Genomic DNA, 57,671 nt, shown 5'->3' with positions numbered 1-57,671 from the left:
CAATGCGGCCATACGCCTGCAGCGTAACGACCTGGGGCTGATTGCCGCCGGGCGTCGCGCGGATCTGGTGGTGTTTGACTCGCTGGATAAACTGACGGCGCGCCAGGTCTACGTCGCCGGAAAGCTGATTGCCCGGGACGGGGCAACGCTCGAACCTGTTGCTGATACGCCTCTTACGTTGCCGCGTGATACCGTACGGTTGTCTGCCCTGACCGCTGATGATTTTTGCATGCGCATTGACAACGCGAACCATGGCGTGGCTCGCTTGCGCCACATCCGCGGCGCGCGCTTTACCCGCTGGGGTGAAACAGATGTGCAGGTGCGCAACGGGTGCGTGCAGATCCCGGACGGTTTTAGCCTGATCTGGGTTCAGCATCGCCATGCCCGTCATGCAGCAAAACCGCAAATTGCCCTGCTTGAAGGCTGGGGGGAACTGCGTGGGGCGATTGCCACTAGCTACTCGCACGACTCTCACAACCTGGTGGTTCTGGGCCGCGATCCGAACGATATGGCGCTGGCTGCCAATACGCTTATCAACAGCGGTGGTGGCATGGCGCTGGCGCAACAGGGTGACGTGATTGCCCACGTTGCCATGCCGATTGCGGGCATGCTGTCGGAACTGCCACCTGCCGAGCTGGCGCTGCAGTTCAGGACGCTGCGCGATCGCAGCAGTCTGATTGCCGACTGGGAACCGCCGTATCGGGTCTTTAAGGCCATCGAAGGAACCTGCCTTGCCTGTAATGCCGGGCCACACTTGACCGATCTTGGACTGACCGATGGCAGCACGCGCCAGATTGTCGATCCGCTGATTTCTTACCGGGAAACCCCGGACAACACACAATAATACCGAAGGAGAGCCGGATAATGGCCGACAATACCGTTAATTCGCCAGCACCAGGGCGCTGGCTTGAACGTCGTTTTGCCCTCCGTGCACGCGGGAGCACCGTGCGCACCGAGTGCCTGGCGGGTATCACCGGTTTTCTCGCCGCCGCCTATTTGCTGGTGGTGATCCCGGGGCTGCTGGCCGTGGGAGGAATGGATAAAGGCGCCGCGACCACGGGCACCATTCTGGTCTTCGTTGCCGGGACGCTGCTGATGGCGTTTTACGCCAACCTGCCGTTTATCGTCGGGCCAGGAATTGGTGGCTCGGTGCTGGTCGGGGTGACGCTTGCGGGCAGTGAAGGCATTGGCTGGCAAATTGGTCTGGGTATCGCCTGCTGGTCGGGGATTTTATTCTTCCTGCTGACCCGGTTTGGCCTGCGTGAAGTGGTGACCCGCTCGGTGCCGCAGTCCATCAAGCTGGGGCTGACGGCCTCCATCGGGCTGTTTGTCGCCGTACTCGGTTTCCGCAACGCCGGGCTGGTGCTGGCGAATGCCAAAACGAACGCACTGATGCTGGGAGATTTTTTATCACCCGGTGCGCTGGTGGCGTTGCTCGGCCTGTTCCTGGCTATCGGCCTGCAGGCTCGTCGTATCCCGGGTGCGATCCTGTGGGCTATCCTGCTCGCGACCCTCGTGGGTATTCCGATGGGCGTCACGAAATTACCCGCCAGTTTTATCGATGTGCCCCACTCCATCGCTCCCGTCCTCGGGCATGTCGATATGCTGGGCGCGCTGAATATTGCCTTTCTGCCATTCCTGTTTGTCTTCTTCGCCTCCGAGTTTTTCTCCACCATGGGAACAACGCTGGCGGTGGGCGGGGAAGCAGGGCTGCTGGATGAAGAAGGCAATATGCCGAACATTAACCGCCCGTTTATGGTGGACTCCATTGCCGCCGCGATTGGCCCGTGGGTAGGCATTCCTGCCGCCACGGCGCTGATTGAATCGTCCGCAGCCGCGGAAGCCGGCGGCAAAACCGGCATGACCGCGCTGGCCGCGGCGGTAATGTTCCTGCTGATGCTGCTGTTTACCCCTGTGGCGCTGATGATCCCGAAAGAAGCCACGGCGCCCGCCCTGATCCTCATCGGGCTGAATATGTTTAGCGGTTTACGTAAGGTTGATCTGGCGAACTTCACCGACGGCTTGCCGGTGTTGATGATGGTGATGATTACGCTGATTGCCAACAGTTTCGGGACCGGTATTGCGGGCGGGCTGCTGTTTTATATCGTTATCAAAGCGATAGCCGGGAAATGGCGCGATATCCCCGTCGGTCTTTGGATCCTCGCCATTCCCCTGGTGTATTACTTCGCCACGCTGGTGAAGCACTAACCCTCACGCCGCTTTTCCTTCGGGGTATAGCCGTAATCGAAATGGCTATACCCCGCGCTGTAATACAGCGCCGCAGATTTCACGATATCATTGAGAATGGCACCGTTCACCTGCACCCCCATCTGCTGCAGACGCTTTACACAGTTTTCCGTCTCTTTCACGTTGGTTTTACCAAAGCGGGCAACCAGTAACGTGGTTGCAGCCACTCTGGCAATCAGCACCGCATCGGTCACGGCCAGCACCGGCGGTGTATCAACGATAACAACGTCATAGTGTGCATTCATCCCCGACATCACCTCCTGGAAGCGTTCTCCCATGAGCAGCTCCACGGGACGTAATGGCTGGGGACCGCAGGTCAGAACATCAAATCCCGCCTTATCAACGCGCTGGATCGCCTCCTGCCATGCCACATTTCCCTCAAGGACAGCGGATAATCCGTGATGGTTGTTCAGCTTAAAGAGATTATGCACATAGCCTTTACGCATATCCGCATCGATAAAGAGCACCCGCTTTCCGGCCTGAGCCGCTATTGATGCCAGTGACGTGCTGACCAGCGTTTTGCCGCAATTCTGCGTGGGGCCCGTAATCACCACGATCTGGTTTGAGGCATCCATCATCGTGAAATGCAGGCTGGTACGCAGTCCGCGCATCGCTTCAACAAACATATCCGCTGGCCGGTCTGTGGGCAGGAAGGGGATATCCGAGGTTTTGTGTTTCCCGTGGGGCGCCAAAAAGTGCTTTCGGCGCAAATGCGTTTTTTTCCACAGCCAGACCGAGCGCGGCAGCGTCGCCAGAACCGGCATCCCTTGCTCTTCTATTTGCTCTGACGAGGTGATCCCTCGCCGACAGGCAGTACGAACCAACACCCAGCCCATGGAGACCATCAGCCCTAACAGCACGCCAGGCAGAATAATGAGCGCTTTACGGGGTTTTATTGGCTCAGGTTGCGTAACCGCGGTATCAATGATCCGCACGTTGCCGATGGCGCTGGAGCGTGAAATGTTCAGTTCCTGTTGGCGTGTCAGCAGCTGCAGGTAAATGGTACGCCCGGACTCGACATCACGGCTCAGGCGCAACACTTCCTGCTGGGTAGAAGGCATAGATGAAACCCGGCTGTTCAGGCGCGCGCGTCCCTCTTCGAGCGTTTGTCGCTTCTCCCGTAATGCGCGATAGGTCGGGTGATCCTTTTTGAAAAGCTGAGAAACCTCTGCCTCACGAAAGGTCAGTTCGTTGAGTTGATTTTCCACGTTAACGACCTGATCCAGTACGGACTTCGCCTCAAGGGATAAGTCGACGGAATCGCGCTGCGCCCGATAGGCATTCAGTCGTGCTTCGGCCTCATCCAGTTCGTGACGGACCTTAGGCAACTGCTCCTGTAAAAACGCCAGACTTCGGGCATCCTGTGCCTCCTGGCGCGCAATATTCTGGCTGAGATAATTTTCTGCAATCGTATTGAGCACCACCGCTATCCTGTCCGGGTCTTCACCCGTCAGCGTCAGGGTGATCATACCGCTCTGTTTACCGGATTCCGCGACAAAGAGTCTCTTCTGCAGCGCGTTAATTGCCTCAAGCCTGGTAAAGGCTTGAAGGGTAAATTGGGTCCCTGGCTCCGCGCTGAGCGAGTTCACCAGAAGCGTGATCCCGTCTTTCACCAGCCGTTTGCCAACCCTACCGTCAGCCTTAAGCGTCTCCCCTTCCAGACGATACCGGCCCTGCCCCAGCACGGTCAGGACAACCGCTTGCGGTTTCCCCTCCTGCTGGGGCAGGTTAAGCTCACCTATCGTCATGTTGCCCGGTTTGCTGCCGCGTAGACGTTCCCAGAGGCGCCCCACAACCGGGAGAACGCGCTGTTTTACCTGATATGTCAGCCCCAGATTATCAACGGTTCCCCCCAGGATCATGCGCGATTTAAGCAGCAACAGTTCAGGTTCAGCGTCGGGTGAAAGGTCAGACCCAAACTGGCTTAAGCTTTTAAGCAACGAGTTGTCCTGCTTTGCTTCTATCTGTACCAGGGCATCCGCCTGGTAGACCGGCGTGGCGCTAAACGCGTAGAGCCCCGCGCACACCGTAAACAGGAGCGTGACCAGCCCGATTAGCATGCGGTGATCAATCATCTCAGCAAGTAGCTGCATAAGATCGATTTCATTACTGTGCGGTGCGGCAGCACCGTATTTGTCTGATGTATGAGAAGACATTAACGCTTAATTCCTTTTTGACCCACACGACGAGCCCATTCCTGACTGGCTTTTACCAGTTGCCCGAAAATATATTCAAACGCTTCACGACTTTTGCGGTAAGGATCGGGAATGTCCTTGTTTTCCAGCCATTGGCCAAACAGCAGCGATTTTCCACGACATTCGGGTGACACGGCGGCAATAAAACGCAGGTGCTCCGGCTCCATCACCAGAATCAAATCGGAGGTTTGCAACATGCTGCGCGTCATCTTGCGTGCCACGTGCCCCTCCAGCGAAACGCCATAACACCGGGCCACCTCCCGTGCAGTTGCATCCGCCGGGCGTCCTTCAAATCCGTAAATCCCAGCCGATGTCACGAGTCTGCCGGGCAGCTGTTGTCGCAACAGCCGTTCCCCCATCGGCGAACGGCAAATATTGCCGGTGCAAACCACTAAAATTGAGTTGAACATTATTGCGGCCATGAACGGATGAAGCGGACGGTTTCGGTCAGGTCATGGACACCGCTGATGGTGGGTACCAGCTGTGTGATCACGCGATTCCAGCGTGACAACGGCGCAGTGGTGACGTAGACAATGTCATACGGTTCAAGCTGGAATTCCGTCCCCAGCACCATCGCGGAGGCATCCTTGGCATTGAGCTGATAGATATTGGCAATTTTGTCCGTCGCCCCTTTTTTCGCTACCGAGCGAATAACAAAAATCCCGGTTGCATCGGCCATATTCTGATCCAGCCCGCCTGCATTCCCCAGGGCTTCCGCCAGAGTCATTCCGCTACGATCCATCTTCAACGTGCTCTGCTTCACCACCTCGCCCATCACGAACACTTTTAAGGCATCGTTACGCGGAACAAAGAGGATATCGCCCGGATACAGCAGCTTATTCTGGCTTAAATCACCATGCTGCATCAGCGCATAGAGCGAAAGGCGCGCGTCCTGGCCATTATGCGTGAGGACCACATTACGCCAGTCGGCATCCGCGGAAAGCCCACCTGCGGCGTTGACCGCGTCCATTACCGTCAACGGAATATTGGTTATCGGTTGCTGGCCTGATTTTGCCACCTCTCCCGTCACATAGGCTTTTTGTGAGCGGAAAGACGCCACGCTGACATCCACCTGCGGACTCTCAATGACCTTCTCCAGTTGCGCGGTGATTGCTTCACGCACCTGCGCGACCGTTTTGCCTGCAACATGCAGTTTTCCGACGTAGGGATAGAAGAGCGTTCCATCCGCATTCACCCAGTTACCCGCGTCACTCGCGGTACGATACTGCCCTGCGGGAGTGGTTAATTCCGGATGATCCCAGACGGTGACCGTCAGGATGTCGCCGGTGCCTATGCGGTATTCCCAGTTTTTGACCTGCTCATCCAGAGTAGGATTTGCCTGAGATTTGAGGACAGGCGGTCGCAATCTTTCAACAAGCGCCGGGGTCAGGGGATAAATTTCCACGTGTTGATCGAGCTGATAATTCGCTTCTCCGTCAGTCATGACTTTTTTCCCGGTAATGCTGAGATCCTGACCTGGCGAAAATACGCAACCAGTTAACTGGCCGACTGAAAGAAATAAAAGTGAAAATAGCGTTGTATTTTTCATTTATATAAAAAGTTCTTTTATTGTTGTGTTTGTTGTTAAACAGATAAAAAATAAATTCATTTACATTAAAATTTTCAACGGGTTATTGTTTTAGCGGACGTATTACAAAAAACAGACAACGTTTCCCTTCCTGGCGATAAAAAAAGCAAAATCGTTCCCATTCTTTTGAAAAAAATGGAAAGAGATTGATGTCATACGGAGGCAATATTAAATGTTCTTACGTGGGAAAGCATGCGTTGAACAGTCCATTTGCGAAGTGAGAAGGTATTTTCAGAATTGATTAATGAAATAATAAATATTGGAAATATCAAATTCGGGAGATATTGACTGTAGTGATACTGCGCGCGTCATTACGACTACACAAAACCGTCCACTTTTGTTACATTTTTTTTCAAACACACCATGCTTTGGTACTTAAAATGGACTGTCTGCCTCGCGTTCCATGAACCCGCAGACGAAAAGTATCTGTAACGATATCACTGGAGAAAAAATGGCTAAGCGTAAATTGCTGCTTCTGGGTGTATTACTGTCTCTGGCGGGTTCCGCGTTTTCTGCCCCGCAAACCGCCGCTGCGCCATCAGGCATTAAAGCCTATGAGGAACAAGAGTTCATCGCTGATTTCACCAAATTCAAGATTGGCGACACCGCACCGGCGCAGTATCAAACGCCTGAGTACACCATTAAACAGTACCAGCTGCGTAACCTGCCGGCCCCGGATGCGGGTACCCACTGGACCTATATGGGCGAGAACTACGTCCTGATTGGCGATGCAGATGGCAAAATCTACAAAGCCTACAATGGAGATATCTTCTATCACCGCTAATGACATTTTAATCCGGCCCTGGCAGGAGAGCGATCGCCCCTTTTTGCGAACACTCTATCTCCACGTACGGCGCGAGGCCTGGCCATGGCTGGACGGTTCCGAGTGGCAGCTTGAAGACTTTGACGCGGCAACCCGCGACGAAGTGATTTGGGTGGCCGTTCAGGACGGGCATCGACTGGGTTTTGCGTCGGTGTGGACGAACGACAATTTCCTGCATAATCTGTTTGTCGATCCGCAGTATCAAGGTCTGGGCGTCGGTCATTTGCTCCTTGAACAAGTGCAAAACGCGTTCACCAGTACGGGTTCGCTGAAGTGTTTGGTAAAGAATGACAGGGCTGTTGCCTTTTACCAGCGCCACGGCTGGCATATTGAAGCGAAGGGTGACTCGCCGGAAGGCGAGTACTTTTTAATGCATTACGTACAGCGTTAAACGCGGGTGACGCTTCGCTGAGCCGGCCTACAACACGTTATCTCCGTAGGCCGGGTCAGGCGCAAACGCCGCCCGGCAATTCAGACTAAAGCACTCACACCGCGCGAAACGCAATTTCACTCGGGATGACTTCGCCCTGCCAGTAAAGCTGCGCCGCAACGCGCCCCGCCAGCTGTCGATACATCTCTGCAAATTCACTGTCCGGACGGCTGACGACCGTCGGCTTCCCGCTGTCCAGATCTTCACGCAGCGAGATGTGCAGCGGCATCTGCCCAAGCAGTTGGGTGTGATACTGCGCAGCCAGTTTTTCTGCCCCACCGGTGCCAAAGATAGGCTCATGGTGTCCGCAGTTGCTGCAGATATGCATGCTCATGTTCTCGACAATACCCAGCACCGGCACGTCCACTTTCTCGAACATCACGATGCCTTTTTTGGCGTCGATCAGCGCAATGTCCTGCGGGGTGGTCACCACGACCGCTCCCGTAACCGGAATGTTTTGCGCCAGCGTCAGCTGAATGTCACCGGTGCCCGGCGGCATATCCAGCACCAGATAATCCAGATCGGGCCACATTGTCTCCTGCAGCATCTGCATCAGCGCTTTGCTGGCCATCGGGCCACGCCACACCATGGCGTTATCGTCAGTCACCAGATAACCAATGGAGTTGGTTGCCAGACCGTGGGCCATGATCGGCGCCATGTGCGTGCCATCCGGCGAGGTTGGGCGCTGGTTTTCCGCGCCCAGCATGTTAGGCACAGACGGTCCGTAAATATCGGCGTCCAGAATACCGACTTTCGCCCCTTCGGCTGCCAGCGCGAGCGCCAGGTTTACCGCCGTGGAGGATTTACCCACCCCACCCTTGCCTGAACTGACGGCAATGATGTTTTTCACGCCGTTCACGCCCGGGTGGTTTTTCACACGCTTGAGGGTGGCGATGCTGTGGGTCAGCTTCCAGTCAATGGCTTTCGCGCCGGTAATGCGCAGCAGCTCAGAGCTGGTTTGCTCTTTCAGCGCGTCGAACGCGCTGGTCCAGACGAAGGGCATCTGCAGCTCGATGTGCAGCGTATCGTCCAGCCATGCGACATGGTGTAACGCTTTCAGCGTGGTGAGATTGTGCTTCAGGGTTGGATGCTGAAAGTTAGCCAGCGTCCCGGCGACCATTGCTCTTAAGGCTTCCGGTGATTTGGCCTGGGATTGAGAACTCATCCCGACTCCTTTGTTCTTGTGAATAAGACCTTAGATGAACAAGTTTACCTGAAAGGCCGTGGTTTGTGCTTACTTAATAATGCCCCTTTTGGTAATATCAAAAACCCTTTTCACAGTTAAAAGAAGTAATGCCTACTATGACTCAAGTCGCGAAGAAAATTCTGGTAACGTGCGCACTGCCGTACGCCAACGGCTCAATCCACCTCGGCCACATGCTGGAGCATATCCAGGCTGATGTCTGGGTCCGTTACCAGCGAATGCGCGGCCACGAGGTTAACTTCATCTGCGCGGACGATGCCCACGGCACGCCGATCATGCTGAAAGCGCAGCAGTTGGGGATCTCCCCAGAGCAGATGATTGCCGAAATGAGTCAGGAGCATCAGACCGATTTTGCGGGCTTTGACATCAGCTATGACAACTATCACTCCACGCACGGCGACGAAAACCGTGAGCTGTCGGAGCTGATCTACTCTCGCCTGAAAGAGAACGGTTTTATTAAAAACCGCACCATCTCTCAGCTGTACGATCCGGAAAAAGGCATGTTCCTGCCGGACCGCTTTGTCAAAGGTACCTGCCCAAAATGTAAATCACCGGATCAGTATGGCGATAACTGCGAAGTGTGCGGCGCAACCTACAGCCCGACCGAGCTTATCGATCCGAAATCTGTTGTTTCGGGTGCCACACCGGTAATGCGTGATTCCGAGCACTTCTTCTTCGACCTGCCGTCCTTCAGCGAAATGCTGCAGGCGTGGACCCGCAGCGGTGCGCTACAGGAGCAGGTCGCGAATAAAATGCAGGAGTGGTTCGAATCCGGTCTGCAGCAGTGGGATATCTCCCGCGATGCACCGTACTTCGGTTTCGAAATTCCGAACGCACCGGGTAAATACTTCTACGTCTGGCTGGATGCGCCAATCGGATACATGGGTTCCTTCAAGAACCTGTGCGACAAGCGCGGCGACACCGTCAGCTTTGACGAATACTGGAAGAAAGATTCCGACGCCGAGCTGTATCACTTTATCGGCAAAGACATTGTTTACTTCCACAGCCTGTTCTGGCCGGCGATGCTGGAAGGCAGTAACTTCCGTAAACCAACCAACCTGTTTGTGCACGGCTATGTGACGGTCAACGGCGCGAAGATGTCCAAATCTCGCGGTACGTTCATCAAAGCCAGCACCTGGCTGAACCACTTCGACGCGGACAGCCTGCGTTATTACTACACGGCGAAGCTCTCTTCCCGCATCGACGATATCGACCTGAACCTGGAAGATTTCGTGCAGCGCGTGAACGCCGACATCGTCAACAAAGTCGTCAACCTGGCTTCCCGTAACGCGGGCTTTATCGCCAAGCGTTTCGACGGCGTGCTGTCTGCCGAACTGGCCGATCCTGAGCTGTACAAAACCTTCACCGACGCCGCCGCGGCGGTTGGCGAAGCCTGGGAAAGCCGTGAGTTCGGTAAAGCGATTCGTGAAATCATGGCGCTGGCTGACGTGGCTAACCGCTACGTTGACGAGCAGGCACCGTGGGTTGTCGCGAAACAGGAAGGCCGTGACGCCGACCTGCAGGCGATCTGCACCATGGGCCTGAACATGTTCCGCGTGCTGATGACCTGGCTGAAGCCGGTACTGCCACAGCTGGCCTCCCGCGCTGAAGCGTTCCTCAACACCGAGCTGACCTGGGATGCTATCCAGCAGCCGCTGCTCGGTCACAAGGTGAATACCTTCAAGGCGCTGTACAACCGCATCGAGATGAAGCAGGTAGAATCCCTGGTGGAAGCGTCTAAAGAAGAGGTGAAGGCTGCCGCTGCGCCGGTGACTGGCCCGCTGGCAGACGATCCGATTCAGGAGACCATTACCTTTGATGATTTCGCCAAAGTCGATCTGCGTGTCGCGCTGATTGAAAACGCGGAATTTGTCGAAGGCTCGGACAAACTGCTGCGCCTGACGCTGGATCTGGGCGGTGAGAAGCGTAACGTCTTCTCCGGAATCCGTTCTGCCTATCCTGATCCGCAGGTGCTGATTGGTCGTCAGACCGTGATGGTCGCCAACCTGGCACCGCGCAAAATGCGCTTCGGCATCTCGGAAGGCATGGTGATGGCGGCAGGTCCTGGCGGGAAAGATATCTTCCTGTTAAGCCCTGATGAAGGCGCCAAACCAGGTCAGCAGGTGAAATAATAAAAAAGCCGGAGATAATCTCCGGCTTTTTTTTGCCTCTTCATCCTTCACGCCCTGGTACCACTCACGGCTTAGCGTGATGCACCCGGTGAGTCAGTCCGCGTAAAAAATAACGCAAAAACTGGTCGCCGCACTCGCGGTAGTTCTTATGGTCCGGCGCACGCATCATGGCGGTGATCTCCGGCATCGACACGCGGTGCTTCTGCTCTGTCATAATCGCCAGAATGTCGTCTGTTTTCAGTGAAAACGCGATACGCAGCTTTTTCAGCACCGTGTTGTTATTCACCCGACGCTCAAGCGCCAGTTCTGGTGCTGAGTCATCTTTCCCGCGCTTGTCGTAGATGAGGCCGTTCAGGAAGCCAGACAGGATAATGTCAGGGCAGCGAACAAACCCCTCTTCATCCTCTTTTGTCATCCAGGTGTCGAAACCGGCAGAGGTGGACTCCATGCCAGCAAGCGCAAGAATGCGCACCATATCATTATTGTTTGCTTTCAGGGTGTAGCGCAGGCTACGGAGAATATCATTACTGAGCATGGGTGCCTTTAACTTAACTGTCGATGATGCAATGGGGCGCAGTGTACCAGTTTTACAGGCCGATCGCCTCTTTCAAACTCTTAAGGTAGCGGCGACTGACGGGGACGGTTTGCCCGGCACGCAGCACCAGCTCTGCCTGTCCGTTGTCTTCCAGCCGGATCTCTTTCAGGTGCGCCATGTTCACCAGATACTGGCGATGGCAACGAACGAGCGGCGTTCGGCTCTCCAGCGTCCGCAGCGTCAGCTCGGTAAAGCCTTCGTTCCCCTCCGCGCTGGTAACAAATACGCCGCTCAAACGGCTGCTGACAAACGCCACATCGTCCATCTGCAGAAGGTAAATCCGACTGTGGCCGGTGCAGGGGATAAATTTCAGCGGCTGCTGGTTTTCCGGCAACAGCGTGACATCCTGCACGGTGCGCTCCTGGCGCAAACGGCTGAGGGTCTTTTCAAGACGCTTCTCTTCAATCGGTTTCAGTAAATAATCGAATGCGTGCTCCTCAAAGGCTTTGACGGCGTACTCATCGAAGGCGGTCAAAAACACAATGTAGGGGCGATGCTCCGGGTCGAGCATTCCGACCATCTCCAGTCCGCTAATTCGGGGCATCTGAATGTCGAGGAACAGCACGTCCGGGCGCAGTTTGTGCACGGCGCCAATAGCCTCAATGGCGTTTGCGCACTCCCCCACAATCTCAATGTCAGGCTGCTCCTGCAACAGAACGCGCAGGTTTTCCCGTGCTAACGGCTCATCATCCACAATCAGCACTCTTAGCATGCGTTTTCCTCCAGCGGCAGTCGTAACGTAATACGGGTGAATCGGTCGGGCTCACAGGCAACGGTAATGCCACAGTCATCACCAAAGTGCGCGCGCAGGCGTTTATCCACCAGGCTCATCCCTAATCCGCCTGAGGTGGAAGGCACGTAAAGCCCGGCGTTATCTTCAATATCCAGCACCAGATGATGGTTAAAGCGGCTGGCGGAAATGGTGATCTCCCCAATCCCCAACAGCTGTGACGTACCGTGTTTAATGGCGTTTTCCACAATAGGCTGCAGGGTAAAGGCCGGAAGATGCTGATACGCCAGCTCATCCGGGACGGATAACGACACCTGCAGACGAGTCTGGAAGCGGGCCTGCTCAATCTGCAGGTAGGCATTAACATGTTCTATTTCATCGGCCAGGGTCACAATCTCGGACGGACGTTTAAGGTTTTTGCGGAAAAACGTCGACAGGAACTGAACCAGCTGCGCGGCCTGATCGCTGTCGCGGCGGATCACCGCTTTGAGCGTATTAAGCGCATTGAACAGGAAATGCGGATTCACCTGAGCGTGCAGGAGTTTAATTTCGGATTGCGTCAGCAACGCTTTCTGACGCTCATACTGCCCGGCGAGGATCTGCGCGGAGAGCAGCTGAGCGATGCCCTCTCCCAGCGTACGGTTGATAGAGCTGAACAGACGGTTTTTCGCTTCATAAAGCTTGATGGTGCCCATTACCCGCTGGTTTTCCCCGCGCAGCGGAATGACCAGCGTGGAGCCCAGTTTGCACTGCGGGTGCAGCGAACAGCGGTAAGGAACTTCGTTGCCGTCGGCATACACCACTTCGCCGGTTTCAATGGCGCGCAGCGTATAGGCGGAGGAGATCGGTTTCCCGGGCAGATGGTGGTCGTCGCCCGTGCCGGTAAAAGCCAGCAACCGTTCACGGTCGGTTATCGCCACCGCGCCGATATCCAGCTCCTTATAAAGCACCTGCGCCACCTTCATGCTGTTCTCTTCGTTAAAGCCCTGACGCAGGATCCCCTCCGTCGAAGCGGCGACCTTCAGGGCCGTCGCGGAAAACGCCGAGGTGTACTTCTCAAACATGGCGCGCTTGTCGAGCAGAATACGCATAAACAGCGCAGCACCCACGGTATTCGTCACCATCATCGGGGCAGCGATATTGCTCACCAGATGGAGCGCATCGTCAAACGGTCGGGCAATCAGCAAGATGATGGCCATTTGCGCCATTTCAGCGACAAAGGTGATCGCCCCGGCGGTGAGCGGGCTAAAGACTTTATCCGGACGACCGCGCTTAATCATATAGCTGTGAACCAGGCCGCCGAGCAGCCCTTCGACGATCGTTGAGATCATACAGCTCAGCGCCGTCATGCCGCCCATCGAATACCGATGCAGGCCACCAGTTAACCCGACCAGCCCACCGACCACAGGGCCGCCAAGCAGCCCGCCCATCACGGCACCGATGGCTCGCGTATTGGCAATGGAGTCTTCGATATGGAGACCAAAATAGGTTCCCATAATGCAGAAAATAGAGAAGGTCACGTAGCAGAGCAGCTTGTGCGGCAGGCGTACGGTAACTTGCATCAGCGGAATGAACAGACGCGTTTTACTCATCAACCAGGCGATGACAAGAAACACGCACATCTGCTGAAGCAACAGCAGCACCAGATTAAACTCGTACATACTCAAAACCGCACACCCTCAAAACGCGTAACATACACTGTTGGCGGTAAACTTTCTTTGAAGCGCGGCAAAAAAGCTGCAATTCGTGCCCGGCATCACACCTTTTGCCGAACCTAACGCCTGCTTCGCATTATTCGTGCAAAAAACAACCATTTCTTCCTGGTTCAGTAAACAGGGACTACAGTTAAGCTGGGGACGCGTAAGCCAGGGGGCGAATATGGCGCTTTACACAATCGGTGAAGTGGCACTCCTTTGTGATATCAATCCCGTCACGCTACGGGCATGGCAGCGACGGTATGGATTACTCAAACCGCAGAGAACGGACGGAGGCCATCGTCTCTTCAACGATGCCGATATCGACCGGATCCGCGAGATCAAAAGCTGGATCGATAACGGTGTGCAGGTTGGCAAAGTGAAATCCCTGCTCAGCCATGACGATCCAGACACGCAGCTTCTCTGGCGCGAACAACAGGAAACGTTGCTGCGCCTTCTGCAGGCGGGCAATCTGCAGCGCCTGCGCGCATGGATAAAAGAGCAAGGGCGCGATTATCCTGCGCAAACGCTGATTACGCATCTTTTCATCCCGCTCCGTCGACGCCTGCAGTGTCAGCAGACCACCCTGCAGGCGCTGCTGAGTATGCTCGACGGCGTCCTGATCAACTATATTGCCGTCTGCCTTGCCTCGGCGAAGAACAAGCACGGAAAAGACGCGCTGGTGGTCGGCTGGAACGTGCACGATACTACTCGCCTGTGGCTGGAGGCCTGGATTGCCACCCAGAATGGCTGGCGCGTTGACGTCCTTGTGCACTCGCTGGCGCAATTTCGCCCTGAATTGTTCGACGGCCAGACCCTGCTGGTCTGGTGCGGAGAAGTGCCTTCCGCCTCGCAGCAACAGCTGATGACGGAATGGCGTGAACATGGCTACCCGGTTTACTCGCTTGGCCCGGAAGAGCCGTAACGGCATTTAATGGTTCATTAACAGCTGCGCTTCACCGTATAATTGTTCCGTTAACAACAGGAGCACATGATGAAGGCAACCAAACTGGCCGTAATTACCCTTTTTGTTCTGATGGCCGTAAGCGGTATCGGCGGCGTGATGCTGGCCGGGTATTCGTTTATTGTTCGTGGCGGTGTCGGCTGAGATACTGCGCCAGACGCTCAAAAACGCGATCGACGACGATTGCCGCCAGCGCCACCAGCAACGCCCCCTGCACAATATAGGCCGTATTGAACCCGCTTAAGCCGATGATAATCGGCGTTCCCAGGGTGTTGGCCCCCACCGTCGACGCAATGGTCGCCGTCCCGATATTGATGATCACCGACGTGCGGATCCCCGCAAGGATGACCGGTGCCGCCAGGGGGAGTTCAACTTTGCGCAGCCGCTCTGCGCGACTCATCCCCATCCCTTCAGCAACGCTCAGTACCGACGCAGGTACCGCCGCAATACCGGCCAGCGTACCCTGCAGAATGGGCAACACACCGTATAAAATCAGCGCAATGATGGCAGGTTGCTGACCAAAGCCCATCACCGGCACTGCAATCGCCAGCACCGCCACCGGCGGAAACGTCTGGCCAATCGCCGCAATGGTCTCCACCAGCGGGCGAAACTCCCGTCCCGCGGGGCGCGTGACCGCGATGCCCGCCCCCACGCCCAGTACAATAGCGATGGCACTTGAGAGCACCACCAGCCAGAGATGGGCCAGGGCGAGATTAATAAAACTCTCCTGCTGATACACCGGGCGCGGCAAGTCGGGAAAAAGCGTGCTAAACAGCGCCGCGCTGTGCGGCATCAGAAACAGCAAAGCGACAAAGAGCACGACCAGCCAGAGCAGCGGATCACGAAGTGCCTTCACGTGTCACCTCCCCTGCCAGCAGATCGCGAAAATGCAGGGTGCCACTTGGCGCGCCCCGGGCATCCGCAACGGGCAACACTTCACACTGACGGGCAACAAACGCCGAAAGCGCATCCCGCAAGCTCATCTGTTCCTGCAGAGGCTCGCCACTCACCGTCGCGTCCTGTCGACGCATATAGTCGCTGACCGTACGCAGCGAGAGCAGCCTGACGCCCAGCTCGCTGCGGCCAAAAAACTCACGCACAAAATCGTTTTTCGGCCAGGTCAGCAGCTCAAGCGGCGTCCCCTGCTGCACCACCTCGCCATGGTCCATCAGCACCAGATGGTCTGCCAGACGCAGCGCCTCATCAATATCGTGCGTCACAAGAATGATTGTTCGCCCCAGAATACGATGAATGCGGGTCATTTCCGCCTGCAGTGCGGCGCGCGTGACCGGATCCAGCGCGCCGAAGGGTTCATCCATCAATAACACCTGCGGATTGGCCGCCAGCGCACGCGCTACGCCCACCCGCTGCTGCTGGCCTCCGGAAAGCTGGTGCGGGTAGCGTTCACGCAGCGCAGGTTCTAACCCGAGCAGAGACATCAGTTCATCAACCCGGTCGGCAGTTTTTGCCCGCGACCATTTCTCCAGCTGCAGCACGGTGGCGATGTTCTGCGCGACCGTCCAGTGCGGAAACAGGCCGATGGACTGGATGGCATACCCCATACGACGACGCAGCTCCAGCACAGGCAGGCTGCGGATCTCTTCTCCGGCAAAGCGGATCAGACCGCTGTCATGCTCAACCAGGCGGTTAATCATCTTCAGGGTGGTGGATTTTCCCGACCCCGAAGTGCCAATCAGCACGGAAAATGCGCCCTCGGCAAAATTCAGGTTGAGATGGCTTGCCGCCGGACGACCCGCAAAGGTTTTACTGACATCGTGAAATTCAATCATTGGCTCTTCTCCTGAGCAGCGCGAGCCATAAGGCAAACAGCGCGTCGATGACAACCGCCAGCGCAATCGTGGGCACCACGCCCAATAACACCAGGTCCAGGGCGCTACTCAACAGCCCCTGGAAAACCAGCGCGCCAAATCCGCCCGCGCCAATCAGCGCCGCAATCACCGCCATGCCAACGGTTTGCACCGCCACCACCCGCAGGCTGCGCAGCAGCAGGGGCAAAGCCAGCGGCAGCTGGATCTTCCAGAAACATTGTCTCGCGCTCATCCCCATTGCATGGGCACTTTCCAGCACGTCCGGCGCGACCTGGCTCAGCCCGGCCACCACGCCGCGCACCAGCGGCAGCAGCGCATAGAGCACCAGCGCGATAAGGGCTGGCGTTAAACCGGTTCCGGCGATCCCCATCGTTCCCAGCACCGGGAACGACGTCACCAGCCCGGCCAGCGGAGCAATCAACAGGCCAAACAGAGCGACGGACGGGATGGTCTGAATCACATTCAGTACGGCAAACACCCCACCCTGACGTGAAGGATGGCGATAGCACCACATACCCAGCGGTATGCCGAGCAGTAAGGCCGGGATCAGGGTACCGAAGAGGATCGTGAGGTGTTGCGCCAGCGCGTCATTAAACACCTCCTGACGGTTGGCGTACTCTTTTAACAGCGAGAGATTATTCAGCTCACCGCTAAACAGCAGCAGCAATGGAATACACCATATCTGGGCATTGAGTATCCAGCGCCAGACGGATGTTGAGATAAGACGGCGAATAGCATCGCTGCAGGCCAGCAGACACAGCGCCAGCCAGAGCCACAAACCGCTACCCACAGAGGTTCTTGCCAGCGGACTTTCCGCCGAGGTCATGTGCGTTGCCGCAAGCCCGCCTCCCCAGAATAAGGCGATAAACAGCCCTTCACAAAGCAGCAGCGTCAGCCACTGAGCCGTGCGTCCTTGCCAGAGCGACAACGCAACCCATGCGCCCAGCGCCGCCACCAGCAACCACGGCGTAAATGACCAGACCTGCCAGAGCGAGCGACTCTCCCCCGACATCAGGCGATTCGGGGCCACATTCACAAACGGTAACGCGACCGCCGCTATGGCCACACAGGCCAACAGCAGCAGTACGCGGTTATGACATTTTATTGGCACAGCCCTGTCCTGTTACTTCACAAGCCCTTGTTGTTTCAGGAAATCGGCGGCCACTTTTTTGGCATCCAGTCCCTCAACGGCAATGCTGGCATTCAGCTGTTGCAGCGTTTTTGCATCCAGCTTTTCGAAGACCGGTTTGAGCCATTCAGCAATATCCGGGTACGCTTTAAGTACCGCTTCCCGCACGACAGGTGCCGGGGCGTAAATCGGCTGGACGCCTTTTGGATCGGTTAAGGTTTGCAGGCCAAGCGCCGCGACCGGGCCGTCGGTGCCGTAAGCCATCGCCGCATTAACGCCCGACGTTTGCTGCGCAGCGGCTTTGATGGTCACCGCGGTATCACCGCCCGCCAGAGAGAGCAGCTGGGCCTGATCCAGTTTGAAATCATAGGCTTTTTCAAACGCCGGCAGCGCATCCGGACGCTCAATAAACTCAGCGGAAGCCGCAAGCTTAAAGTCACCCTTCTCTTTCAGGTAGCGACTCAAATCCGCAAGCGAGGTCAGCTTTCCTTTCTCCGCCACGTCCTTGCGCACTGCGATGGTCCAGGTATTGTTGGCCGGCGCCGGCGTCAGCCAGACCAGCTTATTTTGCTCAGCGTCGAGTTTTTTGACTTTTTCATACCCGGCTTTGGCATTTTTCCACGCCGGATCGTTTTCATCTTTGAAGAAGAACGCGCCGTTGCCGGTGTATTCCGGGTAGATATCCAGTTCGCCGGAGGTAATCGCGCCGCGTACCACAGGCGTGGTTCCCAGCTGGACTTTATTGACGGTTTTAACACCGTGGCTTTCCAGTACCTGCAGAATAATGTTACCGAGCAGCGCACCTTCGGTATCTATCTTGGAACCCACTTTTACCGGTTCTGCCGCCTGTAATGGCAGACTCAGCGCCGCCAGTAACACCGCTGAACCCAACATCCCCTTTGCAATCGTCATTCCACTGTCCTCATTTTTTTGCTGCCTTTTTCAGAGGCTTGAGAGAAAAGCGTAGCTTAAAACGGCGGAATTAACCGTCAAAATGCCTTTTTAACATAAGGTAAGACGCATCCCCCGCAAAGCGGGGGATGCAAGGGAGGGAAACGTCAGAGCAGCTCGAACTCGCCTTTATTTACTCGGGCGGAATCGACCCCGATAAAGACGTTAAACTTGCCTGGCTCCGCATCATATTTCATCTGCTGGTTCCAGAACTTCAGCGCATCCACGTCGATGGGGAAGCTGATGGTTTTGGTTTCGCCCGGCTTCAGGTTGACCTTCTCGAAGCCACGCAGCTGTTTCACCGGACGGCTCATGGAGGCGGTCACATCCTGGACGTACATCTGAATGACCGTTGCCCCTTCGCGTTTACCGGTGTTGCTCACCTCGACGCTTGCGGTAACTTTGCCGTCACGCTTCAGGGTCGGCGCAGACATTTTGACGTCAGAAACCTTGAAGGTGGTGTAGCTCAGACCGTAACCAAACGGATACAGCGGGCCGTTCGCTTCATCGAAGTAACGGGAGGTGTACTTATTCGGTTTGTCGGCGTTGTACGGCCGGCCGGTATTCAGGTGGCTGTAGTAAACCGGGATCTGCCCGACCGAGCGCGGGAAGGACATTGGCAGCTTGCCTGACGGGTTGTAATCGCCAAACAGCACGTCGGCAATCGCGTTACCGCCTTCAGTACCGGCGAACCAGGTTTCCAGGATCGCGTCGGCCTGCTGGTCTTCTTTGACCAGCGCCAGCGGACGACCGTTCATCAACACCAGCACCAGCGGCTTGCCGGTCGCCTTCAGGGCGGCAATCAGATCGCGCTGGCTTTGCGGAATGGTGATGTCGGTACGGCTGGAGGCTTCATGCGCCATTCCCTGCGCTTCCCCCACTACCGCAACAACCACGTCAGATTGCTTAGCGGTGTTCACCGCTTCATCAATCATCTCTTTCGGCGAACGCGGATCGACCTTCACCGCCTCTTCGTACTGATTGAGGAAGGTGACAATGTCTTTATCGTTGGTGACGTTCGCCCCTTTGGCGTAAACCACTTTCGCATTCTCACCCACGGCGTTCTTGATACCGGTCAGCACCGTGACGGACTGATCGGCCACCCCTGCTGCAGACCAGCTCCCCATCACGTCGCGCTTGCTGTCAGCCAGCGGGCCCACCACGGCAATGGTACCGGATTTCTTCAGCGGCAGCGTGTCGAGGCGGTTTTTCAGCAGCACCAGGCTTTCGCGTGCCACATCGCGGGCCTCTTTGCGGTGCAGACGGCTTTCCGCGTTGGTGTCTACCGGGTCAGAATCTTTCGGCCCCAGGTGGCTGTACGGGTCGTTAAACAGCCCCATATCATATTTCACGTTCAGCACGTGGCGCGTGGCGTCATCCAGCTCCGCCATGGTCACCTTACCGCTCTTCACCAGCCCCGGCAGGTATTTGCTGTAGTACTCGTCGCTCATGCTCATGTTAATGCCGGACTTGAGCGCCACGCGTACCGCGTCTTCCGGATCGGAGGCGGTACCGTGCTTAATGAGCTCTTTAATGGCGCCGTGGTCAGAGACGGTAATGCCCTTAAAGCCCCACTGGTCACGCAGAACGTCTTTCAGCAGCCACGAATCGGAGGTCGCCGGCGTGCCGTTGAGGGAGTTCAGCGCCACCATCACCGCGCCGCTGCCGGCATCCAGCCCCGCTTTGTACGGTGGCATGTAGTCGTTGAACAGCCGCTGCGGGCTCATATCCACGGTGTTATACTCTTTACCCCCTTCAACGGCGCCATAGGCCGCGAAGTGTTTGACGCTGGTCATCACCGCGTAGCGATCTGCCGGGCTCTTACCCTGCATCGCTTCCACCATGGTTTTCCCCATCGTGGCTGTTAAATAGGTATCTTCACCGAACCCTTCTGAGCCGCGGCCCCAGCGCGGATCGCGGGAGACGTCCACCATCGGTGCCCAGGTCATATTCAGGCCATCATCCGCCGCTTCATAGGCGGAAACGCGCCCCACGGTTTTCACCGCATCAAGGTTAAAGGACGATGCCAGACCAAGGCTAATCGGGAAGACGGTACGCTGACCGTGCACCACGTCATAGGCGAAGAACAGCGGAATTTTCAGACGGCTGAGTTCCATCACCTGATCCTGCATTTTGCGGATATCCGGGCGGGTGACGGTGTTAAAAATAGCCCCGACCTGCCCGTCTTTGATCATCTCGCGGATGGCCTCTTTCGGGTTATCCGGGCCGACGCTGATAAGACGCAACTGGCCAATTTTCTCATCGACCGTCATTTTCTTGAGCAATTCCGTGACAAACGCGTCCCGGGCTTCAGGCGTGAGCGGGTGATTGCCAAACAAATCCTCTGCCAGCGCAGGTTGCAGCGCCAGGCTGACGGCGACACCTACAGAACATAGCCATTTCATGTCGTTTTACTCTCTCATCAATAACCGCCGGAAGAACTCGGCCAGACCGTGCGAAAAGCGCAGTGTGCCACAAACCCTCAGAACGTTGCAGGGTTATTCTCTGATTTTTCTCGTGAATACTCGACCGCTTAACAGTTAATCGCGCTATGCTTTACAGCGAGAAATTTGCCCCACCACAAGGAGTGGAAGATGTCTTCTGTTCGAACTCACGATAACACGACGTTTATTAACGAACTGTCGCGCCTGGTTGGCTCCTCTCACCTGCTTACCGACCCGGCAAAAACCGCCCGCTACCGTAAGGGCTTTCGTTCCGGTCAGGGCGAGGCGCTGGCGGTGGTGTTTCCCGGCACGCTGCTTGAACTCTGGCGCGTCCTGAGCGCCTGCGTGGCCGCCGACAAAATTATTCTCATGCAGGCGGCTAACACCGGCCTGACTGAAGGCTCAACGCCGAACGGCAACGATTACGATCGTGACATTGTGATCATCAGCACCCTGCGTCTCGACAAACTGCATCTGCTGGATAAAGGCGAGCAGGTGCTCGCGTTCCCTGGCACGACGCTCTACTCCCTTGAAAAAGCGCTTAAGCCGCTGGGACGCGAACCGCATTCGGTCATTGGCTCATCCTGTATTGGCGCCTCCGTGATCGGCGGGATATGCAATAACTCCGGCGGTTCGCTGGTGCAGCGCGGCCCGGCTTACACCGAGATGTCACTTTTTGCCCGTATCGACGAAAATGGCAAGCTGACCCTGGTCAACCATCTGGGCATTGATCTTGGCGTTACGCCGGAGCAGATCCTGAGTAAGCTCGACGACGATCGGGTGAAAGATGAAGACGTCCAGCACGATGGTCGTCATGCTCACGACCACGATTACATCACCCGCGTGCGGGATATCGAAGCGGATACCCCGGCACGTTACAACGCCGACCCTGACCGCCTTTTTGAATCTTCGGGCTGTGCGGGCAAGCTGGCTGTTTTTGCCGTGCGCCTCGACACCTTCCCGGCCGAGAAAAAACAGCAGGTGTTCTACATCGGCACCAATCAGCCGGACGTGCTGACCGAGATCCGTCGTCATATTCTGGGCGAGTTCGCTCACCTTCCGGTGGCGGGCGAGTACATGCACCGTGATATTTACGACATCGCGGAACGCTACGGCAAAGATACGTTCCTGATGATCGACAAGCTCGGCACCGATAAAATGCCGTTCTTCTTCACCATGAAGGGCCGTACCGACGCGATGCTGGAAAAAGTGCCGCTGTTTAAACCCCACTTTACCGACCGCTTTATGCAGAAACTGGGCAACGTCTTCCCGTCACATCTGCCGGAGCGGATGAAAACCTGGCGCGATAAGTACGAGCATCACCTGCTGCTGAAAATGGCCGGGGACGGAATTGCCGAAGCGCAAACCTGGCTCAGTGAATTCTTCAAAACTGCCGAAGGCGATTTCTTTGCCTGTACCCCTGAAGAGGGCAGCAAAGCCTTCCTGCACCGTTTCGCCGCTGCGGGTGCCGCCATTCGTTATCAGGCGGTGCATTCAGACGAGGTGGAAGACATTCTGGCGCTGGATATCGCCCTTCGCCGCAACGATACCGAGTGGTTTGAACACCTGCCGCCGGAAATTGACAGCAAGCTGGTCCACAAGCTCTATTACGGCCACTTTATGTGCTACGTCTTCCACCAGGATTACATCGTTAAGAAAGGGGTGGATGCGCACGCGCTGAAAGAGCAGATGCTCGCGCTGCTGCACGCGCGAGGCGCACAATATCCTGCGGAACATAACGTGGGGCATCTTTATAAGGCTCCTGACGCACTTAAGCAGTTTTATCGCGAGAATGACCCCACAAACAGCATGAACCCCGGCATTGGTAAAACAACGCGGAATAAATACTGGAAAGAGAGTCCTGACGCGGAGCAGCCCGTGACGCAAGCGTCTGATTAATTCCCACAGCCAAATTTGAGAGATTGTTAAGCGCGCCTTAATCGTACTAGAGTAGCGTTCTGTCGCCGGAGAAACGTTTCTCCGGCATCTGTTACGAGGAGCAGGCACATCATGTCGGCTGTTGATATTTTATCCGAAACCGAAGTGGAAGTGCGCGATGCCCTTCCCGACGATGTGCATGCTATCGCCGCTATCTACGCCTGGCATGTGCTTCACGGGCGCGCATCCTTTGAAGAAGTTCCCCCCACCATTGATGAAATGCGTCAGCGAATGAAAAGCGTGGCCGAGAATGGCTTACCGTGGCTTGTCGCGCTGTATCGCGGCATCGTCGTAGGCTACTGCTACGCGACGCCTTACCGTCCGCGCCATGCCTATCGCTACACTCTGGAAGAGTCGATTTACGTGGATGCGAGTACTACCGGTCGTGGTTTTGGCTCCGTCCTGATGGATGCGCTGATCGCCCGCTGCGAGCAAGGTCCGTGGCGGCAGATGATTGCCGTTGTGGGGGATGGCAACAACAATGCCGGCTCGTTACGGTTGCATAAGAAATACGGCTTCGAAATCGTCGGTCAGTTACGCAGCGTCGGGTATAAGAAAGGTGACTGGCGGGATACGGTGATCATGCAGCGCTCACTCAATGACGGAGACTGGACGCTGCCGGAGTAAGGCGCAGCGAGGTCTGTTGCCCTCTCCCGCGGGAGAGGGCGAAAACACAGTCATCAGCAATCCGGCTCAGTCGTTCTGGGCGGTTGCCATCTGCTCTGCTTTCTGCTTTTTGTAGGTCAACGCCGCGGCCGGTACCGGCTGCACTTTCCCCGTCTCAATCCAGGTACGAAGTCGGCTTGCATCCGCGAAGTGGGTGTATTTACCAAAGGCATCCATCACCACCAGCGCCACCGGTTTACCGTTGAATACGGTACGCATCACCAGGCAGTGGCCCGCCGCGTTGGTAAACCCGGTTTTCGTTAACTGAATATTCCAGTTATCCCGGTACACCAGATGGTTAGTATTACGGAACGGCAGCGAATAGGCCGGGTTCGCAAAGGTCGCCATCTCTTCACGGGTCGTACTGAGCTGACCAATCAGCGGGTACTGTTTGCTGGCAATCAGCAGTTTTGTCAGGTCGCGGGCCGTGGAGACGTTGTGAATCGACAGGCCAGTCGGCTCGACGTAACGGGTATTGGTCATCCCCAGCGATTTGGCTTTTGCGTTCATCGCACGAATAAATGCGTCGTAGCCACCCGGATAGTGGTGGGCCAGGCTCGCCGCCGCGCGGTTTTCAGAAGACATCAGCGCCAGCAGCAGCATGTTTTTACGGCTGATTTCGCTGTTCAGTCGCACGCGGGAGTAGATCCCTTTCATCTCCGGCGTATGGCTGATATCCACTTTCAGTTTTTCGTCCAGCGGCAGATGTGCATCAAGCACCACCATCGCGGTCATTAATTTGGTAATCGAGGCGATCGGGCGTACCAGATCCGGATGGCTGGCGTAAATCACCTTATTGGTGTTGAGATCAACAATCATCGCACTGCCGGAAGCGATTTGCGGCTGGGCAGCAGCGGTGGTCACGGCGGGCGTTTTGGCGATCGCTGGCGCGGCAGCGGACGCTCCCAGCAACAGGGCCAGGCTAAGTAAAGAGACTCGGAATTTCAGCATGGTGAGACTTCTGATAATTATTCACGCACGTTATGACGTACACCGCCTGTGTCGATGGAGAAACGCAGGCTGGCTTCGGCATCATAGCGGTCACCGGGCTTTGTCGCCAGAGGATAATCGTGAACAGATGCTGCATTGCTGGCATTTACGCCAGCAATGCAGTGAGCCTAGAAGAGACGGTATCCATAACCCCACAGAATAACCGTCAGAGCCAGTAGCGCTTCCAGCACCAGCACGCCGATGGCGAGCGTTGAACTGGAGAAGCTCAGGCCCTCTTCTTTATTGATATTGAGGAAGGTTGGTACCCCCAGATACAGCAGATAACCGGTGTAAAAGAGGGCAATAGTACCGATCAGCGCGCACAACCAGACCAGTGGGTACAGCGCCACAATACCGCTTAAGAACAGCGGCGTCGCGACATACCCGGCGAAAACCATACAGTGTGCCAGCGAAGGACGTTGCGGATAGTTACGCGCCATCCAGTGAATGACACGCCCCATGACAGCCACACCCGCCAGCATCAGGCCATAAAAGAGAATGGCCAGTGAAAGACCGGTAAACCAGGAAAGCTGAACCACGGTGCCATCACCAAAGTTCCAGCCGATTTGTGTTGTGCCAATAAACGCGCAGATTACAGGCACCGCTGCCATCAGCAGCACATGATGCGTGTAATGATGCGAGACCGTTTCGTTCTCCGTTTTGATGACATGCATTTCACGATCGGGATGGGAGAAAAGTCCCCAGACATGGTTCATAACGCCCCCTTGTTGTCGGCCCGTCAGCAATATCTTAAGTATAATGCAGGCCAGAGATTATTTTATGTACAGTGGGAAATTTCCGTTGATTGCCCCGTTATTGATTCATGGGGTATATGATTAAACGAGGCATAATAAGGGAGATGACATTGACGTAATGGATATCAACAGTCTTATTGAACAATATGGATACGCTGCACTGGTCGTTGGCAGCGTGGCGGAAGGAGAAACCATCACGCTGCTCGGCGGGGTGGCCGCGCATCAGGGGTTACTCAAATTCCCACTTGTTGTTGCCGCAGTCGCACTCGGCGGGATGATTGGCGATCAGCTGCTCTACTTTCTGGGACTGCGCTTTGGCCCCACGCTTTTGAAGCGCTTTTCAAAGCACCGCAAGAAAATTCACCGTGCCCAACGGCTTATCCAGCGTCACCCTTACCTGTTCGTGATTGGCACCCGTTTTATGTACGGCTTTCGGATTATCGGCCCAATACTGATTGGCGCCAGCCATTTACCGCCGAAAATTTTCCTGCCGCTGAACATTCTTGGCGCGATTGCCTGGGCCCTGATCTTTACCACGCTCGGTTATGTGGGTGGAGAAGTGATTGGTCCGTGGCTGCATAATGTTGACCAGCATCTGAAGCACTGGGCATGGGTTATCCTGATTGTCGTGGTGGTAATTGCGGTCCGGCTGTGGCTGAAGCATCGGGAAAAGACGCGGGATGAAGAGTAAGTGCAATGGCGCCCTCTCGCAGAAAGAGAGGGCGAAAAGTTTCTACCCGGCGGGTTTAAATTGCGGATTCGCCAGCATAAAACCGCCGTCGACAATAAATGATTGTCCGGTAGCATAGCTGGCGTCACCGTCACACAGCCACGCCACCAGGCTGGCAATCTCTTTGGTATGCCCCGGCCGCGCGAGCGGGATCGCGGGCATCGAACCGGCCTTCACTTCACTGTCGTCCATATCATTCATTGGCGTGGCAATGGCACCTGGCGCAACGGCATTCACCAGAATGTTATGCTCGACCAGCTCCAGCGCCATGGATTTGGTTAATCCGCCCAGGGCATGCTTGGCCGCCGTATACGCACTGGCATCCGGTAAAGGCGTGTGTTCATGCACCGAGGTAATGTTCACAATTCGCCCCCCTTCTCCCTGCTTGACCATCTGACGCGCAGCGATCTGTGAACAGAGAAACGCGCCATCCACGTCAACGGTAAAAATCCCCCGCCACTCCTCAAACGGCATGTCGAGAAACGGCGCTTTGGTCATCGCCCCGGCATTGTTGACCAGCACGTCCAGCCGACCAAAGCGCGTAATTAACGTTTCAATGGCCTGCGCCCCCTGCGGGAGAGTGCTTAAATCAAGTTGAACCGCCTCTGCACGCCGCCCCTTCGCCTCGACTTCGCGGCAGGTTCCCAGCGCACCTTTTTCGTCGGAATGCCAGGTGACGCCGATATCAAACCCTCGTTCAGCCAGCATCAGGGCCGTGGTTTTCCCAATCCCGGAATCCGATGCGGTAACAATCGCGACTTTGGTCATACTCACCTCCAGAAAAGCTGCAAAGAGGTAAGTATAGATAATCGCGCTTTTTAGCCCTGATGATAGCCGCCACCCAGCGCCGAGGTCAGCTGCAGCGTGGCGTCAACGTACTGGCCTTTGAGCATCACCCCGGTGAGCTGCTCCCTGAGGGCCGGTATTCTGGCCTCACTTACGCGGGAGCCGGCGATAATGCCGGCGCGAAAGCGGGCCTGAGCCAGTGCAACAACGCGGGCAGCCTCTTTTTCGACACTCTGCTGGTGCTGGTTTTTTGCGGTCAGTGTTTCGACTTCGCTGGCCGTGCGCGCCACCTGATTCACCGCATCCACCACCGCTTTGTTATAACGCGCGACGGAGAGATTGTTCTGCGCCTGGGCAATATCCAGCTCGGCGTTTAGCCTGCCGCTGTCGAAAATGGGCAACGTCAGCCCGGCGGTGACGCCCATCTGCTGCGCAGAAGAGCGGAACAAATCGCTCAGATGCAGGGCATCCTGCTGTAAGAAAGCCATCAGATTCACATCGGGATAGAAGGCTGCTCTGGCGGCCTCAACGTCACTCATGGAGGCCTCGATATACCAGCGAGCCTCCTGCAAATCCGGTCGACGTGCCAGCAGTTCATACCCCAGCGTGGCCGGGAGCGAGGCTTCTACTGTGGGTAAGGCGTGGTGTGTAAGCGTCACTGAGGAGGTGTTCGTCAGGGCGCTCAGACGCGCCTCAATGGCTTTCATTTTTCCGTTCACTTCTGCCAGCTGCTCGTCAGTTTTGCTGGCGTTGATGTCGGTCTCGACGCCCTCTACGGAAGAGGTGATCCCATGCTGATACAGTTCGCGGTCGGCTGCAATAATCGTGTCCTGCTGGTGTTTAATCTCCGTGAGGACATCCCCCACCGCGGCCTGGGTTTGCCACGCCCAGTAAAGACGTGCGACGCTGCTGGCAAGCAGTTGTCGGGTTTGCTCAAGCTCCGCTTTTTGCGCGTTTACCCGGCCAATTCGGGCTTCAACCCGTGCACGATTTTTCCCCCACAAATCGAGATCCCAGCCCGCGCTCAGACCAAAAGTACCGTTGGTGTACCACGGTCCGGTGGTTCCCGCCGCCGGATCGGTTATCGCAAAGGGCCCCATCAACCCTTCGGCCGACATTTTTTGCCGTTCAGCATCCGCTGCGAAATCAATTTCCGGCCCCCCGGCGGCCAGGGTGGCTTTTGCCTGCGCTTCCGCCAGCGTGATGCGCTGACGGGCAATTTGCATATCCGGCGCATCGTTCAGCGCCTTCGCAATCAGCGAATTGAGTTCAGGATCGTTATACGTTTTCCACCATGCATCTTTCGGCCACGCGGTATGGCTCAGCGTAGTATTCACCGCAGCCATTGTTGATTGCATATTTACAGGGGAAACCGAGGCATGTTCCGGCGCGCAGGCCACCAGAATAAAAACCAGGGGAATACTCAGAGATAAAGGTTTCATTACGCCATTCACGCGAAAAATAAAGGCGCAACTTACGCCAGACGTCGCTCTTTTTTTTAGTAACGCGTGGCAACCCGCAATTTGTCATACATTTTCATACTCAGAAAATTATTCATCATAAGAATGAATTAAATGAGTGAATTCATCTTCATTATAAATTCACTGCTACACTTACTTTCGACAAACAGACGCAGGAGAAACGAATGAAAATATTACTGTGGGTTATTTTAATTATATTTCTGATAGGGCTGCTGGTGGTAACCGGTGTATTCAAGATGATTTTCTGATTTCATTGCCCGGCTCAGCGCCGGGCAAATTCCGTTACCTGGACTGAATCACCCGTGCAATATCAGCGGAAGTCTGCAGCGTGCGGATCTCCTGAAATAACTCCAGCGCTTCACTGTACTCTTTGCGTAAATAACTGAGCCACTGCTTAATTCGCGCGACGTGATATAACCCAGTATCACCCTGTTTTTCGAGGCGGCTGTACTTTTTCAGTAGCGTGACCACATCAGCCCACGGCATACGTGGTTCGTTATATTTAATCACCCGGCTGAGGTTTGGTACGTTAAGCGCGCCGCGGCCAATCATCACCGCATCGCAGCCAGTCTCTTTCAGGCACGCCTGCGCGCTTTCGTAATCCCAGATTTCGCCGTTGGCAATAACGGGAATGGTGAGTCTTTTGCGGATCTCGCCAATCGCCTGCCAGTTAATACGTTCGGCTTTATAGCCATCTTCTTTGGTGCGGCCATGCACCACCAGCTCAGTGGCCCCGGCCTGCTGCACGGCATCGGCAATCTCAAATTGCCGCGCGTCGCTGTCCCATCCCAGACGCACCTTTACCGTCACCGGCAGATGCGACGGTACAGCCTCACGCATGGCTTTTGCGCCACGGTAAATCAGCTCCGGATCTTTCAGCAAGGTGGCGCCGCCGCCGCTGCCATTCACCAGTTTTGATGGGCAACCGCAGTTGAGGTCAACCCCAAAGGAACCAAGCTCTACGGCACGGGCCGCGTTCTCCGCCAGCCATTCGGGATACTGACCCAATAGCTGAATGCGCACCAGCGTGCCGGAAGAGGTGCGGCTCTGATGATGCAGTTCCGGGCAAAGGCGATAGAATGATTTTACTGGCAACAACATATCGACCACGCGCAAAAACTCCGTCACGCAGAGATCGTAGTCGTTCACCTCGGTCAGAAGCTCGCGCACGAGAGAGTCGAGCACGCCTTCCATTGGGGCCAGTAAAACACGCATAGCAGTACCTGTGAAAAAAGACGCGCTATAGTAGCCGCTCTCCCGGCATGAGGAAAGCCCGGCGGTTAACCCGGTGAGGTTATACCAGACGTTCCATTTCGGAATGTCTGGTATGCTCAAAATTCATGATGTGATCCGTGGCACATTTTTAGGTTTAATTGTATGATGAATGCGTTTCATCAAGGACTTTCACCATGAGAAAATCATTGAACATTATCTGGCAATATCTTCGCGCATTCGTCCTGATTTACGCCTGCCTGTATGCCGGAATCTTTATCGCATCCCTGCTTCCCATCACCATTCCTGGCAGCATCATCGGAATGTTGATCCTCTTTGTTTTGCTGGCGTTGCAAATTTTGCCTGCCAGATGGGTTAACCCTGGCTGCTTTGTCCTTATTCGCTATATGGCGCTGCTGTTCGTGCCTATCGGCGTCGGGGTTATGCAGTATTTTGATTTGCTCCAGGCGCAATTCGGACCCATTGTGGTGTCCTGCGCGGTCAGTACGCTGGTGGTTTTCCTGGTAGTAAGCTGGAGTTCGCATCTGGTGCATGGCGAACGTAAAGTGGTTGGGCAGAAAGGAACAAAACAATGATGGCCAATATCTGGTGGTCGCTGCCGTTAACGCTGGCAGTGTTCTTCGCCGCACGCAAACTCGCCGCGCGTTTCAAAATGCCGTTACTTAATCCGCTGCTGGTGGCGATGGTGGTGATTATCCCGTTCCTGCTTCTCACCGGCATTCCTTATGAACGCTACTTTGCCGGCAGCAAAATTTTGAACGACCTTCTGCAGCCCGCCGTGGTGGCGCTCGCCTTTCCTTTATATGAGCAATTGCACCAGATCCGCGCCCGCTGGAAATCCATCATTACCATCTGTTTTGTCGGGAGCCTGGTGGCGATGATCACCGGCACCTCGGTGGCGCTGCTGATGGGCGCGTCCCCGCAAATTGCGGCCTCTATTCTGCCTAAGTCGGTCACCACGCCTATTGCGATGGCCGTGGGCGGCAGCCTGGGGGGGATTCCGGCCATCAGCGCCATGTGTGTGATATTCGTGGGGATCCTCGGCGCGGTCTTTGGACATACCCTGCTGAATGCGATGCGTATCCACACCAAAGCGGCACGAGGTCTGGCGATGGGTACCGCGTCGCACGCCCTGGGCACCGCGCGCTGCGCTGAACTGGATTATCAGGAAGGGGCGTTTAGCTCACTCGCACTGGTGATCTGCGGGATTATCACCTCCCTGCTCGCACCGTTTATTTTCCCGCTGATTGTGGCGGTCATGGGTTAAGATTTGCGATGCGTCGCGCAAATTTCATTTTGTTTTCATAAGTTGCATACATAATGAGAAGTGGATCACATATAAAGCCCCAGCGGCTCCGTAAACTACCGATCCATTAACCTTTATGAGGCAAACGCCATGCATCCACGTTTTCAAGCTGCTTTCGCCCAGCTTGCAGAGAATGTGCAATCAGCTCTGGCCCCGATTCTGGCGGATGAGCATTTCCCGGCCCTGCTGACGGCTGAACACGTCACGGCACTGAAAGAAGCCACAGGGCTGGACGACGACGCGCTGGCCTTCGCGCTGCTGCCGCTGGCGGCAGCCTGCGCCCGCGCCGATCTCTCTCATTTCAACGTCGGTGCGATTGCACGCGGCGTAAGTGGAACCTGGTACTTCGGTGGCAACATGGAGTTCCTGGGCGCGACCATGCAGCAGACCGTTCACGCGGAACAAAGCGCCATCAGCCACGCCTGGCTGCGCGGTGAACAAGCGCTGAGCGCCATTACCGTTAACTACACCCCTTGCGGCCACTGCCGCCAGTTCATGAACGAGCTGAACAGCGGGCTGGAGTTACGCATCAATCTGCCAGGCCGTGCGCCGCATACCCTCGGGGATTACCTGCCTGACGCGTTTGGTCCGAAAGATCTCGACATCAAAACGCTGCTGATGGATGAACAGGATCACGGTTTTGCCCTTTCCGGCGATGCGCTGAGCGAAGCCGCGATTCGCGCGGCGAACAAGAGCCACACGCCATACAGTCACTCCCCAAGCGGTGTGGCGCTGCAGTGTCGTGATGGTCGCATCTTCACCGGAAGCTATGCCGAAAACGCCGCCTTTAACCCGACGCTGCCACCGCTTCAGGGCGCCCTGAATTTGCTGAGCCTCAATGGCTATGACTACCCGGACATTCAGCGCGCTATTCTGGCAGAGAAAGCCGACGCGCCGTTGATCCAGTGGGATGCCACCGCCGCAACGCTGAAAGCGCTCGGTTGCTCAACTATTGACCGTGTTTTGCTTGCGTAATGCCTCCGGCGGGCAGAAATGCCCGCCGCTTTGCTGAAAAACCCCTCAGTTGATTCGCTGTTTCTTGCGCTAACCAGGCGGGTAAAGTAGCCTGAGTTAAATTTCACCTTCGGTACGAGCCATCTGCATGTTAAAGCGCGCTTTTTACAGCCTGTCTGTCCTGGTCGGCATACTGCTGTTGATCGTGCTGGGTCTTGATCGCTGGATGAGCTGGAAAACGGCTCCGTATATCTTTGACGACCTGCAGGACCTGCCCTATCGTCAGGTCGGCGTTGTGCTGGGTACCGCCAAGTATTACCGCACCGGGGTAATTAATCAGTATTACCGTTACCGCATTCAGGGCGCGCTGAACGCGTATAACAGCGGCAAAGTGAATTACCTGCTGCTGAGCGGCGATAATGCGCTGCAAAGCTATAACGAACCGGTCACCATGCGCAAAGACCTGATTGCCGCTGGCGTCGATCCGGCCGATATCGTGCTCGACTACGCCGGGTTCCGCACTCTGGATTCCATCGTGCGTACGCGCAAGGTGTTCGATACCAACGATTTCATCATCATCACCCAACGCTTCCACTGCGAACGGGCGCTGTTTATCGCACTGCATATGGGTATCCAGGCGCAGTGCTACGCCGTGCCGTCGCCTAAAGATATGCTGAGCGTCCGCGTACGTGAGTTTGGCGCGCGTTTTGGCGCTCTGGCCGATCTGTACATCTTCAAACGTGAACCGCGCTTTTTAGGTCCGCTGGTACCCATTCCGGCGATGCATGAAGTGCCGGAAGATGCGCAGGGCTACCCGGCCGTCACGCCAGAACAACTGCTTGATATGCAGAAAAAAGAGAAAAAATAGCCTCGCCTTTATACTTTCTTTATACCGGGCGTAACGCTTTTTATCCCGCCTTTACGCCGCCCCTTTTAAGCTGAGTTCACTGCCGCTACGGCTTCATTGAAGAATGACTATGAACTCAATAATGAATGCGTTTTTCCTGAAAAATATCCGCCCCTATTTTAACTTCCCGGGTTTATCACTCCCGACGGCACTCAATGCTGGCCTCTGGCTTGATGACAAACTTGATGCCATGCAGCACAACGTCTCGCTGGAAGTGGCGGATTACCTGGAACGTTACCCGCAGACAAAACATATTGACGTTTACCTGAACGACATCAATGGCATTATGCGCGGCAAGCGGCTCTCGGTGGAAAGCATGCTGAATCTGGAAAAAGGCTGTTACTTCCCCCTCTCCGTCTACTCCATGGACCATAAAGGCAAAATAGCCGCCCCGCTTGATGATGAGCCCGACCGGCTCTGCGTTCCCGTCGGCGGTTCCCTGCGCCCCTGTTCGCAAGACCCTCAGCATAACGCGCAGATCCTGCTGACCATGAAAGAGAGCGACGGCAAACCGTGCCCGCTTGAGCCAAGGGTGATATTGCAAAACGTTCTGGCTCGTTTCCATCAGCACGGGCTCTTCCCGGTGATTGCCCCGGAAATTGAGTTTTATCTGACCGGACGCGGCACGCAGGATCCACAAAATCAGGGCTGCTTTCATATGGATACCTCAACGGCACACGCGGCGCTGTTTGACGAGCTGGAACAGCTGGCGCACCTGCAGCGTATCCCCCTGACCGGGATCGTGGCCGAGGCCGAATCCGGCCAGTTTGAGTTAAACCTGAAGCATAGCCATCGCGTCGTTGAAGTCTGCGATAACGTGCTGGCCCTGCGACGCCTGACCCGCTACGTTGCGGAGAAACAGGGTCTGCAGGCCAGCTTTATGGCCAAACCGTTCAGCCAGCAGTCCGGCAGCGGTTTGCACTTCCATTTCAGCCTGAACGATATTCATGGCGAAAACGTATTCGCGTCTCCGGTGGAAGCGCTGAACAGCATGATGCGCCTCTGCATCGCTGGCCAGCTGGCGCTGATGCCCGCCTCCATCGCCATTCTCGCCCCTGGCGTTAACGCATTCCGCCGCCTGCGTAAAAACCTCACGGAACCGCTATTTAACTCCTGGGGCTATAACACCCGCTCCGCCGCGCTGCGTATTCCCTGCTCTGATGACCATAACCGGCGTATTGAGTACCGGCTGGCCGGGGCTGATGCAAACCCGTATCTGGTGGCGGCAACGCTTCTGAGCGGAATGCTGTACGGGCTGGAAAATTTTGACGAGCAGGATTTACCTGAACCTCAGCAGGACGGGCCGGATCTGCCGCTGTTTCAGCAGGAGGCGATCGAGACATTTGCACGCTGTCAGTATCTTACCGACAGCCTGGGAGAGGCTTTTTCTCAACAGTGGGTTGCCTGCAAACTCTCCGAACTCGACTGGTTCGAGAGCATTGTCACCCGGGAGGAGTCGAGTCTGGCGTGAAGCACAAAAAAGCCCGCTCGATGAGCGGGCCAGGTAATGCCAGAGGCGATTATTTTTTACGCGCGTATTTGAGTGAATCCAGGGCGACCGCAAAGATGATGATGCCGCCTTTGATGATGTACTGCCAGTACGGGTTCACACCGATGTAGGTCAGACCGTAGTTGATTACGGTAAAGATGATGACACCGGTTACCACGCCGAACACGGTACCCACGCCGCCGCTAAAGGAGACGCCGCCGACCACACAGGCTGCGATCGCATCCAGTTCGTACATGAAGCCCAGGTTGTTCGTTGCAGAGCCGATACGGCCCGCTTCCAGCATCCCACCAAAGGCGTAGAACACACCTGACAGGGCATAAATCATCAGCAGGTTCAGGGCAACGTTGACGCCGGACACTTTCGCCGCTTCCGGGTTACCGCCGATAGCGAAGATGTTTTTACCGAAGCGGGTTTTGTTCCACAGGATCCAGACAAAAGCGACGGCAATCAGGGCGTAGAAGGTAATGTACGACAGGCGGAAACTGCCCAGCGCGATAAACCCTTGCGTAAAGGTCGAGAACCCGCTGTCGAAGCCAGAGATTGGCGACGCCCCCACGAAGTCGTAGTACAGGGAGTTGATACCGTAAACGATGATCATCGTACCTAAGGTGGTGATAAATGGCGTCACGTTCAGGTAAGCGATAATGATGCCGTTAATCAGACCAATCACTGCGCCGATCGCACAGACAATCAGGATCACCACGAAAATGGGCATGGTCGCCATTTCCGGGAACACCTTGTTGGCGTTTTCCATCGACTGTAGCAGCGTTGCCGCGATAACCGCCGCGAGGCCAACCTGACGTCCCGCTGACAGGTCAGTCCCCTGCGTCACGATAAGTCCCGCCACGCCCAGCGCGATAATAATACGCACGGAGGACTGGGTCAGGATGTTACTGAGGTTCAACAGGCTTAAGAACGTAGGGTCCTGGAAAATGATGATAGCCAGCAGTACTAAAAGAACAACGTAAATACCGCCTTCTTTCAGGTAAGTGAGAAAACTTTTTTTATTTAACGCACTCATGAGGAGCCCCTGATCTTAAAGGTGCAAAGACGCAAGACGCAAAATTTCGTTTTGCGTTGTCGTTTTGGTGTCAACAATACCGGCAACGAGACCATTGCTCATAACCAGAATACGATCTGTGATCCCTAACAATTCCGGCATTTCGGAAGAAATAATAATGATCCCTTTATTCTTTTTCGCCAGTTCGGCAATCAGCTGATAAATCTCAAACTTCGCGCCGACGTCAATACCGCGGGTCGGTTCATCCAGCATCAGGATTTCTGGCTGGGTTAATAACCAACGGCCAATAATGACCTTCTGCTGGTTACCGCCTGACAGCGAACCAATTTGCGTGCGGTGACCTGGCGTTTTGACGCGCATGGAGTCAATCACCCACTGGGTATCGCTCTTCATGCGGGAGTTATCCAGCAGCCCGACTTTATTTTTATAGTTGCGAATATTGGAAATTAACGAGTTAAAGTTAATATCCAGATACGCATAAATACCGGTCGAACGACGCTCTTCCGTGACCAGCGCAAAACCATTATTAATGGCTTCGTTAGCGCTGTGGTTATTGATTTTCTTACCGTGCAGCGTGATGGTGCCCGCGGCTTTCTCACGAATACCGAACAGGGTTTCGACAATATCAGTACGTTTTGCCCCAACCAGACCTGCGATACCGAGAATTTCGCCCTTATGTAGGTCAAAAGAGACGTCGCGAATAGACGGCTGGCGCAGCGAGGTGAGATTGCGAACCTCAAGGATCACTTCACCCGGCTTGTTCTCTTTGTCCGGGAAGCGCTGGTTCAGAGAGCGCCCTACCATCATGGAGATGATCTTGTCCATATCCAGCCCTTCGAGAGGCTGGGTGGCAATCCACTGGCCGTCGCGCAGGATGGTAATCTCATCACACAGCTGGAAGATCTCTTCCATTTTGTGAGAGATATAAACAATGCCGCAGCCGCGGTCTTTGAGCTTACGAATAATGGTAAAAAGGTGGTTAACCTCTTTTTCCGTTAATGACGATGTCGGTTCGTCCATGATGACGATTTTCGCATCATAGGAGAACGCTTTGGCAATTTCGATCATCTGCATTTGAGACACGGACAACGTTCCCACGCGGGCGCGCGGATCGATATCAATATCCAGTTCATCGAAAATCGCTTTGGTGTCGCGATACATTTTATCCTGATCGACAAAGACACCTTTGGTCGGATAACGGCCCAACCACATGTTATCCATAACAGAACGCTGCAGCACCAGGTTTAATTCCTGGTGAACCATTGAGATACCGTTTTCCAGTGCTTCTTTTGCTGAATGGAAATCGATCTCTTTCCCCTGAAAAAGAATGCTGCCAGAATCTTTTTGATAGATCCCAAAAAGACATTTTAATAATGTTGATTTACCTGCGCCGTTCTCACCCATTAATGCGTGAATAGAGTGAGGACGAACTTTTAAATTAACATTATCGAGTGCCTTAACCCCGGGAAATGACTTGTTGATAGCGCTCATTTCCAACAAGTATTCACCAGATGACTGAGTATTTGTGCTGACCATAATTATACCTTGTTGGCCTCGCATATCGCGTTATAAAAGGGCGCAACAAGTTGCGCCCAGTGAAGACAATTCAAATAACTTATTTACCGATAAACTCAGCCAGGTTGGACTGGTCTACGCCAACGTAAGGTACGCGAACGATTTTGTTTTCAATTTTCCAGGTCGTACCGTCTGCCGCACCTTTGCCATCGGCCAGGTTTTTCGCCAGATCGAAGGTTGCTTTCGCCTGGTTGTTGGCATCGTTCAGCACGGTCCCGGCCATTGCACCGGATTTCACCAGGGCCAGAGCTTCTGGCAGTGCATCCACACCGAACACAGGAATGGCTGATTTGTTGTGCGCTTTCAGCGCTTCTACCGCACCCATAGCCATCGCATCGTTGTTGGCAATTACCACTTCGATTTTGTTAGCGTTCGGGCCGGACAGCCACGCGTCCATCTTATCTTTCGCCTGAGCGGTATCCCACATCGCGGTATCTAATGCCAGCTGCTGGGTTTTCAGGCCCTTATCATTCAGCTCTTTGATAACGTAAGTGGTACGGGCTTCAGCATCCGGATGGCCTGGTTCGCCTTTCAGCAGCACGAACTGGATCTGGCCGTCTTTGTTCAGGTCCCAGTTCGGGTTCGCCGCCCAGTGTTTAGCGATCAGATCGCCCTGAATAATGCCGGACTCTTTGGAGTCAGTACCGACGTAAAACGCTTTGTCATAGCTGTCCAGCGCTTTACGGGAAGGTTCTTTGTTGAAGAAGACAATCGGCACATTCTGGCCGCGCGCTTTTTCAATGACCGTGCCTGCCGCAGCGGGGTCAACTAGGTTGATGGCCAGTGCCTTCACGCCTTTTGCCAGCAGAACGTCGATCTGGTCGTTCTGTTTGGACTGGTCGTTCTGGGAGTCATTCATCAGCAGCTGAACATCTGGCGCTGCTTTAGCATCTTTCTCGATAGCTTTACGGACAACAGACATGAAGTTGTCGTCGTATTTATAGATGGTCACACCAATACGGGTATCCGCAGCGTGCGCTGCTGCACCAAAAAGCATGCTTGCCATTACAGCAGACAGGGTCAACACCTTCTTATTCATGGTATCTCCGGTTTTTTTTATGCAGGGTAGTTCTTGTGAATAACGATCGGCAGGCAGGTGTTAATGAAACGTTACTGACAGCCGAAGTTCACTTATAAAATTTCTATCTTCCGTGTTCGGTAACGCTCCAGAAATGCGTTTTATTCGTTGTTTGCGGCACATTGGCTATGGTGAAAGTGATTAATCACTGTTACATAGCGTTTCAGCCCCTAAAACGCTGACATCATAGTCAGCGCCTTGTTAAGATACTGTGAATTTACTCACAGATTGAAAACGGTTACATCAGCTGATGTAATCAGTTAGTGATCGGAACCACAATTTGCCGGGCAGCGACAGAATGTCGACGCACTAAAGTCGGCATGAAACAGTGTGTTGCGCCCGGATCCAGCAGCCCTGCCGCCCCCTGTAACGCCAGCTCAGTGGCCAGTTTGGCCATAGAGGCAATGGGGTAACGCACGGTGGTCAGCTGCGGGTCGGTGTAACGGGCAATGGGAATATCATCAAAACCAATCAACGATAAATGCTGTGGCACCGCAATGCCGTTATCCTTCAGCGCAGTCAGCGCCCCGGCCGCCATGTTATCGTTATAGGCAAACACGGCAGACAGCTGCAGATTACGGCCCAGCAACTCCACCATCGCCGCCTCCCCGCCCTGCATATCCGGCGTTCCGGTTCCGACCCAGCTTTCAGACGGCGTAATACCCTGTTCTTTAAGGGCGTTTTGCCAGCCTTCGCGCCGCAGCTCATCATCTTCAATATGATGGCTGGAGGCCAAAAAACCGATCCGCTGATGCCCGTTGTTGATGAGCATTTTGGTGGCCATCATCGCCCCGCTGACGTTATCCAGCCCGACGCAGCGGTGGGCATACCCTGGCACAATACGGTTGATCAGCACCATGCCCGGGATTTGCTCCATAAACCCGGAAATCTCGTCATCGCTTAAGGCTTTTGAGTGCACAATCAGTGCGTTACAACGCTGGCGGATCAGCACTTCAATCGCATGACGCTCTTTTTCAGCCTCGTGATAGCTGTTGCCAATCAGCACGTATTTCTGATGCTGCTGAGCGACAACGTCTACCGCTTTAACCAACGCACCGAAAAAGGCATCAGAGACATCCATCACCACCACGCCAATGGTATCGCTGACCTGCGTGGCAAGCGCCTGCGCATTGGCATTAGGGCGATAACCCAGCTGGGTCACGGCTTTCATTACGGTTTCGCGGGTGTCAGGGCTGACCAGCGCGCTGTTGTTCAGCACGCGTGAGACGGTAGCCACGGAAACACCCGCCTGACGGGCGACGTCACGAATGGTGATCATATTCACCATCCTTCAAAGGATTGCAGCAACTCACAGACACCCCCTGTGTTTAGCAAGGTGGCTATTTTGGCAGCGAGAGAAAGGGGACTACGTGAAGAAGCTCACACAGATGAAAACGTTTACATCCGTTTTGTTAATGATTGTGATCCAGATCGTTATCTGGATGTATTTCTCAATGATACCCCTGAAGCATGTGCGGTTAACTGACGCCACACCCACTCCAGCGGCCCCTGGCGGAAATAACGCAGCCAGAGAACAGAAAACGCCAGGTTAGCCATCCAGACCGGGATAACAAACGCCAGCAGCGAAAGCCGGTCGAATTTCATAAACAGGCCAAACCGATAGAAAAGCGTGGTGCATATCAGCGTCTGCAGAATGTAATTGCTGAGGGCCATACGGCCTACGCAGGCAATGGCACTGACAATCCATGCGCGACACATTTGTGGCCAGAAGCCGTAAATGAGTGCCGCATAGCCAATCGTCTGGAAGGGCGCGCTCAGCTCGCGCGGGACCTGAAGCAGAAACGCACACCAGCGGTAGTTCCAGTACAGATGCCACTGCATGATCACGGCCGGCAGATTAATCAGCACGCCGAGAAGAATTAACCCGGCTCCCGTCAGGCGATAGTGGCGAAGGGAAAACTCCCCTTTCAGCCAGCCGGTGCGCATCAGTGATGCCCCCATCAGCATCATCCCTGCCAGCTGCCAGCCATACTGCGCCCCCAGCGCCAGCAGGTTATCGCCAAGCATATCCGCACGGTTGCTTATCGCTTCCGTGCCTCCTTTCAGCTTCCAGAACTGCTCGTACTGAAGGTTGGCGGCATCGGGGATCCATGAACGGTTTGCCGCATCACCGGAGATTATCCCCAGCAGTAACAGCACGCCAAGGCCCATGACGTAAAGCATCACGCCCGTGTTAAACAGGCTTTTTACGCTGTGCGCATCGCGAATGAGCCGCCAGCAAATCAGCCCGACTAAGCCATAGGCGAGAAGAATGTCGCCATCCCAGAAGAACAGCCCGTGAATAAAGCCGAGGATCACCAGCAATGTCAGACGCGACTGGATCCAGCGCGTGCCGCGCCTGAGCAGTAGCTGCAGGCCCGCGCCAAACAGCAGGGCAAACAGGGTGAGGAATTTGACCTGGGCAAAGAGATCGAGGATGGCCCACGTCCAGGCATCGCTGCGGGTGATGTCGCCATACCACGCAGGATTGAGATACGCCGCCTTCGGCAAGCCGAAGGCGCTGATGTTAAGCAGCAGGATACCGAGAATGGCGACGCCTCGAACAAAATCGAGCGTGACGTTTCGCTCCATGTAGCCTGCCCTGTCAGATTAGTTGTGGTGACGCACGGCGCGCAGAAACTCCTGGCGGGTGTTCTGGCTGGATTTAAACAGACCGCCCAGCGACGTTGTGGTGGTCGCACTAGTGGCATCACGCACGCCGCGCGCTTTCACACAGTAGTGAACGGCGTCGATAGAGACTGCCACGTTATTGGTGCCCAGCAGCGTTTGCAGCGCGGTCAGGATCTGCTGCGTCAGACGCTCCTGCACCTGTGGACGCTGAGCAAAGAACTGCACGATGCGGTTGATCTTCGACAGACCAATCACCGTATCTTTAGGAATATAAGCCACGGTCGCTTTACCGTCGATGGTCACGAAGTGGTGTTCGCAGGTACTGGTTAACGTAATATCACGTACCGTTACCATCTCATCGACCTTCATCTTGTTTTCAATGACGGTGATTTTCGGGAAATTGGCGTAATCCAGGCCGGAGAAAATTTCGTCAACGTACATTTTTGCGATACGGTGCGGCGTCTCCATCAGACTGTCGTCGCTCAGATCGAGATTCAGCAGTTGCATGATCTCGGTCATATGCCCAGCAATCAGATGCTTACGGGTTTCATTGTCCAGTTCCTGAACGGGTGGACGCAGTGGCGTTTCAAGACCACGCGCAACCAGAGCTTCGTGAACCAGGGCTGCTTCTTTACTGAGTGATGGCATTCTTTTCTCCTGCAGGTGTGGCGTCTTTTGCCCTCGTTGTGGCAAAAGTGTGCGCTCATTGTGCGTGAGGCGGCGCACATAATCCAGTATTCACGACGATAATTATTGCAATTGCTGTTGCCTTTCGGCCTGACGATCCCAGACCAGTGCGCCGCCGATGAACAACGCGACGCCCGCCAGCCCCAGCGCAGGCTCCAGTCGGTGCGTGAGCCACGTCGACAACGCCGACGTTACCGGGCCAATCAACTGACCGATGGCATAACCGGTAGTAAGCAGTCCCGCCATATAACGCGTGTGATCTGGTGCCAGCTCGCGCCCATAAAGTAAAGAGAGCTGAACGGCACACAAGAACCCGCCCCCAACGAGCAAGCCGCCGGTCAGTAACCCGCCGATCCCCGGCAGCAGCCAGGCTGCCAGTACGCCTGCCCCCTGCAACCACAATACGATAGCTAGCCTGCGGTTTGAGGTTGAGGTGTGGCGTAAAACGATGCTGAGCGCAATGCCCGCCACGGCGGCAATACCGAATATCGGCCAGACAAACTGGGCAAACAGACTGCCGGGAAAACGCACGGCCGCCATTTGCGATAAAAAGGTCGCCGGAAGGATATAGCCAAACCCGGCCAGGCTGTAGCTCCAGACCAGGCGCTTTAAATTCTTAGTCAGGACGAGCGGTTCCGGTGCGCTGCCCGGCCGGTGAAGTTGACCCGCCCGCGGCAGATACCGGGCCACCAGTGCGATAAGCACCAGTGCCAGCACGCCGTAGATTTGCCATGCTGCACCGGCGGAAAGCGCCTTAGCCTGGATATAGACGGCAAGCAGCCCGCTGAGCGCAATACCTGCACCTGGCCCGGCAAATACCGCGGCGCTGAGACCCGGTTTCCCCAGTTGTCCCAGCCGCTCGTTGGTCCAGGCGGCAATCAGCACCATCGACCAGCCGCTCATGCAGCCAATCACAAAGCGCAGCAGGCCATGTACCACGGCGTTATCAGCCGCAGCGGAAAGCAGCGTCAGCGCAACTGCACCAAAAATACCCAACCAGAGGCGTGTTTCAACGAAGCGGTGCGCACGCATTGCATCCCATGCTCCCACCAGATAGCCCAGATAGTTCATCGCCGCCACCAGGCCCGCGCTGGTGAGCGTGAGTTGCCCGGCGGCAATCATTAGCGGCACCTGAGGGGTAAAAGCAAAGCGCCCTATCCCCATCGCTACCACCAGAACCACAAACCCACTGAGCGCGATACGCAGCGCCATGACCGCTCCAATTGTTAAAGAAAAGTTAATTTATGATGCCGCATCTTACCGTCCTGCGAAAGTGAAAGTTACTCACAGGTAAATGAAAACTCTGTATTATGGGCCGAGTGAATAGCAATTCGTATTAAGGAGCCCTGCATGGAACTGCTCGAAGAGCATCGTTGTTTTGAAGGTCGACAGCAGCGCTGGCGGCACGACTCCAGCGTACTGAACTGTGCCATGACGTTCAGCATTTTTTTGCCGCCAACTGAAACGGGCGTAAAGCCACCCGTGCTGTTCTGGCTGTCCGGTTTAACCTGTACCGACGAAAACTTCACCACCAAAGCGGGCGCGCAGCGTATTGCGGCTGAACTGGGGATTGCGCTGGTCATGCCTGATACCAGCCCGCGTGGCGATGATGTCGCCGATGATGCCGGGTACGATCTGGGCAAAGGCGCCGGATTCTACCTGAACGCGACAGAGCAGCCCTGGGCACGTCATTACCGCATGTATGATTACATTCGTGACGAACTGCCTGCGCTGGTTCAGGCCGAATTTGAGGTAAGCGACCGCTGCGCCATTAGCGGACACTCCATGGGTGGACACGGCGCGTTGATAATGGCGCTGAAAAATCCGGGAAAATACACCAGCGTGTCGGCATTCGCCCCGATTGTGAACCCCACTCAGGTGCCATGGGGTCAGAAAGCCTTCACCCATTATTTGGGCAGTGACACAGATAAATGGCAGGCGTGGGACAGCTGTGCGCTGATGCTGGCCAGCAACACGGGGGACGCCATCCCGACGCTGATCGATCAGGGCGATGCGGATCAGTTCCTCGCCGGTCAGCTACAACCTGCGGTTCTGGCCGAAGCGGCACGCCAGAAGGACTGGCCGCTGACGCTGCGTATCCAGCCAGGGTATGACCACAGCTATTACTTTATGGCGTCATTTATTGAAGATCATCTCCGCTTCCATGCGGCGCATCTGTTTAAGTAAGTTCCTCCCTTCTTGCCCGGAGGCGCTCCGTCTGCCGGGCCTCAAAACCCTATCCCTTTGAATAAAAGCCAGTTTCACCAACCAACATCAAAACACAAATGATTTCGATTATCATTTGTGTTTACAATTTCACATTCTTTTGTACAATTCCAGGCTCTTCTCCATCACAAAGAGTTCTTACAAGACAAATACATACAGTTCTCAGGGTTACCCGATGGAGTGTTTTTCTTTTTGATATGGAATGTTCAAATGACAATACCACGCGTTACGTTACTGGCTGTTGCCATCAGCGCCGCCATGCTCTCCCCTCTTGCTCACGCAGCCGACCCGGATACCCTGGTGGTGACCGCCACGGGTTTTGAGCAAAAAATCCAGAATGCCCCGGCTTCTATCTCCGTCATTTCAAAGCAGCAGATTGAAGACAAGGCTTACCGCGATGTGACCGATGCGCTAAAAGATGTCCCGGGCGTCGTCGTCACGGGCGGCGGAAGCAGCAGCGATATCAGCATTCGCGGCATGGCGTCCCAGTACACCTTGTTCCTGGTCAATGGCAAGCGCGTCAGTACGCGCAGCACGCGCCCGAACAGCGATAACTCGGGCATTGAGCAAGGCTGGCTACCGCCGCTGGAGTCTATCGAGCGCATCGAAGTGATCCGCGGGCCCATGTCATCGCTCTATGGCTCAGATGCAATGGGCGGCGTAATCAACATCATTACCAAAAAAGTCTCGAATACCAAAGCCTGGACCGGATCGTTACACGGCGATGCCACGTTCCAGGAGAACCATGATTCCGGGGATATCTTCCAGACCAACGCCTACGCTTCCGGCCCGTTAATTGACGGACTGCTCGGTGCAAAAGTGACAGGCCTGCTCTCACGTCGCGCGGAAGATCAGATCCTGAACGGTTTCAATGAGCAGAAAATGCGTAACGGCGGGATCACGCTGAACTTTACCCCGGACGAGCAGAACGATTTTGACCTCGATTTTGCCCGCGAACTTCAGGACCGAAACAGCACGCCGGGCAAGTCGAAAGCGACTGAAACCTGCCGCGGGACAACCTGCACGCCAAACAGCAAAAGCGAAACCCGCTACGAACATACGACCTATTCCCTTACCCACAGCGGTTACTACAGCGACTTCAACACTACCAGCTACATCCAGCAGGAAGAGACCAATAACCCGGTTCGCAAAATGCGTTCGTATAACACCACTTTCAACAACCAGAACCAGATCTTCCTCGGCGACCATACCCTGACCCTCGGTGGCCAGTATCGCTATGAGAAGCTGCGTGACAACGGTAACCAGCTTGAGGCGGCGGACGGGCTCAACAAACTGACGCGCTGGAGCTGGGCGCTGTTTGCTGAAGATGAGTGGGCGATGACCGACAGCTTCACGGCGACCGGTGGTCTGCGTATGGATAAAGACCAGAACTATGGCACCAACTGGACGCCTCGCGGTTATGGGGTGTGGCACCTTGCAGAACAGTGGACGTTAAAAGGGGGCGTTTCTGCCGGCTACCGTGCACCGGATCTGCGTCAGTCTTCCGCCAGCTGGGGTCAGGCAACGGGCGGCGGTCGGCTGGATGGCATGATCGTGGGTAACCCGGACCTCAAGCCGGAGAAGAGCCTGAGCGAAGAGATCGCCCTGCTCTGGGATAACAATGACAGTCTTAACGCTGGCATTACGCTGTTCAATACCGACTTCAAAAACAAAATCACTGAAGTACGCCGCTGTAACAGCAGTGCCGACCCTGCCTGTACGATTGGCGGCCATGCCTACGATTTTGTCAGCGACCGGGTCAACGTCGACAAAGCCAACATGCGCGGTGTGGAATCCACCTTCGGCTGGAAAATCACCCAGGATGTTAACTGGACGGCTAACTACACCTATACCGAATCCGAGCAGAAGAGCGGTCAGTTCTCTGGTAAGCCTCTGAATAAAATGCCTAAGCATATGTTCAACACCACGCTGGACTGGCAGGCCACGCAGGATGTGGGCTTCTGGAGCCGTCTGAACTTCCGCGGCAAATCTTCTGAGTATCTCAGCCGGACCTCAATGTCACAGGGCACACCGTCTTACACGCAGGTTGATGTGGGTCTGCGTTATAACGCCAACAAGAACCTGCTGGTAACCGCAGGCGTGTATAACGTGCTGGATAAACAGATTGATTATGAGACTTACGATACCGTACTTGATGGCCGCCGTTACACTGTCGGCATGACCTACAGCTTCTGATCGCCAATAAAAAAGCCCGCTCAACCGAGCGGCTAAAAGAGAGGAAGTGCGGTTATTGTTTTACGCGTCCCGGAAATTCCATTTCACTGTAGCGAACAAAGCGCGTCCCCTTCGTCAGTTTGTAACCAAACCAGATTATCAGGAACAGCGGAATACCGATGTAGGTCGCTGTTACACCACCCCAGTCGATACGGTCCGCAAGGAACGCTTCATAGTTCTGTCCCAGCGTAATAATCAGGCACAGAATGAAGGCGAAAATAGGCCCCAGCGGGAAGAACCCTGAGCGATACGGCAGGTCATTGATGTCATGACCTTGCATAACGTAACCGCGACGGAAGCGATAGTGGCTGATAGCAATCCCGAGCCAGGCGATAAAGCCCGTCATACCGGACGTATTGAGCAGCCACAGGTACACCGTCTGGTTGCCAAACATGGAGGTCAGGAAGCACAGACCGGCAATCACCGTTGTGGCATACAGGGCGTTACGCGGTACGCCGCCACGGGACAGCTTAGAAAAGATGCGTGGCGCTTTGCCGTCGCATGCCAGGGTATAGAGCATACGGGTAGACGCGTACATGCCGGAGTTACCCGCTGAGAGCACGGCGGTCAGGATAACGGCGTTCATCACCGCCGCGGCGGAGAGCAGACCGGCATGCTGGAAGACCAGCGTGAACGGGCTAACGCTGATGTCTTTCACATCATTGCGCAGCAGGCTTGGATCGGTGTAAGGAATGATCAGGCTGATAATCAAAATCGCAAACACATAGAACAGCAGGATACGCCAGAATACCTGACGCACCGCGCGTGGAATGTTCTTCTCCGGGTTCTCGGATTCACCGGCAGCAATCCCGATCAGCTCGGTTCCCTGGAAGGAGAAGCCGACAATCATCGCCACGCCAATCATGGCCGAGAATCCACCCGCAAATGGCGCATCGCCAATGCTCCAGTTACTCCATCCTGCAGGTTGAGCGCCTTTGAAAATACCAACGATCATCGCCACACCGACGACGATAAAGATGATGACGGTTGCCACTTTGATCAAAGAGAACCAGTATTCCGCTTCGCCAAAACCACGCACGGAGATGTAGTTGAGCAGGAAGATCACCGCCAGGAACAGCGCACTCCAGATCCAGCCTGGCGTGTCCGGGAACCACCAGTTCATCACCAGCTGTGCGGCGACCAGGTCAACGGCGATAGTAACGGCCCAGTTGTACCAGTAGTTCCAGCCCAGCGCGAAGCCGAAGCCTTCTTCAACGTATTTTTGACCGTAGGTCGAAAACGAACCGGATACCGGCATGTACGCCGCCAGTTCGCCCAGACTGGTCATCAGGAAGTACACCATCAGGCCAATCAGGATATAAGAGAAAAGTGCCCCACCTGGGCCGGCTGCCGAAATTGTTGCGCCAGAGGCAACAAAAAGACCTGTACCGATTGAACCGCCGATAGCGATCATCGTCAGGTGACGCGCCTTAAGTTCGCGACGTAGCGCGGGCGCTTCTGTGGTTTTAATTTCTGAAACCATGTGAAAATGCTGTCCCTTCAACAAATGAGGCGCGATTGTAGCAGACGATACGCGTTCCTTCCGGCAGAAATGCTCAGTTATAAGAGAGCTTCATGACTCGGCCAGGATTATAAGTAAAGCACGCATCTGCATCTCCCCTCTCCCAACGGAGAGAGGATCCGCATTGCGGGTTTACATGTCGCAATAGCGCAGAAAACGCTGCAGCGAGCTGGAAAGGTGTTTCTGACGATGATGAATGCACCACAGCGTGCGCACCAGTTTAGGCAACGGGAGCGGTATTTCGACCAGCGTGCCGGCCTCAAGCTGTTCAGCAATCACCCGCCGGGAGAGACAGCTGATGCCCAGCCCATGACGGACCGCGTGTTTGATGGCTTCCGAGTTGCCCAGCTCCATACTCAGCCGGAAATGCGGCAGGTGAGAGAGCAGCAGGTAATCGACAATTTCACGGGTACCGGAGCCCTGTTCCCGGAGGATCCACTGCGCCTGAGCCAGCCGTTCCAGCGTCACTTCACCCTGTAATAAAGAAGAGGCTGGCGAGGCGAACACCACCAGCTCATCTTCCAGCCAGGGTTCAGCAATGATATCGACATTGTGACACGGCCCTTCAATCAAACCGATGTCCACGCGGAAATCGATCACCGCATTGATGACATCCTGGCTATTGCCAACGCTCATCTCCAGCGGCAGGGTCGGGAAATCCCGGCGATAGCGGGCAATCACTTCCGGCAGAATGTAATTGCCAATCGTACTGCTGGCGTAAACGCGGATGGCCCCGTTCTCTTCGCGGAACAATTGTTCGATTTCAGTCGCCTGCTCCAGCAATGCCAGCGCGCGCGGGTACAGCAGGCGGCCATGTTCATTGACGACCAGCCGTTTCCCCACTCTGTCGAAAAGCTGAACCCCCAGTTGCCCTTCCAGATCGGTCAGGGCCGCGCTGACCGCGGACTGGGACAACGCCAGCATTTGCGAGGCCTGCGTCGTCGACCCGCTTTTCAGCACTTCGGCAAAAACTTCCAGCTGACGCAACGTAATGTGCATGGTCACTTACCACTTATATAGATTGATTATAAGTATATAATCAATTTTATTTTTAAGCCACAACGCCGTAACCTTTTAGCCAGATAAAGGAGAAGGTTATGTCAGAACACACCTTACAGCATCAACGTACATTGTGGCACTTCGTGCCAGGTCTTGCGCTCAGCGCGGTGATAACTGGCGTAGCGTTATGGGGCGGCAGCATTCCGGCCGTCGCCGGGGCAGGTTTTAGTGCCTTAACGCTGGCAATATTGCTCGGCATGGTGGTGGGAAATACCGTTTACCCCCCTATCTGGAAGTCCTGTGATGGCGGGGTTATTTTCGCCAAACAGCATCTGCTGCGCCTCGGGATTATCCTTTACGGCTTCCGCCTGACCTTTTCACAGATTGCGGATGTCGGCGTCAGCGGGATCGCTATTGACGTCCTGACCCTGACCAGCACCTTTTTACTGGCCTGCTTTATTGGCCAGAAAGTGTTTGGGCTGGATAAACAAACCAGCTGGCTGATTGGTGCCGGCAGCAGCATCTGCGGTGCCGCCGCGGTACTGGCAACCGAACCTGTCGTTAAGGCAGAATCCAGCAAAGTGACGGTTGCCGTCGCGACCGTCGTCATTTTCGGTACGCTGGCGATTTTCCTCTACCCGGCCATGTACCCGCTGGTTGCGCACTGGTTTAGTCCGGAGACCTACGGCATTTATATTGGTTCAACCATGCATGAAGTGGCTCAGGTGGTGGCGGCGGGTCACGCCATTAATCCGGATGCGGAAAATGCCGCGGTCATTGCCAAAATGCTGCGTGTCATGATGCTGGCTCCGTTCCTGATTATCCTGGCCGCTCGCGTAAAACAACTCGCGCCGGCAGGCAGTAGCCAGAAGAGTAAAATCACCATTCCGTGGTTTGCGATTCTTTTCATCGTGGTGGCGGTATTTAACTCCTTCCACCTGCTGCCGAAAGCCGTGGTGGATATGCTGGTCACGCTTGATACCGTCCTGCTGGCGATGGCGATGGCGGCGCTCGGGGTCACGACACACGTTAGCGCGCTGAAAAAAGCAGGTGCAAAACCGCTGCTGATGGCGCTGGTACTCTTCATCTGGCTGATCGTTGGCGGCGGTGCGATTAACCTCGCGGTACATAGCCTGATGGCATAAACCACTTCATCCTTCTCCTGTTAACCCGCTATCATACGTATTTCGGGTTAACAGGAGTCCCTTTATGAAATATGTTGGAGCGCACGTCAGCGCTGCAGGTGGCCTTGCGAATGCCGCCATTCGCGCCGCCGAAATTGAGGCGACCGCTTTCGCCCTGTTCACCAAGAACCAGCGCCAGTGGCGCGCCGCCCCGCTCACCTCTGAAGTGATTGATGATTTCAAAGCCGCCTGTGAGAAATACCACTACGGGCCGGGTCAAATCCTTCCCCACGACAGCTATCTCATTAACCTCGGCCATCCCGTGCAGGAGGCGCTGGAGAAATCCCGCAAGGCTTTTCTTGATGAAGTGCAGCGCTGCGAGCAGCTTGGGCTGACGCTGTTGAACTTCCATCCGGGAAGTCATCTGATGCAGATTGACGAAGATGCCTGTCTGGCGCGCATTGCCGAATCCATCAACATCACGCTGGATAAAACCCAGGGCGTGACGGCGGTCATCGAGAACACCGCCGGTCAGGGCAGTAACCTCGGCTTTAAGTTCGAACATCTGGCGGCCATTATTGACGACGTGGAGGATAAATCCCGCGTGGGCGTATGTATTGATACCTGCCATGCCTTTGCCGCGGGTTACGATCTGCGAACGCTTGATGAGACGAAAAAGACCTTCGATGAGTTTGAACGCATTGTGGGCTTCAAGTATCTGCGCGGAATGCACTTGAACGATGCGAAAAGCGCGTTTGGCAGCCGCGTGGACCGCCATCACAGCCTCGGTGAAGGCAATATTGGCCACGATGCGTTCCGCTTTATTATGCAGGATGCCCGTTTCGACGGTATCCCGATGGTGCTGGAAACCATTAATCCGGACATCTGGGCAGAAGAGATTGCCTGGCTGAAGGCGCAGCAAACCGCTGAACAGGCGGCATAAAAAAAGCCGGGTCGCATAAGCACCCGGCTTTTTTATTGTTTACCGCTTACGCCGCTTTCGCGACCCCTTCCGCTTCCGGACGTTTCAGCACCGCGTAAGAAAGACCTGCCACCAGCGTACCGGCCACAATCGCCAGCAGATAACCCAGCACTGGCGTGATTGCACCTGGGATCAGCAGCACGAACAGACCGCCGTGTGGTGCCATCAGTTTCGCGCCAACCGCCATGGAGATAGCACCGGTTACCGCGCCCCCCACGATACAGCATGGCAGCACGCGCATTGGGTCACGCGCCGCGAACGGAATTGCCCCTTCGGTGATAAAGCACAGGCCAAGTACCAGGGCGGCTTTCCCCCCTTCCTGCTGCGCTTTGTCGAATTTACGACGTGCAATGATGGTTGCCAGGCCAAGAGCCAATGGTGGCACCATACCGGCCGCCATAATCGCTGCCATTGGCGCGTAGGTCTGGGTACTCAGCAGGCCAACACCGAATGCGTATGCTGCTTTGTTCACCGGACCACCCATGTCGGTACACATCATGCCACCGAGAATAGCTCCCAGCAGTACCGCATTCGCAGTACCCATGGTTTGCAGCCAGTGGGTCAGACCCGCCAGGATACCCGCTACAGGTTTACCGATGAGGTAAATCATCGCCAGGCCCACCACCAGGCTGGAAATCAACGGGATGATCAGGATCGGTTTCAGCGCTTCCATACTCTGCGGCAGTTTCAGCTTCGAGCTGATAAGCTTCGCAACGTAACCCGCCAGGAAACCGGCAATGATACCGCCGATAAAGCCAGAACCGGTGCTGACCGCCAGCATACCGCCGATAAGACCCGGCGTCAGGCCCGGACGGTCAGCGATGGAGAAGGCGATAAAACCTGCCAGCACCGGCACCATCAGGGCAAACGCGGAACCACCACCAATCTGCATCAGGGCAGCAGCCAGCGTGCCTTCTTCTTTAAACGCGGTAATACCAAACGCGAACGAGAGGGCAATACACAGACCGCCCGCCACCACCATCGGCAGCATATAAGACACGCCGGTCAGCAGATGGCGATAGGCGCCAGCTGACTCTTTCTTACCTTCCGTCGCAGTTTGCGTGGACCCCGTTGCCTGATACGGCTTCGCTTCCACCAGCGCTTTATCAAACTCCTGAGCGGTCTTTTTTAGCGCCAGGCCCGTTGACGTGCGGTACATCGGCTTACCGGCAAATTTCGCCAGGTCCACTTCGATGTCAGCCGCAACCATCACCAGATCGGCTTCAGCCACCTCTTCAGGGGTGATTGCGTTGCCCGCACCAACGGATCCACGTGTTTCAACTTTTACCCACCAGCCGCGTTTTTTCGCTTCGGTTTCAATGGCTTCAGCCGCCATAAAGGTATGAGCCACGCCCGTCGGGCAGGCCGTGATCGCCACAATACGTTTTGGTCCGGACGCGGCAACCGGCGCCGCGACCGGTGCGCTGTAAACAGACGCATGACCTTTCGCTTCGCTCAGGAACAGTTCCGGGTGTGCCACCGCGCGATTGATGTCGCCCAGCCACACTTTTTTGCCATTCAGCGCACTGTCAGCGGGAATGTTATCACCCAGAACAATCACCATTTCGGCGTCGCCCGGGTTATCCGTCATCTCGAGATGTGCTTTGTTCGCCGCCGCTCCCAGCAAGGTCTTCGCCATATAGGCGCGAGCCTGTCCGAGACCGGAGTCAATGATCAGCAGCGTTTTCATTATTCCTCTCCTGCTGTTAGTTAAAAGGTTTTAAGTCAACGCGCGCCATCATCGCGGCTAACTGGGTACGATCGGTAATACCGACATTGCTCTGGCTAACGGCCAGGGCAGCAACGGCGGTGGCAAGACGTAAAGTATGTTCACTGGATTCACGCATCAGCAGGCCATAAATCAGACCGCCAACCATTGAATCCCCTGCGCCAACGGTGCTGACAACGTCAACCGATGGCGGTTTGGCGATCCATTCGCCAGAAGCGTTAACCCACAGCGCCCCTTCTGCACCAAGAGAGATAACCACGTGAGCGATACCCTGCTCGCGCAGCGCATGGGCAGCGTCAATCACATCTTTTAATTCTGGCAGCTTACGGCCAGCCCAGATCTCCAGTTCGCGGCGATTCGGCTTCACCAGCCACGGCGAGGCTTTCAGGCCGGCGACCAGCGCGTCACGGCTGCTGTCAAAAATAATGCATGGGCACTGGCTTCGCAGACGCGTCATCCAGTCGGTGAACGCTTCCGGACTCACGCCGGACGGCAGGCTGCCGCTGACGCACACCATGTCGAACTGACCAAGCCAGGTCAGAGAGTCGTTCACGAAGCGCTCCCAGTCTGACGGAGTCACCTCGAAGCCTGAGAAGTTCAGATCGGTCACTTCGCCGTCTTTCTCCGTCAGCTTGACGTTGATACGGGTACGGCCCTGAACAACCTGAAAACGGTTAGCAATCCCCAGTTCGCTGAACAGCTGCTGGAAACCATCCTGGTTATCTTTACCGAGGAATCCGCCCACGGTGACATCGATACCGAGATCCTTGAGCACTTTCGCGACGTTAATCCCTTTACCTGCAGCATGCAGGCCAGTGGTACGCACGAGGTTTACTTCGCCGCGCTCAATCTCCGGGCAAAACCCCACCAGGTCATATGCCGGGTTCAGCGTAATAGTCGCAACACGTCTGCTCATTATGCGCCCTCCCCCAGACCTGCCGCGATGGCGTCGCCAATCGCTTTCAGCGCCTGTTCAGCATCAGCACCCTGTGCGGTAAAGCGCAGACGGTGACCTTTCTTCACGCCCAGCGCGACAACTTTCATCAGGCTACGGCCGTTGGCCGGTTTGCCCGTGCCATCAAGGTTAGTCACGGTAATCTCACTTTCGAATTGTTTAATGGTATTCACCAGCATGGTGCCAGGACGGGCATGCAGGCCGTGCTCGTTACGCACTACAAACTCAGCGGTCAGCACGTCATCAGTCAGCACATCATCGCTGGTCAGCAGCGCCAGCAGCGTGCTTGCGTCAGCGTTCAGCAGTTTTTCAGCCTTGTCATTCAGCAGCAGATCGCCAAGACGTTTTAGCGCGGAAACCGGCTGTTCATCGGTCATCGCGACGGTGACCAGCATCGCAGCGTTCGCGCCCTCAACGTCAAACGCGTTGACCGCGCGGCTCACCGCGATAGCGCTGCGCAGGTTGCCTTCAGCACTGTCGTTCAGCCAGATACCTTGTCCCAGGTTCAGCGGCTTCTCATTGATAACGCGCGTGATAAAGGACGCGTCTACCGCACCGGCTTCTTTCAGGCGGCCTGCGTTCAGCGCCTGCAGCGTGACCAGATCGCTCGCCACAACATCCAGGGTCAATGTTTCATTATCCAGTTTCAGCGCTTCACTCTGTTTTTCGCCCATCAGCAACGCGCGCAGCTCTTCCGCCGTCGTCGCGGACTTCAGCTGTTCAGCCACCGAATCATCGCTCAGCACATGCGTCAGCTGACGCAGCAGGCCCAGGTGCTCGTCGCTGCTGGCAGCGATACCGATTGCCACGTAAGCAACCTGACCGTCGCCCCACACCACACCCTGAGGGAACTGATAAACCTGAACACCGGTTTTCAGCACCTGATCGCGGGTGTCCGTTGTACCGTGCGGAATGGCAATGCCATTGCCGAGGAAAGTGGAGGTCTGCTGCTCGCGCGCCAGCATGCCGTTAACGTAGCCGTCCGCGACATTACCCGCCTGCACAAGGGCAGCGGCAACCTGGCGAATGGCCTCTTCTTTGTTCCCGGCCTGAGCGCCCGGGTGGATATCCTGAACAGATAACTGGAACATGGTTCTCCTCTCCTGCTGAACTTGAATCGTTTCAGCTTAAATGAGAAAAAATGCGCTAGCCTGCTCCGTTTGTTAAAACAAGATAGCGCTGAAACGTTTCAAAAAGTCTTGCGCTTTCTGCTTAACCTTGCAAGAAAAGTTACAAATGGCGATGCAGAATTTAGAGATACAGCACATTTCTTCTTCGCTCAGCTGAATCTTGCTGACGTTCAGCAAGTCAGTTTCAGCTAAGTTCAGCCCGAGCCTGTTAATTGAAATGGCATTTTGATTTTTCGTGGCGAAATTGACCGCAGTACCTGTTTATTTTCTGACAAGCGTCGTACACTCCGCGTCTCTTTATGACTTGCTGATACTGAAAGTATGCATAACACCCCTGCCGCCGCCTCGCCAAAACCCTTTGATTTGACGTCCACGGCGTTTTTGATTGTTGCCTTCCTTACCGGCATTGCCGGGGCGTTACAGACGCCCACGCTGAGCCTGTTTCTGACCAATGAAGTCCACGCCCGTCCGGCAATGGTTGGCTTCTTTTTTACCGGCAGTGCCATCATCGGCATTCTGGTGAGTCAGTTTCTGGCGGGACGTTCCGACAGAAAAGGCGATCGTAAAAGTCTGATCGTCTTTTGCTGCCTTCTCGGGGTGTTTGCCTGCGTGTTGTTTGCTTTTAACCGCAACTATTTCATCCTGCTGTTCGTGGGGGTGTTCCTGAGCAGCTTCGGTTCCACGGCGAACCCGCAGATGTTCGCCCTCGCCCGCGAGCACGCCGACCATACCGGTCGTGAAGCGGTGATGTTCAGCTCTATTCTGCGTGCCCAGGTGTCGCTGGCATGGGTCATTGGCCCGCCGCTGGCGTATGCCCTGGCGATGGGATTTGGCTTTACGGTGATGTACCTGAGTGCGGCTGTCGCCTTTGTGGTGTGCGGCACCATGGTGTGGTTCTTCCTGCCGTCAATGCGCAAAGAGCCCAAAGTGGCTTCAGGCGTACTGGAAGCCCCGCGCCGTAACCGTCGTGATGCGCTGCTCCTGTTTGTTATCTGTACGTTGATGTGGGGAACAAACAGCCTTTATATTATCAACATGCCGCTGTTTATTATTGATGAGCTGCATCTGCCAGAGAAGCTGGCGGGCATTATGATGGGAACCGCGGCTGGGCTTGAGATCCCGACCATGCTGATCGCGGGCTATTACGCGAAGCGTTTCGGAAAGCGTTTTTTAATGCGCATCGCGGCTGTCGCAGGACTGCTGTTCTATATCGGTATGCTGACGGTGCACACGCCGGGACTCTTGCTGGCATTGCAGCTTCTCAACGCCATTTATATCGGCATACTCGCCGGGATTGGCATGCTCTACTTCCAGGACCTGATGCCAGGCCAGGCAGGCTCAGCCACCACCCTTTATACCAATACCACTCGCGTGGGCTGGATTATTGCAGGCTCAATGGCCGGCATCGTGGCCGAGATCTGGAGCTATCACACGGTATTCTGGATTGCGCTGGTGATGTGTACGCTGACGATAGGGTGTCTGGCGCGAATTAAGGACGTTTAAGGGGCGGTGAGCGCTTCCAGCTCAAGAAGGTAAGTGATCGCCTGCGCGCGCGTGCTGCCGCACATCTCCGCGGACGGCTGAAGGCCGGAACAGACTTTCGGGCGCAGCGGGGAACCAAAGATCATGCACAGGTTATTTTCAGCAAGCTGCACGCAGCGGGTATTGGCAGGTTTGCCGTCCGGCATGCCAGGAATGGGGCTTGAAATGGACGGTGCGGTACAACACGCGCCACAATCGGGACGACAATCCATACAGGCTCTCTTTCGCTGAAGAACGCCCGCGCAGTCGGGCATTGCGCGCACAGTAACACCTTTTGTGTATTGATAGCAAAAGCCACGAATTCCGCTTGCCTGAAAGGCCGAGCACGAGTAATTTGGCGCGATATTTTTTACCACCCGTAAACAGGATTACTGCAATGCCAAGAGCGAACGAAATTAAGAAAGGTATGGTACTGAATTACAACGGCAAGCTGCTGATTGTGAAAGATATCGATATTCAGGCCCCGAGCGCCCGTGGTGCAGCAACGCTGTACAAAATGCGTTTCGCCGATGTGCGTACCGGTCTGAAAGTGGAAGAACGTTTTAAAGGTGACGATATCGTTGATACCGTGACCCTGACCCGCCGCTATGTTGATTTTTCCTACATTGATGGCAACGAATACGTGTTCATGGATAAAGAAGATTACACCCCGTATATCTTCACCAAAGATCAGATTGAAGAAGAACTCCTCTTCATTCCTGAAGGCGGGATGCCTGACATGCAGGTTCTGACCTGGGATGGCGTGCTGCTGGCGCTGGAACTGCCGCAGACCGTGGATCTGGAAATCGTGGAAACGGCTCCGGGCATCAAAGGTGCATCCGCAAGTGCCCGCAACAAACCAGCAACCCTGACGACCGGTCTGGTGGTGCAGGTGCCAGAATACCTCTCCGCGGGCGAGAAAATCCGCATCCATATCGAAGAAAAACGCTATATGGGTCGCGCAGACTAATGCGATATTCGCCCGGTGGCACAACGCCACCGGGCAACAGACGTTAGAGCAGTTCCGGGTATTTCGTCATCTTCAGCGCCAGCTCAACGCCCCGCACTTCCGCCATGCCTTTCAGACGACCAATCGCCGAATAACCTGGGTTCGTTTTCTTACGCAGATCGTCCAGCATCTGGTGACCATGATCGGGACGGAACGGGATAGGACGAACGTCACCCGCGTGCTTACGACGTACCTCTTCCGCCAGAATCGCATCCACTACCGCGACCATATTCACATCGCCGCCCAGGTGCGCTGCTTCATGGAAGGTTTTTGGATTATCCTCACGACAGGTCGCACGCAGATGCGTGAAGTGAATACGATCGCCGAAGGTTTTAATCATCTGCACCAGATCGTTATCCGCACGCACGCCGTAAGAGCCGGTACACATGGTGAATCCGTTATAGATACTGTCCACGGTCTCTTTCAGCCACTGCATATCTTCAATCGTGGACACGATGCGCGGTAAACCGAGAATAGGACGCGGTGGATCGTCCGGGTGCACAGCCAGACGTACGCCCGCTTCTTCCGCTACCGGTACGATAGCGCGCAGGAAAAACGCCATGTTTTCACGCAGCTGGTTTTTATCAATATTCCCGTATTCCGCCAGTCGCGCGCGGAACTGATCCAGCGTATAGCCCTCTTCAGCGCCCGGCAGGCCAGCAATAATATTGCGGGTCAGCTTTTCAATCTCGGCGTCACTGGCTGCGTTAAACCACGCGAGCGCCTGCTGCTGCTCTTCAGCCGTGTAATCGGCTTCTGCACCAGGACGTTTCAGGATGTGCAGCTCAAATGCGGCAAAGGCAATCTGATCGAAACGCAGCGCTTTTGAGCCGTCCGGCAACGTGTACTCAAGATCGGTTCGCGTCCAGTCAAGAATGGGCATGAAGTTATAGCAAACAGTATCAATACCGCAGGCCGCCAGGTGACGAATGCTCTGCTGGTAGTTGGCAATCCAGGTCTGATAATCACCTGAATGGGTTTTGATATCTTCGTGAACCGGGATGCTTTCCACCACAGACCAGGTCAGGCCTTTTTC

General features: G+C 55.3%; 52 protein-coding genes (2 of these 52 cut by a window edge). 21 read left to right on the top strand and 31 right to left on the bottom strand.

All coding sequences use genetic code 11. The annotated features are described in order from the left end of the window. Together F8561_RS20100 and F8561_RS20095 are read left to right on the top strand one after the other, a co-directional pair. Positions 1 to 844, top strand: partial view of an adenine deaminase gene (locus F8561_RS20100; protein ID WP_151887819.1) — the 3' end only. Its footprint begins 935 nt before the window's first position; 844 of the gene's 1,779 nt are visible here — the last part of the coding sequence; the start codon falls outside the window, past its left edge; it ends in the stop codon at positions 842 to 844. Positions 845 to 864: 20 nt separating this feature from the next. Further along, entirely contained in the window at positions 865 to 2,208 is a 1,344-nt protein-coding gene (locus F8561_RS20095) for an NCS2 family permease (RefSeq protein WP_032678560.1), read from the top strand. On the opposite strand, the gene F8561_RS20090 is transcribed toward F8561_RS20095, so the two are convergent. The 3 genes from F8561_RS20090 to F8561_RS20080 are packed head-to-tail and all read right to left on the bottom strand — an operon-like array spanning position 2,205 to position 5,991. After that, positions 2,205 to 4,403, bottom strand: coding sequence for a polysaccharide biosynthesis tyrosine autokinase (locus F8561_RS20090; RefSeq protein ID WP_138614364.1), 2,199 nt, complete (start codon positions 4,401 to 4,403; stop codon positions 2,205 to 2,207). The genes F8561_RS20095 and F8561_RS20090 overlap by 4 nt on opposite strands. Beyond that, complete coding sequence (locus F8561_RS20085; protein ID WP_272456172.1) at positions 4,403 to 4,852, bottom strand: protein tyrosine phosphatase; 450 nt, start codon at positions 4,850 to 4,852, stop codon at positions 4,403 to 4,405. Before F8561_RS20085 ends, F8561_RS20090 begins: the two co-directional genes overlap by 1 nt. Then, positions 4,852 to 5,991, bottom strand: a complete 1,140-nt coding sequence (locus F8561_RS20080) for a polysaccharide export protein (RefSeq protein WP_059306865.1) — start codon at positions 5,989 to 5,991, stop codon at positions 4,852 to 4,854. Before F8561_RS20080 ends, F8561_RS20085 begins: the two co-directional genes overlap by 1 nt. Positions 5,992 to 6,481: 490 nt before the next feature. Here F8561_RS20080 and F8561_RS20075 point away from each other — a divergent pair, with 490 nt between their 5' ends. Next, on the top strand, positions 6,482 to 6,814 hold the full coding sequence (locus tag F8561_RS20075; protein WP_008500887.1) for an RcnB family protein: 333 nt from the start codon (positions 6,482 to 6,484) through the stop codon (positions 6,812 to 6,814). After that, entirely contained in the window at positions 6,789 to 7,244 is a 456-nt protein-coding gene (locus F8561_RS20070; protein WP_410172487.1) for a GNAT family N-acetyltransferase, read from the top strand. The genes F8561_RS20075 and F8561_RS20070 overlap by 26 nt, the downstream gene beginning before the upstream one ends. 94 nt (positions 7,245 to 7,338) lie before the next feature. On the opposite strand, the gene apbC is transcribed toward F8561_RS20070, so the two are convergent. Beyond that, positions 7,339 to 8,448 carry an iron-sulfur cluster carrier protein ApbC gene (gene apbC, locus F8561_RS20065; protein WP_020883218.1) on the bottom strand — a complete coding sequence of 370 codons (1,110 nt, stop codon included), beginning with the start codon at positions 8,446 to 8,448 and terminating at the stop codon, positions 7,339 to 7,341. 137 nt (positions 8,449 to 8,585) lie between these two features. On the opposite strand from apbC, the gene metG reads away from it, so the two are divergent. Then, positions 8,586 to 10,619, top strand: a complete 2,034-nt coding sequence (gene metG / locus F8561_RS20060; protein WP_151887817.1) for a methionine--tRNA ligase — start codon at positions 8,586 to 8,588, stop codon at positions 10,617 to 10,619. Between the two features lie 64 nt (positions 10,620 to 10,683). Here the strand turns inward: metG and F8561_RS20055 are convergent, their stop codons facing one another. The 3 genes from F8561_RS20055 to F8561_RS20045 are packed head-to-tail and all read right to left on the bottom strand — an operon-like array spanning position 10,684 to position 13,605. Next, positions 10,684 to 11,154 (bottom strand): DUF1456 family protein, encoded by a 471-nt coding sequence (locus F8561_RS20055; RefSeq protein ID WP_014170878.1) that lies wholly within the window; start codon positions 11,152 to 11,154, stop codon positions 10,684 to 10,686. Positions 11,155 to 11,206: 52 nt separating this feature from the next. After that, a complete protein-coding gene (btsR, locus tag F8561_RS20050; protein ID WP_020883216.1) occupies positions 11,207 to 11,926 on the bottom strand; it encodes a two-component system response regulator BtsR in 720 nt (239 codons plus the stop codon). Continuing rightward, the gene (locus F8561_RS20045; protein WP_025203652.1) at positions 11,920 to 13,605 is read right to left on the bottom strand and encodes a sensor histidine kinase; all 1,686 of its coding nucleotides are present in this window, start codon (positions 13,603 to 13,605) and stop codon (positions 11,920 to 11,922) included. The genes btsR and F8561_RS20045 overlap by 7 nt, the downstream gene beginning before the upstream one ends. 217 nt (positions 13,606 to 13,822) lie before the next feature. Here F8561_RS20045 and mlrA point away from each other — a divergent pair, with 217 nt between their 5' ends. Then, a complete protein-coding gene (gene mlrA, locus F8561_RS20040; protein WP_020883214.1) occupies positions 13,823 to 14,563 on the top strand; it encodes an HTH-type transcriptional regulator MlrA in 741 nt (246 codons plus the stop codon). Positions 14,564 to 14,632: 69 nt separating this feature from the next. Then, complete coding sequence (locus F8561_RS20035) at positions 14,633 to 14,746, top strand: protein YohO (RefSeq protein WP_010433613.1); 114 nt, start codon at positions 14,633 to 14,635, stop codon at positions 14,744 to 14,746. Here the strand turns inward: F8561_RS20035 and F8561_RS20030 are convergent. The 5 genes from F8561_RS20030 to bglX form a co-directional block, all read right to left on the bottom strand. Continuing rightward, positions 14,721 to 15,458, bottom strand: coding sequence for an ABC transporter permease (locus tag F8561_RS20030; RefSeq protein WP_025203651.1), 738 nt, complete (start codon positions 15,456 to 15,458; stop codon positions 14,721 to 14,723). The genes F8561_RS20035 and F8561_RS20030 overlap by 26 nt on opposite strands. After that, a complete protein-coding gene (locus F8561_RS20025; protein ID WP_020883212.1) occupies positions 15,442 to 16,392 on the bottom strand; it encodes an ABC transporter ATP-binding protein in 951 nt (316 codons plus the stop codon). Before F8561_RS20025 ends, F8561_RS20030 begins: the two co-directional genes overlap by 17 nt. After that, positions 16,385 to 17,542, bottom strand: a complete 1,158-nt coding sequence (locus tag F8561_RS20020; protein WP_063156638.1) for an ABC transporter permease — start codon at positions 17,540 to 17,542, stop codon at positions 16,385 to 16,387. Before F8561_RS20020 ends, F8561_RS20025 begins: the two co-directional genes overlap by 8 nt. Before the next feature lie 12 nt (positions 17,543 to 17,554). Then, a complete protein-coding gene (locus tag F8561_RS20015; RefSeq protein ID WP_014170886.1) occupies positions 17,555 to 18,472 on the bottom strand; it encodes an ABC transporter substrate-binding protein in 918 nt (305 codons plus the stop codon). Between the two features lie 146 nt (positions 18,473 to 18,618). Then, a complete protein-coding gene (gene bglX, locus F8561_RS20010) occupies positions 18,619 to 20,916 on the bottom strand; it encodes a beta-glucosidase BglX (RefSeq protein ID WP_032678566.1) in 2,298 nt (765 codons plus the stop codon). Positions 20,917 to 21,105: 189 nt separating this feature from the next. On the opposite strand from bglX, the gene dld reads away from it, so the two are divergent. After that, entirely contained in the window at positions 21,106 to 22,854 is a 1,749-nt protein-coding gene (dld, locus tag F8561_RS20005) for a D-lactate dehydrogenase (protein ID WP_020883209.1), read from the top strand. A 111-nt stretch (positions 22,855 to 22,965) separates the two neighbouring features. Then, on the top strand, positions 22,966 to 23,520 hold the full coding sequence (locus F8561_RS20000; RefSeq protein WP_020883208.1) for a GNAT family N-acetyltransferase: 555 nt from the start codon (positions 22,966 to 22,968) through the stop codon (positions 23,518 to 23,520). Between the two features lie 66 nt (positions 23,521 to 23,586). On the opposite strand, the gene pbpG is transcribed toward F8561_RS20000, so the two are convergent. Beyond that, a complete protein-coding gene (gene pbpG, locus F8561_RS19995; protein WP_014170890.1) occupies positions 23,587 to 24,510 on the bottom strand; it encodes a D-alanyl-D-alanine endopeptidase in 924 nt (307 codons plus the stop codon). 167 nt (positions 24,511 to 24,677) lie between these two features. Then, a complete protein-coding gene (locus F8561_RS19990) occupies positions 24,678 to 25,265 on the bottom strand; it encodes a Yip1 family protein (protein WP_014170891.1) in 588 nt (195 codons plus the stop codon). A gap of 157 nt (positions 25,266 to 25,422) precedes the next feature. Here F8561_RS19990 and F8561_RS19985 point away from each other — a divergent pair, with 157 nt between their 5' ends. Beyond that, positions 25,423 to 25,995, top strand: a complete 573-nt coding sequence (locus F8561_RS19985; RefSeq protein ID WP_032678567.1) for a DedA family protein — start codon at positions 25,423 to 25,425, stop codon at positions 25,993 to 25,995. A 42-nt stretch (positions 25,996 to 26,037) separates the two neighbouring features. Here F8561_RS19985 and F8561_RS19980 read toward each other — a convergent pair whose 3' ends face one another. From F8561_RS19980 to dusC, 3 genes are all read right to left on the bottom strand, one after another. Continuing rightward, a complete protein-coding gene (locus F8561_RS19980) occupies positions 26,038 to 26,802 on the bottom strand; it encodes an SDR family oxidoreductase (protein WP_149376374.1) in 765 nt (254 codons plus the stop codon). A 50-nt stretch (positions 26,803 to 26,852) separates the two neighbouring features. Next, on the bottom strand, positions 26,853 to 28,262 hold the full coding sequence (gene mdtQ, locus F8561_RS19975; protein WP_151887816.1) for a multidrug resistance outer membrane protein MdtQ: 1,410 nt from the start codon (positions 28,260 to 28,262) through the stop codon (positions 26,853 to 26,855). Between the two features lie 321 nt (positions 28,263 to 28,583). Beyond that, positions 28,584 to 29,516, bottom strand: a complete 933-nt coding sequence (gene dusC / locus F8561_RS19965) for a tRNA dihydrouridine(16) synthase DusC (protein ID WP_047355772.1) — start codon at positions 29,514 to 29,516, stop codon at positions 28,584 to 28,586. Between the two features lie 194 nt (positions 29,517 to 29,710). On the opposite strand from dusC, the gene F8561_RS19960 reads away from it, so the two are divergent. The 5 genes from F8561_RS19960 to F8561_RS19940 all read left to right on the top strand — a co-directional run bounded on the left by F8561_RS19960 (position 29,711) and on the right by F8561_RS19940 (position 34,172). Further along, positions 29,711 to 30,109, top strand: coding sequence for a CidA/LrgA family protein (locus tag F8561_RS19960; protein WP_020883202.1), 399 nt, complete (start codon positions 29,711 to 29,713; stop codon positions 30,107 to 30,109). Next, positions 30,106 to 30,801 (top strand): CidB/LrgB family autolysis modulator, encoded by a 696-nt coding sequence (locus tag F8561_RS19955; RefSeq protein WP_014170901.1) that lies wholly within the window; start codon positions 30,106 to 30,108, stop codon positions 30,799 to 30,801. The genes F8561_RS19960 and F8561_RS19955 overlap by 4 nt, the downstream gene beginning before the upstream one ends. A gap of 129 nt (positions 30,802 to 30,930) precedes the next feature. Continuing rightward, positions 30,931 to 31,815 carry a cytidine deaminase gene (gene cdd, locus F8561_RS19950; protein ID WP_020883200.1) on the top strand — a complete coding sequence of 295 codons (885 nt, stop codon included), beginning with the start codon at positions 30,931 to 30,933 and terminating at the stop codon, positions 31,813 to 31,815. A 127-nt stretch (positions 31,816 to 31,942) separates the two neighbouring features. Beyond that, the gene (gene sanA / locus F8561_RS19945) at positions 31,943 to 32,662 is read left to right on the top strand and encodes an outer membrane permeability protein SanA (RefSeq protein ID WP_014170903.1); all 720 of its coding nucleotides are present in this window, start codon (positions 31,943 to 31,945) and stop codon (positions 32,660 to 32,662) included. 121 nt (positions 32,663 to 32,783) lie between these two features. Continuing rightward, positions 32,784 to 34,172 (top strand): glutamine synthetase family protein, encoded by a 1,389-nt coding sequence (locus F8561_RS19940; RefSeq protein ID WP_040017992.1) that lies wholly within the window; start codon positions 32,784 to 32,786, stop codon positions 34,170 to 34,172. 49 nt (positions 34,173 to 34,221) lie between these two features. Here the strand turns inward: F8561_RS19940 and mglC are convergent, their stop codons facing one another. The 7 genes from mglC to F8561_RS19905 all read right to left on the bottom strand — a co-directional run bounded on the left by mglC (position 34,222) and on the right by F8561_RS19905 (position 42,415). Further along, positions 34,222 to 35,232: a galactose/methyl galactoside ABC transporter permease MglC gene (gene mglC, locus F8561_RS19935; protein WP_014170905.1), complete on the bottom strand. Its 1,011-nt coding sequence runs from the start codon at positions 35,230 to 35,232 to the stop codon at positions 34,222 to 34,224. Positions 35,233 to 35,247: 15 nt separating this feature from the next. After that, complete coding sequence (mglA, locus tag F8561_RS19930) at positions 35,248 to 36,768, bottom strand: galactose/methyl galactoside ABC transporter ATP-binding protein MglA (protein ID WP_047355776.1); 1,521 nt, start codon at positions 36,766 to 36,768, stop codon at positions 35,248 to 35,250. Positions 36,769 to 36,847: 79 nt separating this feature from the next. Next, positions 36,848 to 37,846, bottom strand: coding sequence for a galactose/glucose ABC transporter substrate-binding protein MglB (gene mglB, locus F8561_RS19925; protein ID WP_014170907.1), 999 nt, complete (start codon positions 37,844 to 37,846; stop codon positions 36,848 to 36,850). A 295-nt stretch (positions 37,847 to 38,141) separates the two neighbouring features. After that, on the bottom strand, positions 38,142 to 39,164 hold the full coding sequence (gene galS, locus F8561_RS19920) for an HTH-type transcriptional regulator GalS (protein WP_020883196.1): 1,023 nt from the start codon (positions 39,162 to 39,164) through the stop codon (positions 38,142 to 38,144). Between the two features lie 155 nt (positions 39,165 to 39,319). After that, the gene (yeiB, locus tag F8561_RS19915) at positions 39,320 to 40,477 is read right to left on the bottom strand and encodes a DUF418 domain-containing protein YeiB (RefSeq protein WP_151887815.1); all 1,158 of its coding nucleotides are present in this window, start codon (positions 40,475 to 40,477) and stop codon (positions 39,320 to 39,322) included. An 18-nt stretch (positions 40,478 to 40,495) separates the two neighbouring features. Beyond that, positions 40,496 to 41,164, bottom strand: coding sequence for a GTP cyclohydrolase I FolE (gene folE, locus F8561_RS19910; RefSeq protein WP_020883194.1), 669 nt, complete (start codon positions 41,162 to 41,164; stop codon positions 40,496 to 40,498). Positions 41,165 to 41,266: 102 nt separating this feature from the next. Beyond that, positions 41,267 to 42,415 (bottom strand): YbfB/YjiJ family MFS transporter, encoded by a 1,149-nt coding sequence (locus F8561_RS19905; RefSeq protein WP_032678574.1) that lies wholly within the window; start codon positions 42,413 to 42,415, stop codon positions 41,267 to 41,269. A 138-nt stretch (positions 42,416 to 42,553) separates the two neighbouring features. Between F8561_RS19905 and fghA the strand changes: the two genes are divergently transcribed. Further along, positions 42,554 to 43,390, top strand: coding sequence for an S-formylglutathione hydrolase (gene fghA, locus F8561_RS19900; protein ID WP_014170912.1), 837 nt, complete (start codon positions 42,554 to 42,556; stop codon positions 43,388 to 43,390). Between the two features lie 249 nt (positions 43,391 to 43,639). After that, positions 43,640 to 45,625, top strand: a complete 1,986-nt coding sequence (locus F8561_RS19895) for a ligand-gated channel protein (protein WP_151887814.1) — start codon at positions 43,640 to 43,642, stop codon at positions 45,623 to 45,625. Positions 45,626 to 45,677: 52 nt separating this feature from the next. On the opposite strand, the gene F8561_RS19890 is transcribed toward F8561_RS19895, so the two are convergent. Beyond that, the gene (locus F8561_RS19890; protein ID WP_020883191.1) at positions 45,678 to 47,147 is read right to left on the bottom strand and encodes an amino acid permease; all 1,470 of its coding nucleotides are present in this window, start codon (positions 47,145 to 47,147) and stop codon (positions 45,678 to 45,680) included. A gap of 171 nt (positions 47,148 to 47,318) precedes the next feature. Beyond that, complete coding sequence (gene yieE, locus F8561_RS19885; protein WP_014170915.1) at positions 47,319 to 48,185, bottom strand: DNA-binding transcriptional regulator YeiE; 867 nt, start codon at positions 48,183 to 48,185, stop codon at positions 47,319 to 47,321. A gap of 98 nt (positions 48,186 to 48,283) precedes the next feature. Between yieE and F8561_RS19880 the strand changes: the two genes are divergently transcribed. After that, positions 48,284 to 49,330 (top strand): YeiH family protein, encoded by a 1,047-nt coding sequence (locus F8561_RS19880; protein WP_079231853.1) that lies wholly within the window; start codon positions 48,284 to 48,286, stop codon positions 49,328 to 49,330. Between the two features lie 64 nt (positions 49,331 to 49,394). Beyond that, complete coding sequence (gene nfo, locus F8561_RS19875) at positions 49,395 to 50,252, top strand: deoxyribonuclease IV (RefSeq protein WP_151887813.1); 858 nt, start codon at positions 49,395 to 49,397, stop codon at positions 50,250 to 50,252. A 46-nt stretch (positions 50,253 to 50,298) separates the two neighbouring features. Here nfo and fruA read toward each other — a convergent pair whose 3' ends face one another. Genes fruA through fruB form a run of 3 tightly spaced genes read right to left on the bottom strand, consistent with a single transcriptional unit; the run spans position 50,299 to position 54,066 of the window. Further along, complete coding sequence (gene fruA / locus F8561_RS19870; RefSeq protein ID WP_151887812.1) at positions 50,299 to 51,981, bottom strand: PTS fructose transporter subunit IIBC; 1,683 nt, start codon at positions 51,979 to 51,981, stop codon at positions 50,299 to 50,301. A gap of 16 nt (positions 51,982 to 51,997) precedes the next feature. Continuing rightward, positions 51,998 to 52,936 carry a 1-phosphofructokinase gene (fruK, locus tag F8561_RS19865; protein ID WP_014170919.1) on the bottom strand — a complete coding sequence of 313 codons (939 nt, stop codon included), beginning with the start codon at positions 52,934 to 52,936 and terminating at the stop codon, positions 51,998 to 52,000. Beyond that, a complete protein-coding gene (fruB, locus tag F8561_RS19860; protein WP_151887811.1) occupies positions 52,936 to 54,066 on the bottom strand; it encodes a fused PTS fructose transporter subunit IIA/HPr protein in 1,131 nt (376 codons plus the stop codon). Before fruB ends, fruK begins: the two co-directional genes overlap by 1 nt. Positions 54,067 to 54,426: 360 nt before the next feature. Here fruB and setB point away from each other — a divergent pair, with 360 nt between their 5' ends. Further along, the gene (setB, locus tag F8561_RS19855) at positions 54,427 to 55,608 is read left to right on the top strand and encodes a sugar efflux transporter SetB (RefSeq protein ID WP_014170922.1); all 1,182 of its coding nucleotides are present in this window, start codon (positions 54,427 to 54,429) and stop codon (positions 55,606 to 55,608) included. Here the strand turns inward: setB and F8561_RS19850 are convergent. After that, positions 55,605 to 55,859, bottom strand: a complete 255-nt coding sequence (locus F8561_RS19850) for a YkgJ family cysteine cluster protein (protein WP_025203636.1) — start codon at positions 55,857 to 55,859, stop codon at positions 55,605 to 55,607. The genes setB and F8561_RS19850 overlap by 4 nt on opposite strands. A 164-nt stretch (positions 55,860 to 56,023) precedes the next feature. On the opposite strand from F8561_RS19850, the gene yeiP reads away from it, so the two are divergent. Further along, entirely contained in the window at positions 56,024 to 56,596 is a 573-nt protein-coding gene (gene yeiP, locus F8561_RS19845) for an elongation factor P-like protein YeiP (protein ID WP_008500940.1), read from the top strand. A 43-nt stretch (positions 56,597 to 56,639) separates the two neighbouring features. Here the strand turns inward: yeiP and uxuA are convergent, their stop codons facing one another. Next, a protein-coding gene (gene uxuA, locus F8561_RS19840; RefSeq protein ID WP_020883185.1) for a mannonate dehydratase crosses the window boundary here: on the bottom strand, positions 56,640 to 57,671 show its 3' portion. 159 nt of this gene lie beyond the right edge of the window; only the last 1,032 of its 1,191 coding nucleotides appear in the window; its start codon lies off the right edge, out of view — the gene reads right to left on this strand; the stop codon is at positions 56,640 to 56,642.

The organism is Enterobacter sp. 198, assembly GCF_009025585.1.
GTDB lineage: Bacteria > Pseudomonadota > Gammaproteobacteria > Enterobacterales > Enterobacteriaceae > Enterobacter > Enterobacter ludwigii.
The sequence above is the reverse complement of the archived record's forward strand: the minus strand, read 5'-3'. Positions and strand labels throughout refer to the sequence as shown.

Bases quoted from the DNA above. Each gene is read 5' to 3' on its own strand.
- F8561_RS20095 (WP_032678560.1), top strand. From the start codon at position 865: ATGGCCGACAATACCGTTAATTCGCCAGCACCAGGGCGCTGGCTTGAA.
- F8561_RS20090 (WP_138614364.1), bottom strand. From the start codon at position 4,403: ATGTCTTCTCATACATCAGACAAATACGGTGCTGCCGCACCGCACAGT.
- F8561_RS20085 (WP_272456172.1), bottom strand. From the start codon at position 4,852: ATGTTCAACTCAATTTTAGTGGTTTGCACCGGCAATATTTGCCGTTCG.
- F8561_RS20080 (WP_059306865.1), bottom strand. From the start codon at position 5,991: ATGAAAAATACAACGCTATTTTCACTTTTATTTCTTTCAGTCGGCCAG.
- F8561_RS20075 (WP_008500887.1), top strand. From the start codon at position 6,482: ATGGCTAAGCGTAAATTGCTGCTTCTGGGTGTATTACTGTCTCTGGCG.
- F8561_RS20070 (WP_410172487.1), top strand. From the start codon at position 6,789: ATGGAGATATCTTCTATCACCGCTAATGACATTTTAATCCGGCCCTGG.
- apbC (WP_020883218.1), bottom strand. From the start codon at position 8,448: ATGAGTTCTCAATCCCAGGCCAAATCACCGGAAGCCTTAAGAGCAATG.
- metG (WP_151887817.1), top strand. From the start codon at position 8,586: ATGACTCAAGTCGCGAAGAAAATTCTGGTAACGTGCGCACTGCCGTAC.
- F8561_RS20055 (WP_014170878.1), bottom strand. From the start codon at position 11,154: ATGCTCAGTAATGATATTCTCCGTAGCCTGCGCTACACCCTGAAAGCA.
- btsR (WP_020883216.1), bottom strand. From the start codon at position 11,926: ATGCTAAGAGTGCTGATTGTGGATGATGAGCCGTTAGCACGGGAAAAC.
- F8561_RS20045 (WP_025203652.1), bottom strand. From the start codon at position 13,605: ATGTACGAGTTTAATCTGGTGCTGCTGTTGCTTCAGCAGATGTGCGTG.
- mlrA (WP_020883214.1), top strand. From the start codon at position 13,823: ATGGCGCTTTACACAATCGGTGAAGTGGCACTCCTTTGTGATATCAAT.
- F8561_RS20035 (WP_010433613.1), top strand. From the start codon at position 14,633: ATGAAGGCAACCAAACTGGCCGTAATTACCCTTTTTGTTCTGATGGCC.
- F8561_RS20025 (WP_020883212.1), bottom strand. From the start codon at position 16,392: ATGATTGAATTTCACGATGTCAGTAAAACCTTTGCGGGTCGTCCGGCG.
- F8561_RS20015 (WP_014170886.1), bottom strand. From the start codon at position 18,472: ATGACGATTGCAAAGGGGATGTTGGGTTCAGCGGTGTTACTGGCGGCG.
- bglX (WP_032678566.1), bottom strand. From the start codon at position 20,916: ATGAAATGGCTATGTTCTGTAGGTGTCGCCGTCAGCCTGGCGCTGCAA.
- dld (WP_020883209.1), top strand. From the start codon at position 21,106: ATGTCTTCTGTTCGAACTCACGATAACACGACGTTTATTAACGAACTG.
- F8561_RS20000 (WP_020883208.1), top strand. From the start codon at position 22,966: ATGTCGGCTGTTGATATTTTATCCGAAACCGAAGTGGAAGTGCGCGAT.
- pbpG (WP_014170890.1), bottom strand. From the start codon at position 24,510: ATGCTGAAATTCCGAGTCTCTTTACTTAGCCTGGCCCTGTTGCTGGGA.
- F8561_RS19990 (WP_014170891.1), bottom strand. From the start codon at position 25,265: ATGAACCATGTCTGGGGACTTTTCTCCCATCCCGATCGTGAAATGCAT.
- F8561_RS19985 (WP_032678567.1), top strand. From the start codon at position 25,423: ATGGATATCAACAGTCTTATTGAACAATATGGATACGCTGCACTGGTC.
- F8561_RS19980 (WP_149376374.1), bottom strand. From the start codon at position 26,802: ATGACCAAAGTCGCGATTGTTACCGCATCGGATTCCGGGATTGGGAAA.
- mdtQ (WP_151887816.1), bottom strand. From the start codon at position 28,262: ATGAAACCTTTATCTCTGAGTATTCCCCTGGTTTTTATTCTGGTGGCC.
- dusC (WP_047355772.1), bottom strand. From the start codon at position 29,516: ATGCGTGTTTTACTGGCCCCAATGGAAGGCGTGCTCGACTCTCTCGTG.
- F8561_RS19960 (WP_020883202.1), top strand. From the start codon at position 29,711: ATGAGAAAATCATTGAACATTATCTGGCAATATCTTCGCGCATTCGTC.
- F8561_RS19955 (WP_014170901.1), top strand. From the start codon at position 30,106: ATGATGGCCAATATCTGGTGGTCGCTGCCGTTAACGCTGGCAGTGTTC.
- cdd (WP_020883200.1), top strand. From the start codon at position 30,931: ATGCATCCACGTTTTCAAGCTGCTTTCGCCCAGCTTGCAGAGAATGTG.
- sanA (WP_014170903.1), top strand. From the start codon at position 31,943: ATGTTAAAGCGCGCTTTTTACAGCCTGTCTGTCCTGGTCGGCATACTG.
- F8561_RS19940 (WP_040017992.1), top strand. From the start codon at position 32,784: ATGAATGCGTTTTTCCTGAAAAATATCCGCCCCTATTTTAACTTCCCG.
- mglC (WP_014170905.1), bottom strand. From the start codon at position 35,232: ATGAGTGCGTTAAATAAAAAAAGTTTTCTCACTTACCTGAAAGAAGGC.
- mglA (WP_047355776.1), bottom strand. From the start codon at position 36,768: ATGGTCAGCACAAATACTCAGTCATCTGGTGAATACTTGTTGGAAATG.
- mglB (WP_014170907.1), bottom strand. From the start codon at position 37,846: ATGAATAAGAAGGTGTTGACCCTGTCTGCTGTAATGGCAAGCATGCTT.
- galS (WP_020883196.1), bottom strand. From the start codon at position 39,164: ATGATCACCATTCGTGACGTCGCCCGTCAGGCGGGTGTTTCCGTGGCT.
- yeiB (WP_151887815.1), bottom strand. From the start codon at position 40,477: ATGGAGCGAAACGTCACGCTCGATTTTGTTCGAGGCGTCGCCATTCTC.
- folE (WP_020883194.1), bottom strand. From the start codon at position 41,164: ATGCCATCACTCAGTAAAGAAGCAGCCCTGGTTCACGAAGCTCTGGTT.
- F8561_RS19905 (WP_032678574.1), bottom strand. From the start codon at position 42,415: ATGGCGCTGCGTATCGCGCTCAGTGGGTTTGTGGTTCTGGTGGTAGCG.
- fghA (WP_014170912.1), top strand. From the start codon at position 42,554: ATGGAACTGCTCGAAGAGCATCGTTGTTTTGAAGGTCGACAGCAGCGC.
- F8561_RS19895 (WP_151887814.1), top strand. From the start codon at position 43,640: ATGACAATACCACGCGTTACGTTACTGGCTGTTGCCATCAGCGCCGCC.
- F8561_RS19890 (WP_020883191.1), bottom strand. From the start codon at position 47,147: ATGGTTTCAGAAATTAAAACCACAGAAGCGCCCGCGCTACGTCGCGAA.
- yieE (WP_014170915.1), bottom strand. From the start codon at position 48,185: ATGCACATTACGTTGCGTCAGCTGGAAGTTTTTGCCGAAGTGCTGAAA.
- F8561_RS19880 (WP_079231853.1), top strand. From the start codon at position 48,284: ATGTCAGAACACACCTTACAGCATCAACGTACATTGTGGCACTTCGTG.
- nfo (WP_151887813.1), top strand. From the start codon at position 49,395: ATGAAATATGTTGGAGCGCACGTCAGCGCTGCAGGTGGCCTTGCGAAT.
- fruA (WP_151887812.1), bottom strand. From the start codon at position 51,981: ATGAAAACGCTGCTGATCATTGACTCCGGTCTCGGACAGGCTCGCGCC.
- fruK (WP_014170919.1), bottom strand. From the start codon at position 52,936: ATGAGCAGACGTGTTGCGACTATTACGCTGAACCCGGCATATGACCTG.
- fruB (WP_151887811.1), bottom strand. From the start codon at position 54,066: ATGTTCCAGTTATCTGTTCAGGATATCCACCCGGGCGCTCAGGCCGGG.
- setB (WP_014170922.1), top strand. From the start codon at position 54,427: ATGCATAACACCCCTGCCGCCGCCTCGCCAAAACCCTTTGATTTGACG.
- F8561_RS19850 (WP_025203636.1), bottom strand. From the start codon at position 55,859: ATGGATTGTCGTCCCGATTGTGGCGCGTGTTGTACCGCACCGTCCATT.
- yeiP (WP_008500940.1), top strand. From the start codon at position 56,024: ATGCCAAGAGCGAACGAAATTAAGAAAGGTATGGTACTGAATTACAAC.